The sequence below is a fragment of the Pantoea sp. X-Soil-OKNW-713 genome, from assembly GCF_059730685.1.
This window is the reverse complement of record NZ_AP035995.1, coordinates 4015630-4070114: the sequence shown is the minus strand read 5'-3', so window position 1 is coordinate 4070114 and position 54485 is coordinate 4015630. Positions and strand designations below refer to the sequence as shown.

Annotated in this window: 66 protein-coding genes (2 of these 66 only partly in view); 53 read left to right on the top strand and 13 right to left on the bottom strand. The window is 54.5% G+C overall.

Going from position 1 to position 54485, the window contains the following annotated elements:
- A protein-coding gene (gene mrcA, locus AC6I8R_RS19055; protein WP_208724312.1) for a peptidoglycan glycosyltransferase/peptidoglycan DD-transpeptidase MrcA crosses the window boundary here: on the bottom strand, positions 1 to 2351 show its 5' portion. Its footprint begins 199 nt before the window's first position; 2351 of the gene's 2550 nt are visible here — the first part of the coding sequence; the start codon lies at positions 2349 to 2351; the stop codon falls past the left edge of the window.
- Positions 2352 to 2582: 231 nt separating this feature from the next.
- On the opposite strand from mrcA, the gene pilM reads away from it, so the two are divergent.
- The 12 genes from pilM to trpS all read left to right on the top strand — a co-directional run bounded on the left by pilM (position 2583) and on the right by trpS (position 12442).
- Entirely contained in the window at positions 2583 to 3380 is a 798-nt protein-coding gene (gene pilM, locus AC6I8R_RS19050) for a type IV pilus biogenesis protein PilM (protein WP_415173666.1), read from the top strand.
- Positions 3380 to 3922: a PilN domain-containing protein gene (locus AC6I8R_RS19045; protein WP_415173667.1), complete on the top strand. Its 543-nt coding sequence runs from the start codon at positions 3380 to 3382 to the stop codon at positions 3920 to 3922. The genes pilM and AC6I8R_RS19045 overlap by 1 nt, the downstream gene beginning before the upstream one ends.
- Complete coding sequence (locus tag AC6I8R_RS19040; RefSeq protein WP_415173668.1) at positions 3915 to 4406, top strand: HofO family protein; 492 nt, start codon at positions 3915 to 3917, stop codon at positions 4404 to 4406. The genes AC6I8R_RS19045 and AC6I8R_RS19040 overlap by 8 nt, the downstream gene beginning before the upstream one ends.
- Positions 4396 to 4785: a HofP DNA utilization family protein gene (locus tag AC6I8R_RS19035; protein ID WP_036626717.1), complete on the top strand. Its 390-nt coding sequence runs from the start codon at positions 4396 to 4398 to the stop codon at positions 4783 to 4785. The genes AC6I8R_RS19040 and AC6I8R_RS19035 overlap by 11 nt, the downstream gene beginning before the upstream one ends.
- Complete coding sequence (gene hofQ / locus AC6I8R_RS19030) at positions 4721 to 5986, top strand: DNA uptake porin HofQ (protein ID WP_208724307.1); 1266 nt, start codon at positions 4721 to 4723, stop codon at positions 5984 to 5986. Before AC6I8R_RS19035 ends, hofQ begins: the two co-directional genes overlap by 65 nt.
- Positions 5987 to 6366: 380 nt before the next feature.
- Positions 6367 to 6888, top strand: coding sequence for a shikimate kinase AroK (aroK, locus tag AC6I8R_RS19025; protein ID WP_021184842.1), 522 nt, complete (start codon positions 6367 to 6369; stop codon positions 6886 to 6888).
- Positions 6889 to 6926: 38 nt separating this feature from the next.
- Positions 6927 to 8018 carry a 3-dehydroquinate synthase gene (aroB, locus tag AC6I8R_RS19020; protein WP_497832688.1) on the top strand — a complete coding sequence of 364 codons (1092 nt, stop codon included), beginning with the start codon at positions 6927 to 6929 and terminating at the stop codon, positions 8016 to 8018.
- Positions 8019 to 8088: 70 nt separating this feature from the next.
- Positions 8089 to 9102, top strand: coding sequence for an SPOR domain-containing protein (locus AC6I8R_RS19015; RefSeq protein ID WP_208724306.1), 1014 nt, complete (start codon positions 8089 to 8091; stop codon positions 9100 to 9102).
- A gap of 96 nt (positions 9103 to 9198) precedes the next feature.
- Positions 9199 to 10011 carry an adenine-specific DNA-methyltransferase gene (gene dam, locus AC6I8R_RS19010; protein WP_021184839.1) on the top strand — a complete coding sequence of 271 codons (813 nt, stop codon included), beginning with the start codon at positions 9199 to 9201 and terminating at the stop codon, positions 10009 to 10011.
- 65 nt (positions 10012 to 10076) lie between these two features.
- Positions 10077 to 10760 (top strand): ribulose-phosphate 3-epimerase, encoded by a 684-nt coding sequence (gene rpe, locus AC6I8R_RS19005; RefSeq protein WP_021184838.1) that lies wholly within the window; start codon positions 10077 to 10079, stop codon positions 10758 to 10760.
- Positions 10744 to 11421, top strand: a complete 678-nt coding sequence (locus tag AC6I8R_RS19000) for a phosphoglycolate phosphatase (RefSeq protein WP_021184837.1) — start codon at positions 10744 to 10746, stop codon at positions 11419 to 11421. The genes rpe and AC6I8R_RS19000 overlap by 17 nt, the downstream gene beginning before the upstream one ends.
- 16 nt (positions 11422 to 11437) lie before the next feature.
- Positions 11438 to 12442, top strand: coding sequence for a tryptophan--tRNA ligase (trpS, locus tag AC6I8R_RS18995; protein ID WP_021184836.1), 1005 nt, complete (start codon positions 11438 to 11440; stop codon positions 12440 to 12442).
- 56 nt (positions 12443 to 12498) lie between these two features.
- On the opposite strand, the gene cysG is transcribed toward trpS, so the two are convergent.
- The 4 genes from cysG to nirB all read right to left on the bottom strand — a co-directional run bounded on the left by cysG (position 12499) and on the right by nirB (position 17684).
- Complete coding sequence (gene cysG, locus AC6I8R_RS18990) at positions 12499 to 13863, bottom strand: siroheme synthase CysG (RefSeq protein WP_497832687.1); 1365 nt, start codon at positions 13861 to 13863, stop codon at positions 12499 to 12501.
- A gap of 123 nt (positions 13864 to 13986) precedes the next feature.
- Positions 13987 to 14790, bottom strand: a complete 804-nt coding sequence (gene nirC, locus AC6I8R_RS18985; RefSeq protein WP_497832686.1) for a nitrite transporter NirC — start codon at positions 14788 to 14790, stop codon at positions 13987 to 13989.
- Positions 14791 to 14820: 30 nt separating this feature from the next.
- Positions 14821 to 15147 (bottom strand): nitrite reductase small subunit NirD, encoded by a 327-nt coding sequence (nirD, locus tag AC6I8R_RS18980; protein WP_021184833.1) that lies wholly within the window; start codon positions 15145 to 15147, stop codon positions 14821 to 14823.
- Complete coding sequence (gene nirB, locus AC6I8R_RS18975) at positions 15144 to 17684, bottom strand: nitrite reductase large subunit NirB (RefSeq protein ID WP_497832685.1); 2541 nt, start codon at positions 17682 to 17684, stop codon at positions 15144 to 15146. The genes nirD and nirB overlap by 4 nt, the downstream gene beginning before the upstream one ends.
- 214 nt (positions 17685 to 17898) lie before the next feature.
- Between nirB and AC6I8R_RS18970 the strand changes: the two genes are divergently transcribed.
- On the top strand, positions 17899 to 19182 hold the full coding sequence (locus AC6I8R_RS18970; RefSeq protein WP_021184831.1) for a cytosine deaminase: 1284 nt from the start codon (positions 17899 to 17901) through the stop codon (positions 19180 to 19182).
- Between the two features lie 33 nt (positions 19183 to 19215).
- Here AC6I8R_RS18970 and tsgA read toward each other — a convergent pair whose 3' ends face one another.
- A complete protein-coding gene (gene tsgA, locus AC6I8R_RS18965) occupies positions 19216 to 20394 on the bottom strand; it encodes an MFS transporter TsgA (RefSeq protein ID WP_021184830.1) in 1179 nt (392 codons plus the stop codon).
- A gap of 263 nt (positions 20395 to 20657) precedes the next feature.
- Between tsgA and ppiA the strand changes: the two genes are divergently transcribed.
- The 5 genes from ppiA (at position 20658) to argD (ending at position 24008) form a co-directional block, all read left to right on the top strand.
- Positions 20658 to 21230, top strand: coding sequence for a peptidylprolyl isomerase A (gene ppiA / locus AC6I8R_RS18960; protein WP_021184829.1), 573 nt, complete (start codon positions 20658 to 20660; stop codon positions 21228 to 21230).
- 99 nt (positions 21231 to 21329) lie between these two features.
- Positions 21330 to 21500 (top strand): YhfG family protein, encoded by a 171-nt coding sequence (locus AC6I8R_RS18955; protein ID WP_208724298.1) that lies wholly within the window; start codon positions 21330 to 21332, stop codon positions 21498 to 21500.
- Positions 21490 to 22083 carry a putative adenosine monophosphate-protein transferase Fic gene (locus tag AC6I8R_RS18950; RefSeq protein WP_415173676.1) on the top strand — a complete coding sequence of 198 codons (594 nt, stop codon included), beginning with the start codon at positions 21490 to 21492 and terminating at the stop codon, positions 22081 to 22083. Before AC6I8R_RS18955 ends, AC6I8R_RS18950 begins: the two co-directional genes overlap by 11 nt.
- A 41-nt stretch (positions 22084 to 22124) precedes the next feature.
- Complete coding sequence (locus tag AC6I8R_RS18945; protein ID WP_021184826.1) at positions 22125 to 22700, top strand: aminodeoxychorismate synthase component II; 576 nt, start codon at positions 22125 to 22127, stop codon at positions 22698 to 22700.
- A gap of 87 nt (positions 22701 to 22787) precedes the next feature.
- On the top strand, positions 22788 to 24008 hold the full coding sequence (gene argD, locus AC6I8R_RS18940) for a bifunctional acetylornithine/succinyldiaminopimelate transaminase (RefSeq protein WP_021184825.1): 1221 nt from the start codon (positions 22788 to 22790) through the stop codon (positions 24006 to 24008).
- A gap of 1 nt (position 24009) precedes the next feature.
- Here argD and AC6I8R_RS18935 read toward each other — a convergent pair whose 3' ends face one another.
- Together AC6I8R_RS18935 and crp are read right to left on the bottom strand one after the other, a co-directional pair.
- Entirely contained in the window at positions 24010 to 26085 is a 2076-nt protein-coding gene (locus AC6I8R_RS18935; RefSeq protein WP_021184824.1) for a YccS/YhfK family putative transporter, read from the bottom strand.
- Between the two features lie 58 nt (positions 26086 to 26143).
- Positions 26144 to 26776, bottom strand: a complete 633-nt coding sequence (gene crp, locus AC6I8R_RS18930) for a cAMP-activated global transcriptional regulator CRP (protein ID WP_013510795.1) — start codon at positions 26774 to 26776, stop codon at positions 26144 to 26146.
- A gap of 302 nt (positions 26777 to 27078) precedes the next feature.
- Here crp and AC6I8R_RS18925 point away from each other — a divergent pair, with 302 nt between their 5' ends.
- Positions 27079 to 27483, top strand: a complete 405-nt coding sequence (locus tag AC6I8R_RS18925; RefSeq protein WP_021184823.1) for an OsmC family protein — start codon at positions 27079 to 27081, stop codon at positions 27481 to 27483.
- A gap of 91 nt (positions 27484 to 27574) precedes the next feature.
- Here the strand turns inward: AC6I8R_RS18925 and AC6I8R_RS18920 are convergent, their stop codons facing one another.
- The 3 genes from AC6I8R_RS18920 to AC6I8R_RS18910 form a co-directional block, all read right to left on the bottom strand.
- Positions 27575 to 28444 (bottom strand): phosphoribulokinase, encoded by an 870-nt coding sequence (locus tag AC6I8R_RS18920; protein ID WP_021184822.1) that lies wholly within the window; start codon positions 28442 to 28444, stop codon positions 27575 to 27577.
- A gap of 61 nt (positions 28445 to 28505) precedes the next feature.
- Positions 28506 to 28724: a YheU family protein gene (locus tag AC6I8R_RS18915; protein WP_036626752.1), complete on the bottom strand. Its 219-nt coding sequence runs from the start codon at positions 28722 to 28724 to the stop codon at positions 28506 to 28508.
- 2 nt (positions 28725 to 28726) lie between these two features.
- Positions 28727 to 29743 (bottom strand): hydrolase, encoded by a 1017-nt coding sequence (locus AC6I8R_RS18910; protein WP_021184820.1) that lies wholly within the window; start codon positions 29741 to 29743, stop codon positions 28727 to 28729.
- Positions 29744 to 29804: 61 nt separating this feature from the next.
- Between AC6I8R_RS18910 and AC6I8R_RS18905 the strand changes: the two genes are divergently transcribed.
- From AC6I8R_RS18905 to tauD, 5 genes are all read left to right on the top strand, one after another.
- Positions 29805 to 30407, top strand: a complete 603-nt coding sequence (locus AC6I8R_RS18905) for a LysE family translocator (RefSeq protein WP_021184819.1) — start codon at positions 29805 to 29807, stop codon at positions 30405 to 30407.
- 168 nt (positions 30408 to 30575) lie between these two features.
- Positions 30576 to 31556: a taurine ABC transporter substrate-binding protein gene (gene tauA / locus AC6I8R_RS18900; RefSeq protein ID WP_021184818.1), complete on the top strand. Its 981-nt coding sequence runs from the start codon at positions 30576 to 30578 to the stop codon at positions 31554 to 31556.
- A gap of 11 nt (positions 31557 to 31567) precedes the next feature.
- The gene (gene tauB / locus AC6I8R_RS18895) at positions 31568 to 32335 is read left to right on the top strand and encodes a taurine ABC transporter ATP-binding subunit (protein ID WP_021184817.1); all 768 of its coding nucleotides are present in this window, start codon (positions 31568 to 31570) and stop codon (positions 32333 to 32335) included.
- Entirely contained in the window at positions 32332 to 33165 is an 834-nt protein-coding gene (gene tauC, locus AC6I8R_RS18890; RefSeq protein ID WP_021184816.1) for a taurine ABC transporter permease TauC, read from the top strand. Before tauB ends, tauC begins: the two co-directional genes overlap by 4 nt.
- A complete protein-coding gene (tauD, locus tag AC6I8R_RS18885; RefSeq protein WP_415173677.1) occupies positions 33162 to 34001 on the top strand; it encodes a taurine dioxygenase in 840 nt (279 codons plus the stop codon). The genes tauC and tauD overlap by 4 nt, the downstream gene beginning before the upstream one ends.
- 46 nt (positions 34002 to 34047) lie before the next feature.
- On the opposite strand, the gene AC6I8R_RS18880 is transcribed toward tauD, so the two are convergent.
- A complete protein-coding gene (locus AC6I8R_RS18880; protein ID WP_497832684.1) occupies positions 34048 to 35955 on the bottom strand; it encodes an ABC transporter ATP-binding protein in 1908 nt (635 codons plus the stop codon).
- A 116-nt stretch (positions 35956 to 36071) separates the two neighbouring features.
- Between AC6I8R_RS18880 and kefG the strand changes: the two genes are divergently transcribed.
- From kefG to slyD, 4 genes are all read left to right on the top strand, one after another.
- Positions 36072 to 36623 (top strand): glutathione-regulated potassium-efflux system ancillary protein KefG, encoded by a 552-nt coding sequence (gene kefG, locus AC6I8R_RS18875; RefSeq protein WP_021184813.1) that lies wholly within the window; start codon positions 36072 to 36074, stop codon positions 36621 to 36623.
- Positions 36623 to 38428 carry a glutathione-regulated potassium-efflux system protein KefB gene (kefB, locus tag AC6I8R_RS18870; RefSeq protein ID WP_021184812.1) on the top strand — a complete coding sequence of 602 codons (1806 nt, stop codon included), beginning with the start codon at positions 36623 to 36625 and terminating at the stop codon, positions 38426 to 38428. The genes kefG and kefB overlap by 1 nt, the downstream gene beginning before the upstream one ends.
- Before the next feature lie 34 nt (positions 38429 to 38462).
- Positions 38463 to 38663 (top strand): YheV family putative zinc ribbon protein, encoded by a 201-nt coding sequence (locus AC6I8R_RS18865; RefSeq protein WP_152521888.1) that lies wholly within the window; start codon positions 38463 to 38465, stop codon positions 38661 to 38663.
- Positions 38664 to 38859: 196 nt separating this feature from the next.
- On the top strand, positions 38860 to 39417 hold the full coding sequence (gene slyD, locus AC6I8R_RS18860; protein WP_021184811.1) for a peptidylprolyl isomerase: 558 nt from the start codon (positions 38860 to 38862) through the stop codon (positions 39415 to 39417).
- 34 nt (positions 39418 to 39451) lie between these two features.
- Here the strand turns inward: slyD and AC6I8R_RS18855 are convergent, their stop codons facing one another.
- Positions 39452 to 39670 carry a protein SlyX gene (locus AC6I8R_RS18855; protein ID WP_013510780.1) on the bottom strand — a complete coding sequence of 73 codons (219 nt, stop codon included), beginning with the start codon at positions 39668 to 39670 and terminating at the stop codon, positions 39452 to 39454.
- A 271-nt stretch (positions 39671 to 39941) separates the two neighbouring features.
- Between AC6I8R_RS18855 and fkpA the strand changes: the two genes are divergently transcribed.
- The 25 genes from fkpA to rplE all read left to right on the top strand — a co-directional run.
- Entirely contained in the window at positions 39942 to 40772 is an 831-nt protein-coding gene (fkpA, locus tag AC6I8R_RS18850; protein WP_021184810.1) for an FKBP-type peptidyl-prolyl cis-trans isomerase, read from the top strand.
- 168 nt (positions 40773 to 40940) lie between these two features.
- Complete coding sequence (locus AC6I8R_RS18845) at positions 40941 to 41663, top strand: helix-turn-helix transcriptional regulator (protein WP_013510778.1); 723 nt, start codon at positions 40941 to 40943, stop codon at positions 41661 to 41663.
- Positions 41663 to 42049 (top strand): sulfurtransferase complex subunit TusD, encoded by a 387-nt coding sequence (gene tusD, locus AC6I8R_RS18840; protein WP_021184809.1) that lies wholly within the window; start codon positions 41663 to 41665, stop codon positions 42047 to 42049. The genes AC6I8R_RS18845 and tusD overlap by 1 nt, the downstream gene beginning before the upstream one ends.
- Entirely contained in the window at positions 42049 to 42408 is a 360-nt protein-coding gene (gene tusC / locus AC6I8R_RS18835; protein ID WP_415173681.1) for a sulfurtransferase complex subunit TusC, read from the top strand. The genes tusD and tusC overlap by 1 nt, the downstream gene beginning before the upstream one ends.
- A gap of 9 nt (positions 42409 to 42417) precedes the next feature.
- Positions 42418 to 42705: a sulfurtransferase complex subunit TusB gene (gene tusB / locus AC6I8R_RS18830; RefSeq protein ID WP_415173682.1), complete on the top strand. Its 288-nt coding sequence runs from the start codon at positions 42418 to 42420 to the stop codon at positions 42703 to 42705.
- A gap of 130 nt (positions 42706 to 42835) precedes the next feature.
- Positions 42836 to 43210: a 30S ribosomal protein S12 gene (rpsL, locus tag AC6I8R_RS18825; RefSeq protein WP_003852912.1), complete on the top strand. Its 375-nt coding sequence runs from the start codon at positions 42836 to 42838 to the stop codon at positions 43208 to 43210.
- A 96-nt stretch (positions 43211 to 43306) separates the two neighbouring features.
- Positions 43307 to 43777: a 30S ribosomal protein S7 gene (gene rpsG / locus AC6I8R_RS18820; RefSeq protein WP_013510774.1), complete on the top strand. Its 471-nt coding sequence runs from the start codon at positions 43307 to 43309 to the stop codon at positions 43775 to 43777.
- Between the two features lie 93 nt (positions 43778 to 43870).
- A complete protein-coding gene (gene fusA / locus AC6I8R_RS18815) occupies positions 43871 to 45985 on the top strand; it encodes an elongation factor G (protein WP_013510773.1) in 2115 nt (704 codons plus the stop codon).
- Between the two features lie 69 nt (positions 45986 to 46054).
- Positions 46055 to 47239 carry an elongation factor Tu gene (gene tuf, locus AC6I8R_RS18810; protein ID WP_013507398.1) on the top strand — a complete coding sequence of 395 codons (1185 nt, stop codon included), beginning with the start codon at positions 46055 to 46057 and terminating at the stop codon, positions 47237 to 47239.
- 183 nt (positions 47240 to 47422) lie between these two features.
- Complete coding sequence (gene bfd / locus AC6I8R_RS18805) at positions 47423 to 47617, top strand: bacterioferritin-associated ferredoxin (RefSeq protein WP_021186410.1); 195 nt, start codon at positions 47423 to 47425, stop codon at positions 47615 to 47617.
- A gap of 100 nt (positions 47618 to 47717) precedes the next feature.
- Entirely contained in the window at positions 47718 to 48200 is a 483-nt protein-coding gene (gene bfr / locus AC6I8R_RS18800; RefSeq protein WP_021186409.1) for a bacterioferritin, read from the top strand.
- Between the two features lie 314 nt (positions 48201 to 48514).
- Positions 48515 to 48826: a 30S ribosomal protein S10 gene (gene rpsJ, locus AC6I8R_RS18795; RefSeq protein WP_006120582.1), complete on the top strand. Its 312-nt coding sequence runs from the start codon at positions 48515 to 48517 to the stop codon at positions 48824 to 48826.
- Positions 48827 to 48858: 32 nt separating this feature from the next.
- A complete protein-coding gene (rplC, locus tag AC6I8R_RS18790; protein ID WP_021186408.1) occupies positions 48859 to 49485 on the top strand; it encodes a 50S ribosomal protein L3 in 627 nt (208 codons plus the stop codon).
- 10 nt (positions 49486 to 49495) lie between these two features.
- A complete protein-coding gene (rplD, locus tag AC6I8R_RS18785; RefSeq protein WP_013510769.1) occupies positions 49496 to 50101 on the top strand; it encodes a 50S ribosomal protein L4 in 606 nt (201 codons plus the stop codon).
- A complete protein-coding gene (gene rplW / locus AC6I8R_RS18780) occupies positions 50098 to 50400 on the top strand; it encodes a 50S ribosomal protein L23 (protein WP_010618574.1) in 303 nt (100 codons plus the stop codon). The genes rplD and rplW overlap by 4 nt, the downstream gene beginning before the upstream one ends.
- Positions 50401 to 50417: 17 nt before the next feature.
- On the top strand, positions 50418 to 51239 hold the full coding sequence (gene rplB, locus AC6I8R_RS18775; protein ID WP_013510768.1) for a 50S ribosomal protein L2: 822 nt from the start codon (positions 50418 to 50420) through the stop codon (positions 51237 to 51239).
- 16 nt (positions 51240 to 51255) lie between these two features.
- The gene (gene rpsS / locus AC6I8R_RS18770; protein ID WP_001138115.1) at positions 51256 to 51534 is read left to right on the top strand and encodes a 30S ribosomal protein S19; all 279 of its coding nucleotides are present in this window, start codon (positions 51256 to 51258) and stop codon (positions 51532 to 51534) included.
- Positions 51535 to 51547: 13 nt separating this feature from the next.
- The gene (gene rplV, locus AC6I8R_RS18765; protein WP_007891659.1) at positions 51548 to 51880 is read left to right on the top strand and encodes a 50S ribosomal protein L22; all 333 of its coding nucleotides are present in this window, start codon (positions 51548 to 51550) and stop codon (positions 51878 to 51880) included.
- A 17-nt stretch (positions 51881 to 51897) separates the two neighbouring features.
- Positions 51898 to 52596 carry a 30S ribosomal protein S3 gene (rpsC, locus tag AC6I8R_RS18760; protein WP_009087585.1) on the top strand — a complete coding sequence of 233 codons (699 nt, stop codon included), beginning with the start codon at positions 51898 to 51900 and terminating at the stop codon, positions 52594 to 52596.
- A 12-nt stretch (positions 52597 to 52608) separates the two neighbouring features.
- Entirely contained in the window at positions 52609 to 53019 is a 411-nt protein-coding gene (gene rplP / locus AC6I8R_RS18755) for a 50S ribosomal protein L16 (RefSeq protein WP_002438716.1), read from the top strand.
- Positions 53019 to 53210 carry a 50S ribosomal protein L29 gene (rpmC, locus tag AC6I8R_RS18750; RefSeq protein ID WP_021186407.1) on the top strand — a complete coding sequence of 64 codons (192 nt, stop codon included), beginning with the start codon at positions 53019 to 53021 and terminating at the stop codon, positions 53208 to 53210. Before rplP ends, rpmC begins: the two co-directional genes overlap by 1 nt.
- Entirely contained in the window at positions 53210 to 53464 is a 255-nt protein-coding gene (rpsQ, locus tag AC6I8R_RS18745) for a 30S ribosomal protein S17 (RefSeq protein ID WP_013510766.1), read from the top strand. The genes rpmC and rpsQ overlap by 1 nt, the downstream gene beginning before the upstream one ends.
- A gap of 170 nt (positions 53465 to 53634) precedes the next feature.
- Positions 53635 to 54006 carry a 50S ribosomal protein L14 gene (rplN, locus tag AC6I8R_RS18740; RefSeq protein WP_013510765.1) on the top strand — a complete coding sequence of 124 codons (372 nt, stop codon included), beginning with the start codon at positions 53635 to 53637 and terminating at the stop codon, positions 54004 to 54006.
- Between the two features lie 10 nt (positions 54007 to 54016).
- Positions 54017 to 54331 (top strand): 50S ribosomal protein L24, encoded by a 315-nt coding sequence (gene rplX, locus AC6I8R_RS18735; protein ID WP_013510764.1) that lies wholly within the window; start codon positions 54017 to 54019, stop codon positions 54329 to 54331.
- A 14-nt stretch (positions 54332 to 54345) separates the two neighbouring features.
- Positions 54346 to 54485, top strand: the beginning of a protein-coding gene (gene rplE / locus AC6I8R_RS18730) for a 50S ribosomal protein L5 (protein ID WP_013510763.1). Its footprint extends 400 nt past the window's final position; 140 of the gene's 540 nt are visible here — the first part of the coding sequence; it begins with the start codon at positions 54346 to 54348; the stop codon falls past the right edge of the window.

Here is a 54485-nt window from a genome sequence, read left to right as displayed (position 1 = left end):
TCCAGCGCGATTTTCATATACGCATCCCATGCCGGTTGCGCACTCTTCGCGCCACCTTCATAGCCAGAAATCTGGTCCGGGATAGCACCGGAAACGGTGGTGCGGCCCAGCGCGCGTGAATCATCAAAGCCGATCCAGACCGAGGTCACCACACCTGGACCATAACCGGAGAACCAGGCGTCTTTCGAGCTGTTGGTTGTACCGGTTTTGCCACCGATGTCGTTACGTTTCAGATCACGACTGGCGCGCCAGCCCGTTCCCATCCAACCCGGTTCACCAAAGATGTTGGTGTTCAGGGCGCTTTTAATCAGGAACGACAGCGGTGTGTTGATCACATGCGGCGCATACTGCTGGTCGCCTGCCGGTTGCGGCTGAGCGGGTACTTGCTCCAGCTCAGGCTGCGGCACGGTCTGATTTTGCGCCTGATTAGACACCGCAACGTTTTCAACGCTCTCTTCGTTCAGGGCGAGGGATTTCTGCGTGTCGCCATAAATCACGGGCAGATTGCACTGCGGGCAGGCGATCTTCGGTTTGGCTTCAAACACCGTGGTCCCCTGTTCATTCACAATTTTGGTGATGAAATAGGGATCAATCAGGAAACCACCGTTTGCCATCACCGAGTAGCCGCGCACCACCTGCATTGGGGTGAACGAAGCTGCACCCAGCGCCAGCGATTCGGTATGCATAATATTCTGCGCCGGGAAGCCGAAACGTTGCAGATACTGTGCAGCGTAATCAACGCCCATCGCACGCATGGCACGCACCATTACCACGTTTTTCGACTGGCCTAAGCCCTGGCGCAGACGAATCGGTCCGTCATAGGTTGGCGGCGAGTTTTTCGGTCGCCAGTCGGTGCCGGCACCCGCATCCCAGCGAGAAATCGGGACATCGTTGAGAATTGACGCCAGTGTCAGACCACGGTCCATCGCTGCGGTGTACAGGAACGGTTTAATGTTGGAACCGACCTGACGCAGTGCCTGGGTAGCGCGGTTAAACATGCTCTGATTAAAGTCAAAACCACCCACCAGCGCGCGAACCGCACCGTCTTCAGGATTGAGCGACACCAGTGCGGAGTTCACCACAGGTACCTGACCCAGCCACCAGTCGTTGTCGACTTTGCGCACCCAAATCTGCTGACCCGTCTGCAACACCTGCGACACGCTACGCGGCGTAGGGCCTTGCAGCATGTCGGATTTGTAAGCACGCGCCCAGCGCACACCTGCCATCGTCAGTGACACGCTGCTGCCATCTTTCAGCATCGCAGTGGCTTCATCATTGCTGACGTTGGTGACAACCGCCGGGTTAAGTGGGCCATACAGCGGCAGGTCTTTCAGGGCATTCTGAATGCGGGTTTTATCCCAACTGGCTTCACCCACTTTCCACAACACGTTGGTGGGGCCGCGATAACCGTGGCGCATATCATACGCCATCACGTTATTGCGAACCGCCTGCTGTGCCGCTTCCTGTAAACGACGCGTCACCGTGGTGTAGACCTTGTAACCATCTTCGTAAGCACTGTCACCGTAACGTTTCACCATTTCCTGACGCACCATCTCACTCAGATAAGGTGCAGCAAAGGCGATTTCCGGGCCGTGATAGCTGGCCGCCAGCGGGGTGTTACGGGCGTCGTCATACTGCTGCTGGGTGATGTATTTCTGGTCCAGCATACGCGACAGCACCACGTTACGACGCGCCAACGCACGTTGGTGCGAGTAAAGCGGGTTGAAAGTGGAGGGCGCTTTCGGCAGACCGGCAATCATCGCCATCTCACTCAGCGACAGTTGATCGACTGACTTGCCAAAATAAACCTGAGCGGCAGCACCGACGCCGTAGGCGCGGTAACCGAGGTAAATTTTATTGAGGTACAGCTCGAGAATTTCATCTTTGCTCAGCAGCTGTTCGATGCGAATCGCCAGAAACGCTTCCTTAATCTTACGCATCAGTGTGCGTTCCGGACTGAGGAAGAAGTTACGTGCGAGCTGCTGGGTAATGGTACTGGCACCCTGAGAGGCATGGCCGGACACCAGCGCAATGCTGGCAGCACGGAAAATACCCACTGGATCAACGCCATGATGCTCGTAGAAACGGCTATCTTCGGTGGCAATGAACGCTTTGATCAGCTCAGGCGGCATTTGTTGCAGGGTGAGCGGCACACGGCGTTTTTCACCGTACTGGGCGATAAGCTCGCCATCCGCACTGTAAACCTGCATCGGGGTTTGCAGGCGCACATCTTTTAATGTGTTCACGTCGGGCAACTGCGGCTCTATGTATTTGTACAAACCATAAATCGAGCCGGCTCCCAGCAAGATGCAACACACTGCAAGGATTAATAAATACTTTACGAACTTCACCTGAGATTTCCCATCTGTTGTCGTTTGGGCAGTTTATAAACAATCGCGCGGTAGTATAAAGGCAAGCCTGACGCTTTGATATACCCGGCATACTTCAAGTCCTCCAGGGGACGACTTTTGAGACAGGCGCACTGGCCCCTGACGGCTAACCTGAGAGTTTAGGCAGCTGCGCCCCTCCGAGGACACGAGATATTTCGGCTATTTACCTCTAACGATAAGGAGATCGCGCGCATGGCTTTTCAGCGCTGGCAAATTGGCCTGGATATTCAGAATGGGAAATTTTGTGCGGTGGCGATCCAGCGCCGCCGCCTGGGTTGGCAGCTCAGGTCCTGGCAACAGCAGACGCTGCCTGAAGATACGTTGAAAAATGGCGTGCTCCAGTCATCCCCCGCGTTATTGGCGGCGCTGAAGCAGTGGCGATGTCAGTTGCCAGGCCGATATTCATTGCGCGTTGGCTTGCCGCCACAGCTGGTTCTGCAACGCTCGTTGCCGCTACCTGACGTCACGCTACGTGAACCGGCGCTAAATCGTTATGTTCAGGCATCGGCGCAACGCTTATTCCCGGTAGAACCGGCATCGTTGGCTCTGGATTATCGTGCATCTTCCGCATCAACCCAGTTATGCATCACTGCGGCACGGCGTGAAGTGATCACGCAATGGCTCGAACCATTGCAGCAGGCCGGATTGCAACCTGATGTGTTCGAATTAAACAACCTCGCACTGGCACAGGTTGCATGGCGTTTACCTTTGCGTCATCAGCAATTATTGATTCATTCATTAAACGACCACTGGCTGTGGTATCTGGCAGGTTCTACGGCTACTTCGGGGGCGAGTACGGAACCCCTCTCTCTGGCGTATTTGCAGGCGACATTTCCAGAGATGGAATCCGCGTTAAGTACCACACCCATGACGGGATTCACCGCGGTTCAGCCCTTTTCACTGCTGCATTATTTGCAGTTACCCCTCCCGGACAACGAAGGGGATTACACTCTGGCGCTCGGTCTGGCATTGCGCCCGGAGGATGCCTGATGCTGACGGTTAATCTACTTCCCTGGCGTCTCCAGCAGTGGCGACGTCAGCGTCAACAGAGCCTGATGTTCCTGGCGAGTGGTATTGGTATCAGCCTGCTGATTTTACTGCTGTGTGGCTGGCGCGGATATCTCGTCAGTCAGCAGCACCAGGCTGAGCAACAACAACTCGCACAACGACTTGGCGAGCTTGATCAACAGCTAAGTGATCAACAGCGGTTGCTGCTGCAACGTGATGCTTTAATACAAACGCAACGTCAGCAACAGACGCGGCAATTGCAGCATCTGGCCTGGCAGCAGTTCTGGCAGCAATTACCCGAACTGATGCCGGAAACGTTGTGGCTGAGCCGCATGGAGCGCAGGCAAGGGCAACTGGTGCTGGAAGGGCTGGCGTCGAGCATGGCTGCGATTGGCGATTTTCGCCGCCTGCTGGCGAAAGTGCCACTGTTCCCGGGGATTCGTCAGGGGAACGTGCAGCGTCAGCCAGATGGCCATTACCGTTTTACCTTACGTGCACAGGTGGCGGAGGTGAAAGGTGAATGAAGGGCTTCAGCGCCTGATGCATCTGGCGCTACCGTGGCGTGCCGCCTTGCTGTTGGCGTTGCCACTGCTGGTTTTGGCACTGGGGTGGTTGGTGGTGCTATTGCCGCAACAACAGATGCGTGCCGGGCAAGAGCGTCAATTGGTGCAGCAGGCACAACTTGAGCAGCAGCGCTTGCAACGGCTAGCGTTGCATCCGCCCGTTGCTGAGTTGCTGGTTGAGATCAGCGAGCTGCAACAACCTGCCACCTTCAGTCCACCCCAATTACTTGAAACTCTACTGGCGGCAAGGGGAACGCAACTGGAAGCCTGGCAGCCGGAAAGCCAGCCACAGCATATTGTCCTCAAACTGAACTGGCAGCAATTTACGCCGCTGTTTGCTGAACTGGCGCATACGGCGTTGCCCGTGCCGGAACGTTTTCAACTTCAGGCAGATCAGGGAACGCTGATGACGCAACTTTGGCTGGAGAGCCGCGATGAGGGTTAGCGTGCTGCTGTGTTTCCTGTTGGGCAGTCCAGCGGTACTGGCGCGGGACCCTTTCCAACCGATGGCACCTGTATTCTGCCAGTCCACAATAGCTCCACCGCAAGGGTGGCGGTTGCAAGGCATCGTCGGTATCCCTGATCACTATGTTGCCTGGCTGCGCTCACCACAGGGTAAAAATGTCAGATTGGAGCAACAGATGCAGTTACCCCAGACGCCCTGGCGTGTGCAACACCTCACGGCACGCTCATTACTTTTGCTGGCTGAACAGAGTTGTTCGCCACAGCAAATACAGTTTCGTATAAAAGGAGGTTTCTATGTCACGGAAGACGCTATGGATGCTGGTGGTGCTGTGTCTGAACGCGCCATTGCACGCCAGTGAACAGAGATTGAGTCTGGTTTTTGACGATGCCCCAGTTGAAAACATTTTTCAGGCGCTGGCGGATTATCAGCAAACCAATTTGCTGATTGCTCCGGGGGTTGAAGGGCGGCTCTCCCTACGGCTGGAAAATGTCGACTGGCAACGTGCTCTGGCGCTGGTTGCCCGACTGGCGCGACTGAGCGTGGTACAGGAAGAAGACGTGCTGCTGGTTTATCCGGAAAGCTGGCAGCAGTGGCAGGCGCAAAAAATCCAGGCGGAACGTGAGGAACAACAGCAACACATCGCATTGACACAGCAGACGGTCACTTTTTATTACGCCAATGCCAGTGATGCTGCACGTAGCTTGCAAACCGAGCGCTCGCTAATGACCTCGCGCGGCAGTGTCACCGTGGACAGCCGCACCAACAGTTTGTTGCTGCGCGACACGCCCGAGGCGTTGCAGAACACCGTAAGCTGGCTCAAAGCGTTGGACCTGCCACTGGAGCAGGTCGAGTTATCAGCCCATATCGTGACCATCAGCGAGGAGCATTTGCGCGAGCTGGGGGTGAATTGGGGGATTTCACCGGCGGAAGAGGTCACGCAAGCCCTGCGTAATCCGCAGTTGGCGATTCCGCTGGCGGTAAGTAATCCCGCCTTTCGCATGGGGGTGACACTGGGACAGGTGGGAGGTGAGTTGCTCAATCTTGAGCTGAGTGCGCTGGAGCAGGAAAGCCAGATTGAAATCATCGCCAGCCCACGGCTTTTTACCTCGCATCAGCAAACCGCCACCATTAAACAGGGAACGGAAATTCCTTATGAGGTGAAATCCGGTAACAGCGGCGCGACTGCCATCGAATTTAAGGAGGCGGTCCTGGGTATGGAGGTGACGCCTGTGGTACTGGGCAATGGCCGTATTCAGTTAAAACTTCGCCTGAGCCAGAACATGCCGGGCCGCAGTATCAACACGGGTGAGCATCAAACCTTAAGTATTGATAAGCAGGAAATCGACACCCAGGTCACGCTGCGTGATGGTGAAACCCTGGCTCTGGGGGGAATTTTTCAGCAGCAGCGGGCGCAAAACGAAAATCGCGTCCCCTGGCTGGGTCAGTTACCGGTGGTGGGAAATCTTTTTCGTCATCAAACGGATGAGCGGAAGAAAAAGGAACTGGTGATCTTCATTACCCCCAGACTGGTCAGGGAAGCAGCGCTTACGACCGGATAAAGAGGAAAATTCGCTCTGTGATGCCAACTGCGTTGACGCAGGACAGGAATTAGCTTACAAGGTTTAGCGATTTTTAAACGGTGTAACGGAACGCGACAAAAAATCTCCCGATGGGCGTCAGTCACAAGCGATACTGACGTCAAATGAACATATACCCTGAGGTCTAAAGGGGTTGCGGAGGTGCGTTACCGTCTCGCGAACCACAGACCGGTCCTGTTATGAGGTCGCCGGGGGCAATTTATTCGGTTGCCAAACGGCCATGAGTGTTGAGATAATTTTTCGTCTGACTCTTGCTAACGCTCATGAGGTCTCAGTTCCTGTCCCGCCAGCTAAAGCTGAACGCGGGGTATCATCAACGAATTCTTAGTAATACCGACAAAATGGCAGAGAAACGCAATATCTTTCTGGTTGGGCCGATGGGTGCCGGCAAAAGCACTATTGGTCGTCAGTTAGCTCAGCAACTCAATATGGAATTTTTCGATTCCGATCAGGAAATTGAGCGACGTACCGGAGCGGATGTGGGCTGGGTGTTTGACGTTGAAGGCGAAGCGGGTTTCCGCGATCGTGAAGAAAAGATTATCAATGAACTGACCGAGAAGCAGGGCATCGTGCTGGCTACCGGTGGCGGTTCCGTCAAATCCCGAGAAACCCGTAATCGTCTCTCCGCCCGCGGTGTGGTCGTCTACCTCGAAACCACCATCGAAAAGCAACTTGCTCGTACGCAGCGTGATAAAAAGCGCCCATTACTGCAAGTTGACTCGCCGCCGCGTGAAGTACTGGAAGCGCTGGCAGACGAACGTAACCCGCTTTATGAAGAGATCGCTGATGTCACTATCCGCACTGACGATCAAAGTGCAAAAGTAGTGGCAAATCAGATCATCAATATGCTGGAAAAAAGTTGATCCAGCGCCTGAGGGCTAAGTCATAGGTATCGGTCATCATGGAGAAGATCACTGTCTCGCTCGGGGATCGTAGTTATCCCATCACCATTGCTGCCGGGCTGTTTAACGATCCGGCTTCTTTTTGGCCGCTGAAAGCCGGTGACAATGCGATGCTGGTTACCAACCAGACGCTGGCGCCGATCTATTTGCAGAAGCTGTCGGCACTGCTGAGTGCAGCAGGGGTGAAAGTGGATCAGGTGATCCTGCCCGATGGTGAGCAGTATAAAACGTTGGCGGTGATGGATGAGGTGTTTACCGCCTTGTTGCAAAAGCCGCATGGCCGCGATACCACGCTGATTGCGCTGGGCGGTGGTGTGATTGGTGATCTCACCGGTTTCGCTGCGGCCAGCTATCAGCGCGGCGTGCGTTTTATTCAGGTACCGACGACCTTGCTTTCTCAGGTGGATTCTTCCGTTGGTGGTAAGACCGCCGTTAACCATCCGCTCGGCAAAAACATGATAGGCGCGTTTTATCAGCCTGCCTCCGTGGTGGTTGATACCGATTGCCTTGCCACACTGCCGCCGCGTGAACTGGCGTCTGGCATGGCGGAAGTGATTAAATACGGCATCATTCTTGATGGTGATTTTTTCCAGTGGCTGGAGCAAAATCTTGATGCTCTGCTGGCGCTGGATGAAAAAGCCATGGCCTACTGTATTCGCCGTTGCTGCGAGCTGAAAGCCGAAGTCGTGGCCGCTGATGAACGTGAAACCGGTCTGCGCGCGTTGCTGAATCTGGGCCATACTTTTGGTCATGCCATTGAAGCCCATATGGGTTACGGCAACTGGCTGCACGGTGAAGCGGTTGCCGCAGGCATGGTGATGGCTGCGCGTACCGCTGAACGTCTTGGTCAGTTCAGTGCGGCGGATACCGATCGCATTATTGCGTTGTTGCTGCGTGCCGGTTTACCGGTGCATGGTCCGGAAAGCATGGCGGCGGAAGAGTATTTGCCGCATATGATGCGTGATAAAAAAGTACTGGCGGGCGAACTGCGTCTGGTGCTGCCTCTCGCTATCGGTAGCTCTGAAGTGCGTGCAGGCGTAGCACATGATATGGTGCTGGCTGCAATTAACGATTGTCAGAAATCATTATAATACCCGCCGGGTAAAGAAAAGAGTGGTGATGCGGCGCGTCGGATGCGTGCCGTTTTACGGAGGAGGCTAAATGGATGAGTTTAAACCGGAAGACGAGTTAAAACCTGATGCCAGTGACCGTCGCCCCACACGGCCCCGCAAATCGTCGTCTGCGCCAAAAGTAAAAGTACCGGTTTCCCGTCAGCATATGATGATGGGTATCGGGATTCTGGTTCTGTTATTGCTGGTACTGGGTATTGGTTCGGCACTGAACGGCCCGGATGAAAGCAAGCCAGCGAATACCGCAGGAAGTAACAGCCCAGCTCCGGCTTCTGGCGGCGCGGAAAAGAATATTGATCTCTCCGGTTCCACCTCCATGAGCGGCCAGCAGAACACGACGCCAGCGCCGGAAGGCAGCGCGTCACAACCCGCCGCGAATGCGCCAACCGCTGACAACGGCTCACAATCCATCACTATGCCTCCTGTGTCATCAACGCCGACGCAGGCTGCACCGGTAGACACGCCGGCGAATCAGCAACGTGTGACCCTGCCAGGCGATCTCAATACTGCACTGAATAATCAGCAGGGCCAGGTGGATAGCGCAGCACAGGGTGCGCAGGGCAACAGTTCATTGCCTACGGCTCCCGCGACGGTAAGCGGCAGTGGTAAAGCCATTTCCCCGCCGATCGCGCGTGAAGAAAAGCCGCGTGCCAGCAGCCAGCGTGAAACCCATACCCCAACGCATAAAGCCCCGACGGCCAGCAAGCCAGCCGTACGCGAGAGCAAACCGCAGTCGACAGTCACGCATAACGCCGCACCGGTCAGCAGTGGAGCCAGTAAGTCTCTGCCTGGCGGTAACTATACGTTGCAGCTGAGTGGCGCTTCGAAAGCGGAAAGCCTGAATGCCTGGGCGAAGAAACAGAATCTGAGCGGCTATCATGTGTATAAAACCACCCGTAATGGTCAGCCCTGGTATGTGCTGGTAAGTGGCTCCTACGCTACCCCCGCAGATGCCAAACGTGCAGTCTCTTCGCTGCCTGCCGAAGTGCGCGCGCAGAACCCGTGGGTGAAACCCCTGAGCCAGGTGAAAAAAGAAAGCGAGTAATCATTGTGGGGTCGCGTCACTGTGGCCCCGTTTTAAGCGCAAAGCTGCTGTCGGTACCGCCACAGCCAATAATTAAGATGTAATAACCACGACAGCATGAAAAAAAATCGCGCTTTCCTGAAATGGGCCGGAGGGAAATACCCGCTCCTTGATGACATTCGTCGTCACTTGCCGCAAGGCGACTGCCTGATTGAGCCATTTGTTGGTGCCGGTTCTGTGTTTCTCAACACGGATTATGACCGTTATCATCTGGCTGACATCAACAGTGACCTGATCAACCTGTACAACATCGTCAAAACCCGCACCACGGAATTTATCGACGATGCGCGTAAGTTATTCACACCGGAAGTCAACAACGCAGAGTTCTACTACGCGCAGCGGGTGGCCTTTAACGCCAGTCGTGATGTGTATCAGCGCGCCTTGCTGTTTCTGTATCTCAATCGTCACGGTTATAACGGCCTGTGCCGCTACAATTTGCGCGGTGAGTTTAATGTGCCTTTTGGCCGTTATCGCAAACCTTATTTTCCAGAAGCGGAACTGCTGTGGTTTGCTGAACGGGCGCAAAAAGCCACTTTTGTCTGCGAATCGTACGATGTTACTCTGAACCGCGCACATAAAGGCTCGGTGGTGTACTGCGATCCGCCGTATGCGCCCTTGTCGGCGACGGCCAACTTTACTGCCTACCATACCAACAGCTTCAGTATGCGCGAGCAGCAGCATTTGGCAGAACTGGCGGCCCAGCTGGCAAAAGAGAATCAGATTCCGGTATTAATTTCCAACCACGATACCCTGCTGACGCGTGAGTGGTATCGGAATGCGGTATTACATGTTGTTAAAGCCCGGCGTTCCATCAGCCGAAGCATAAGTGGTCGCACTCAGGTTGACGAACTGCTGGCGCTTTTCCGCTAGCCTGTTTCGTCCGCGACCAACGCATTACGCCAGCTCGTGCTGGCGCACAAAATTGGGAGAATCGGATGAAACAATTTTTACTGGCCCCTTCAATCCTGTCTGCTGACTTTGCCCGTCTGGGTGAAGACACCGCAAAAGCGCTGGCGGCAGGCGGCGATGTGGTGCATTTCGATGTGATGGATAACCACTACGTTCCCAATCTGACGATGGGGCCGATGGTGCTGAAAGCATTGCGCGATTACGGCATCACCGCACCGATCGATGTGCATCTGATGGTTAAACCGGTGGATGAACTCATCCCGGCCTTTGCCAAAGCCGGTGCCAGCTACATTACTTTTCACCCTGAAGCCAGCCAACATGTTGACCGCACGCTGCAACTGATCAAAGAACACGGTTGTAAAGCGGGTCTGGTGTTTAACCCGGCAACGCCACTCAGCTATCTCGATTATGTGATGGATAAGCTGGATATCATCCTGCTGATGTCGGTTAACCCTGGCTTTGGCGGTCAGTCTTTCATTCCCGGTACGCTGGATAAACTGCGTCAGGCGCGTCGTCTCATTGATCAGAGCGGCTACGATATCCGTCTGGAAGTGGATGGCGGTGTGAAGATCGACAACATCGGTCAGATTGCCGCAGCCGGTGCGGATATGTTTGTCGCTGGTTCCGCCATTTTTGGTCACCCCGATTACAAAAAAGTGATCGATGCGATGCGCAGCGAACTGGAGAAGGTAAATGGCTCATTTCACTGATATTCGCGCTCTGGCGTTTGATCTGGATGGTACGCTGGTGGACAGCGCGCCTGGCCTGGCCCAGGCCATCGATCATGCCCTGGGTGATTTGCAGTTGCCGCCGCCAGGTGTAGCGCGTGCCTCAACCTGGATTGGTAACGGTGCCGATGTGATGATGACCCGTGCACTGACCTGGGCACTGGGCCGCGAACCGCAGGAAAATGAACAGCGTGATGCGCGCACGTTGTTCGATAAGTATTACGCCGAAACCGTGGAAGCGGGCAGTACGCTGTTCCCCCAGGTAAAAGCCACACTGGCAAAATTGGCAGAAAAGGGCTTGCCGCTGGCGATCGTCACCAATAAACCGACGCCGTTTGTTGCCCCTTTGCTGGCTTCGCTGGGCATCGCTGACTACTTCTCTCTGATTATTGGTGGCGATGATGTGGTAGTGAAAAAACCGCATCCGGCAGCGATTTTCCTCGTACTGGGACGATTTGGTGTGTTGCCACAGCAATTGCTGTTTGTTGGCGATTCACGCAATGATATCCTCGCAGCCCAGGCAGCAGGCGTACCGAACATTGGCATGACCTTTGGTTACAACTACGGCGAACCCATCGCCAGCAGCCAACCCGATTTAACACTCGACTCTTTTGACGAACTTTTGCCCGCACTCGGGCTGTGATTATCAGGATATAAGCATGAGCAAACCCATCGTTTTCAGCGGCGCCCAGCCTTCCGGTGAACTGACCATTGGCAACTACATGGGTGCGCTGCGTCAGTGGGTGCAGATGCAGGATGATTTCCACTGCATTTACTGCATCGTCGATCTGCACGCCATTACCGTTCGCCAGGACCCCGCCGCGCTGCGTAAAGCGACGCTGGATACTCTGGCGCTGTATCTTGCCTGTGGCATCGATCCGAACAAAAGCACCATCTTTGTTCAGTCGCATGTCCCGGAGCATGCTCAGCTGAGCTGGATCCTCAACTGCTACGCCTACTTCGGTGAGTTGAGCCGCATGACGCAGTTCAAAGACAAATCTGCACGTTATGAAGAGAACATCAATGCCGGTCTGTTTGACTATCCGGTGCTGATGGCGGCCGATATCCTGCTGTATCAGACCAACCAGGTCCCGGTGGGTGAAGATCAGAAGCAGCATCTGGAGCTGAGCCGTGACATCGCCCAGCGTTTTAACGCGCTGTATGGCGACATCTTCAAAGTGCCGGAGCCCTTTATTCCGAAATCGGGTGCACGCGTGATGTCGCTGCTGGAGCCGACTAAGAAGATGTCGAAATCCGACGACAACCGTAACAACGTGATCGGCCTGCTGGAAGATCCGAAATCGGTGGTGAAGAAAATCAAGCGCGCGGTGACCGACTCTGAAGAGCCGCCAGTGGTGCGCTACGACATCAAAGAGAAGGCCGGGGTATCGAACCTGTTGGATATTCTCTCGGGTGTAACGGGCAAACCCGTCCCGGAACTTGAGCAGGAGTTCGAAGGTAAGATGTATGGCCACCTGAAAGGCGCCGTTGCTGATGCGGTTTCAGGCATGCTGACCGAGTTGCAGGAGCGTTACAACCGCTACCGCAATGATGAAGAGTTCCTGAATCAGGTGATGCGTGATGGTGCGGCCAAAGCCCGTGCACATGCGCAGGAGACGCTGAAGAAGGTATACGAAGCGGTTGGCTTTGTTGCTCAGCCATAAGCGCTAACGCAGCAAAGGTGAAACGGCGGGCCATGAGGGTCCGCCGTTTTTGTTTCTCAGAACCAGCGTAGCCGATCGCGCAGTCCAACCACGCGACCGACAATAATCAGCGCCGGGCTGGTAAACTGCTGCGCCAGCGTGGCCAGAGCACCCAGCGTGCCGGTGGCAACGCGCTGCTGTGGGGTGGTGCCGTTTTGCACCAGCGCTACCGGCATCTCCGCGTCCATGCCATGTGACATCAATTGGCGCTGGATCTCAGGTGCCTGCGTCAGACCCATATAAAACACCAGCGTTTGCTGCTCGGCGGCCAATTTTTGCCACTCAATGTCACCATGCTGCTGCAAATGGCCGGTGACAAAACGCACGCTCTGCGCATGATCGCGGTGGGTGAGCGGGATGCCGCTGTAAGCCGCACAACCCGATGCTGCGGTAATCCCTGGCACCACGCTAAACGGGATATGATGCTGCGCCAACACCTCCAGCTCCTCGCCGCCACGACCAAAGATAAAGGGATCGCCACCTTTGAGGCGCACCACGCGTTTACCACGCTGCGCCTGCTCCAACAGCAACTGATTAATTTCCGCCTGCGGCACACAGTGGTGACCGGCGCGTTTGCCGACAAAAATACGCTCCGCATCGCGTCGTACCAGATTGAGTATCGGATCGGATACCAGACGGTCATACACCACCACATCCGCCTGCTGGATATGTTGCAGGCCTTTCAGCGTCAGCAGTCCCGCATCGCCAGGCCCGGCACCGACCAGCACCACCTCACCTTGTTGTGACAGCGGCGCATCAAACAGTGTCTCGACCAGCGCCTCCGCGCGGGGATGATCACCGTTTGCCAGCGTTTGCGCCAGACGATCGCTGGCAAAGAAGCGTTCCCAAAAATGACGACGCTGAGCGATGCTGCTAAAGCGATTTTTCACCCGCTGGCGCAGTGAACCGGCCAGTGTAGCCAGTTGGCCCAGATGCTGTGGCAGCATCGCCTCCAGCTTCTCTCGCAACAGACGAGCCAGCACCGGTGCGCGACCACCGCTCGATACGGCGATCATCAACGGTGAACGGTCGACGATGGAGGGCATGATGGCGCTGGCCTGCTCAGGGGCATCGACCAGATTGCAAAAGATACGGCGAACTTCGGCAGCTGCGCCCACCTGTTGATTCACTGCATCATCGTTGGTGGCGGCAATCACCAGCCAGCAGTCTGCCAGCCACTCTTCAGTGAACGCGCCTTGCCATAACACCACTTTCCCCTGTTGTTCCCACTGTAAGAAAGCAGGGGAAAAATCCAGCGCGCCAACGTGCAAATCAGCACCGGCCTCCAGCAGCAAGCGTGCTTTGCGTTCCGCGACATCACCGCCGCCGACCAGCAAACAACGTTTGCCCTGAAGACGGCAAAACAGGGGAAAGTAATCCATAGCTCATCCTAAAAGAGTGCTGCTGTGATCCGTAGCGGCGCGATTTATCGCGCAATTCCGTGCGCTTTGCTGGAAAAAAACGCGCGCTAAATCGCGCCGCTACGGACATTGGTGTGAAAAATATTATGCGGATTTAAGTTCACTGGTCTGGGATGCTGCCCGTGGTCGTTGTGCCTGCGGCGTGGCGTACCAGTAACCGAGCCCCATCAGCACCATGCCGGAGAACATATTACCCAGCGTTACCCACAACAGGTTGTGACCGATACCCGCTAAAGTCAGGTCGGCATTATGCTGACCAAACCATGACAACGCAAAGAGCGTCATATTCGCAACAGAGTGTTCATAGCCAGAGGCGATAAAGGCCAGCAGACACCACCAGATAGCGAGGAACTTCGCGGTCCCCTCGGTGCGAACTGCCATCCAGATCGCGAGACAAACCAGCCAGTTACACAACGCCCCCTTAAAGAACAATGCGCTGGCGGTTTGCGTGGTTTTCGCCAGAGCCGCGCTGTGGATCAATGAACCCGCATTGGGCAACAGCGCGCCCTCCGCGTAGTAATACATCAACGCTACAACCACCGAACCGATCAGGTTGCCGAGCCAGGTTTGCGGCAGAATACACCACATCTGACCGGCGCGAATGCTGCCTACTTTGACGCCAATGGTGAGGAACATGGTGTGACCGGTAAACAACTCCGAACCGGCGATGATGACCAGCGTCAATGCCAGGCCAAAGGTCGCCCCCATAATCAGTGGTCGCCAGGCCGGATCGGCGAGATTGCCCAGAGTGAAGATCAGGATAATCGCCAGCCCGACGTAGGCACCTGCCATTGCTGAGCTGATCCAGAAGGCCAGTGGATGGTGTTGGGTGGTGCGCGCAATGCGCGCCGCATTGGCGGCGCATTTTTCCAGGGTGTCAGTAAACATAGCCATGTCTCAGAAAGTAAAAGAATTTTTTCAGACGCAGATTTCAACCCGGCCTTGACTGACGCGCACCGGATAGCTCGCCACTGATCGCGCTTCATCCTCAAGACACAACCCGTCGCTCAGGCGAAAACGTTGTTTTTTCAGCGGGCTGGCAACCCATAGCGTCTGCTGATGCTCAGCAATGATGCCGCGCGACAATACGCTGGCTGCGGCAAAGGGATCGATGTTGCTCAGGGCAAACAGTTGCTCATCATCGTGGGGACGGAAAATGGCGATTTGTTGCCCTCGCACCAGTGCGCATACGCCAGTGGCGGGCAGAATTTGGTTAAGTTCACATACGGCATGCCACTGGCTCACAGGTCGGCCTCCTCAATCAGGTTAACGGCAATGCGTTCGGCAGGGCGCGCCGGGCGATGTTGATCGCGCTGGTTGATATTCTGTATCAACGGATCGCGTTGGCTGCTGTTGATAAAGGTGGCGAAGTGCGACTGCGGCTTCGCATCCCTGACCGTTGCGGCCCATTCGCATTCCACCAGGCTGCGCAGACGCGTAATTTCGCTCTCCAGTTGGCTGTTCAGGGCGAGCTTGTCATCGACGATGACGCTGCGCAGATAATCAATGCCGCCTTCCATATTTTCCAGCCAGACCGAGGTACGTTGCAGGCGGTCAGCGGTGCGGATGTAGAACATCATAAAACGGTCCAGATAATGCAGCAGCGTGTCACGATCGAGGTCAGCGGCCAGCAGGTCGGCATGGCGTGGTTTCATGCCGCCGTTGCCGCAGACATACAGGTTCCAGCCTTTTTCAGTGGCGATCACACCAACGTCTTTGCCCTGAGCTTCAGCGCATTCGCGTGTGCAACCGGAGACGCCAAACTTCATTTTGTGTGGGGTACGGATGCCTTTGTAGCGGTTTTCCAGTTCGATGCCGAAGCCAAGGCTGTCACCGACACCGTAGCGGCACCAGGTGCTGCCAACGCAGGTTTTCGCCATACGTAACGCTTTAGCGTAGGCTTGCCCGGTTTCAAATCCCGCGGCGATCAGCTGTGTCCAGATAGCGGGAAGATCGTCGCGCTGTGCGCCGAACAGGCCAATACGCTGTGAGCCGGTGATTTTGGTGTAGAGATGGTACTGGCGCGCCACTTTGCCAATTGCCATCAACCCATCCGGGCTGATTTCCCCGCCGGGTGAGCGCGGGATCACTGAGTAGGTACCGTCTTTCTGGATATTGCCGAGGAACAGATCGTTGCTGTCCTGCAAGGGGGTCAGTTGTGGCTGAAGGATGTGCTCATTCCAGCAGGAGGCCAGCAACGAACCGATGGTGGGTTTACACACTTCACAACCATAACCCTGCCCGTACTTCGCCAGTAGCGCGTCGAACGAGGTTATCTCTTCCACGCGGATCAGGTGGTACAACTCCTGGCGTGAGTAAGGGAAGTGAGCGCACAGATGGTTTTTCACCTCGACACCCTGACGGCTCAGCTCGGCATTCAACACCTGGGTGATCAGTGGAAGGCAGCCACCGCAACCGGTTCCTGCGCGGGTTTCTGCCTTGAGTGCTGCCACGGTGTGACAGCCCTTTTTCACGGCGCTGACAATATCGCCTTTGCTAACGTCGAAGCAGGAGCAAATCTGTGCGTTATCCGGCAGTGCATCGACCCCAATGGCCGGTTTTTCACCGCTACCTGCGGGCAGGATTAGCAACTCAGGGCGCGCTGGCAAGGGGATTTTATTCAGCGCCAGTTGCAGCAGGTTGCCGTAGTCGCTGGTGTCACCCACCAGCACCGCGCCGAGCAGGGTTTGATTATCTTCGCTGACGATCAGGCGCTTGTAGATGGATTGTTGTTCATCGAGCCAGACATAGCTGCGTGCGCCTGGCGTGCGGCCATGTGCATCGCCAATGCCGCCGACATCTACACCCAACAACTTGAGTTTGGCGCTCATATCGGCACCGGTGAAGGCATTGTCGCGGCCCAGCAAGGTATCGCTGGCTACCTGGGCCATTTTGTAGCCCGGTGCCACCAGGCCAAATACCTGATTCTGCCATGCCGCGCATTCGCCGATGGCAAAGATGGCCGGATCGTGGGTCTGACAACGATCATCAATGGCGATACCGCCGCGTGGGCCGAGTGGCAGGCCACAGTGCTTCGCCAGTTGGTCCTGCGCGCGAATACCGGTGGAGAACACAATAAAATCGACGTCCAGCGCGCTGTTATCCTTGAAGTGCAGCGTTTTACCCCCGTGGCTGTGGTGGACAATTTCGTGCGTATTCTTACCGGTGTGCACCTGTACGCCCATCTGCTCAATCTTACGGCGCAACTGTTCGCCACCCTGACGATCGAGCTGTTCTGCCATCAGCACTGGCGCGAATTCGATCACATGGGTTTCAATACCGAGAGTTTGTAATGCGCCAGCGGCCTCCAGTCCGAGCAGGCCACCGCCAATCACGGCCCCGCGTTGACTGCGCTGTGCACAGGCTGCAATGGCATCGAGGTCTTCGATGGTGCGATAAACAAAGCAGTCGCTGCCATCCGCTCCCTGAATCGGGGGGATCCACGGGTAAGAGCCGGTAGCGAAGATCAGCGTGTCATAGGGCACAACACGGCCAGTACTGGAATGAATCCGTTGCTTGTCGCGGTCAACAGCAATCGCGCGCTCACCCAGCAGCAGGTTGATCTGATGTTTTTCGTAGTAGCCTGCACTGACCAGCGAAAGCGCTTGCGCGCTGTGGTGGGTGAAATAAGCGGACAAGTGGACGCGATCATAGGCGACCCTCGGTTCTTCACAAAAAACGGTGATGGCAAATTGACTGGGTTCTGCCTTATCAATTAATTCTTCTATGTAGCGGTGACCGACCATGCCGTTGCCAATAATGACGACCTGATGTTTGCTCATATTTTCCCCAAAATGAAGGTGTATGCGGCTACCTTAGCCGTTACAAGAATGGGGTTATTGATGCATATCAAATACCTCTTTATATACTCATTTAGAGGTATGTTGCTGATATTAAAAACATTCGCCTCTGGGCGGTAAATCGTGCGGCCAGGGGATGTGCAAGGGACAGGTATTGACGCTATTTTAAGATGTCGCGTTTCTACAGGAGAAGGGCATGGCTAAGACGTCGCTGCAATGGATCAACAATCTGCGTTTACCCGGCCAGCAGGGGTTGTGGCAAATCGAAATCGGGCAGGGGAAAATTTCCCGTATTGTCCCACAATCAGCCGAGTGCAGCGCCCAGGAAGGTGTACTCGATGCCGAAGGCGGCCTGGCGAGCGCCCCCTTTATTGAACCGCATATCCATCTCGATACCACGCAAACCGCGGGTGAACCGGCGTGGAATCAATCCGGCACGCTGTTCGAAGGCATTGAACGCTGGGCCGAGCGTAAGGCTCTGCTGAGTCATGATGACGTGAAGCAGCGTGCAAAGCAGACGTTGAAATGGCAAATCGCTAACGGTATCCAGCATGTGCGTACCCATGTGGATGTTTCGGACCCGACGCTGACCGCGCTGCAAGCCATGCTGGAAGTGAAAGCGGAGATGGCGGCGTGGATTGATATCCAGATAGTCGCCTTTCCGCAGGAAGGTATTCTCTCTTATCCCAATGGCGAAGCCCTGCTGGAAGAGGCACTGCGCCTCGGCGCAGACGTGGTGGGAGCGATCCCCCATTACGAATTTACCCGTGAGTATGGCGTTGAGTCATTACACAAGGCCTTTGCGCTGGCGAATCGCTACGACCGGCTGGTGGATGTGCATTGCGATGAAATCGATGATGAGCAGTCGCGTTTTGTGGAAACCGTCGCGGCACTGGCTCATCGCGATGGCATGGGGGGCAGAGTGACCGCCAGTCATACCACGGCGATGCATTCCTACAACAATGCCTACACTTCACGTCTGTTCCGTCTGCTGCGCCTGTCCGGTATCAACTTTGTCGCCAACCCGTTGGTGAATATTCATTTGCAGGGCCGTTTTGACAGCTACCCCAAACGGCGCGGCATTACCCGGGTTAAGGAGTTGCTGGAGGCGAATATCAACGTCTGCTTTGGTCACGACGATGTGTTTGATCCCTGGTATCCGCTCGGTACCGCCAGCATGTTGCAGGTGCTGCATATGGGGCTGCATGTCTGCCAGTTGATGGGTTATGAACAGATTGATGCGGGGTTGCAGCTAATCACCACCAACAGCGCCAAAACCATGCAACTTAGCGGTTATGGCCTGGAGCCGGGTAATGATGCCAGCCTGATTATCCTGCCAGCCGAAAGCGGATTTGATGCGGTGCGACGTCAGGTGCCGGTGCGTTATTCGTTGCGTAAAGGCGAGCTGGTGGCAGCAACGGAGCCTGCAAGCAGTGAGATCTATCTGGGGGAAACGGAAGCGGTAACCTTTCGGCGTTGAGTTGCAGGGCGGACTGACGTCCGCCCGCGCAGGTTAGTGCGTAATATGGCCGTGCTGGCGATGTTTAGTGACAAAGCCGAGCAGTACACACATCACAAACACCACGGCGTATAAGCCGTTAGCAGTCGCCAGTGCCGCATGCGCACCGCCTTTCGCCACAATCGGACCGGTGACCACAAAGGTCAACATGGTGCCGACGGTACCGCAAGTCAGGATAAAGTTAACCAGCTTCGGTGATGAGGCTTTGGTTTGCAGTGAACCCAGGGTGATGATGGTGGTGTAGATAGCGCTGGAGCTGAAGCCGAGTGTCATGATGATCCAGTGCAGCATATTGGCGTCATTGGTGCTGACAAACCAGTACATCAACACGGTGGCAATCGCCGCCAGTACCATCAGGATACGTTGCAGATCGAAGAAGCGCAGCAGGAAGCTGAACACCCACATGCCGACCATATAGGCGGTCCAGAAGTTACCAACTAACTGACCGGCAGCAGCGATATCCATCCCCATGGTTTTGGTGGCGTATTCCGGCACCCAGGAGATGAAGCCCAGTTGGCCGAGGATGTAGCACAGCGCGGCAATCGACAGGAACAGCACGCCGATACCCCATTTCTCTTTTTCCGCCGCCTGCGTTTCGGTGTTGTTTTTCAAAACCGGGAACTCAACGCACAGCGCCAGCACGAAGATGGCGATATAAATAACGCCAATGCAGGCGTAAACCCAGTACCACGGCAGGGCGCGCGCCAGCAGGATGCCAGCGATAATCGGGAACAGCGTACCGGCCATGCTGAAGAAGGAATCAGTAAACAGCAGGCGTGAACCGCGCTGGCGACCATCGTACAGATGGGTAATCAGGAAGGTGCCGATCGACATGGTAATGCCGCTCACCACACCAAGCACAAACATGCACAGTGAGAACACCGACAGGTTGTGGCTGGTCATCAGACCAAACACCGCCAGTACCATCAGCACGAAGCCAAAGATCAACTGACGTTTTAACGGCACAATCACCATCAGCCAGGCGTTAAGGAATACTGCGACCAGAATACCGGTATTGAGAAAGGTGAAGGTGTTACTCATTTCCGAGATCGGCAGCTGGAAATACTGTGCAATATTGTCCAGTACCATCCCGGTCACAATCACCAGTGCGCCCGTCAGCGCATAAGAGAAAAAGCTGATCCAGGTAAGGCCAATACGATTACGGTTTGTCATGTGGGGGACCTGTTTTGAGCACCGAAGTTGGCAAAAAGTGTCATGAATTGTAAATGCAACTGTGATCTTAATAAACAAAGAGTGAAATAAGGTTATTAGATTTCACTAATAGTGTGATTTGCGTCACGCAAATGATTGCGTAGCGCCGAATTTCGGACATTTGCCGCTGCCGCGTAAATATAGGTAAAACGCTGGCTCTTGTATTACATGCTCTTTACAATCAATCTCGTTTTGAGCTTGCACTTCATGGTAAGGAATCTTTCATGTTTAAACGTACTTTGACAGCGGCAGTTGCCCTGTTAGCGCTCTCATCTGTTTCCGCTTCTGCCCTGGCGGCAAAAGGCGATACTCACGTTCTGCTCACCACCTCTGCGGGTAATATCGAACTCGAACTGAATAACCAGAAAGCCCCGGTGTCGGTGAAAAACTTTGTTGATTACGTCAACAATGGTTTCTACAACAACACCATTTTCCATCGCGTGATCCCTGGCTTCATGGTGCAGGGCGGCGGTTTCACCACGGATATGCAGCAGAAGCAAACCAACGCGCCAATCAAAAACGAGGCAGATAACGGCCTGCGTAACCTGCGCGGCACCATCGCGATGGCGCGTACTGCGGAGAAAGACAGCGCAACCAGCCAGTTCTTTATTAACGTTACCGACAACGCCTTCCTTGATCACGGCCAGCGTGATTTTGGCTATGCCGTATTTGGTAAAGTTGTGAAAGGAATGGACGTGGCCGATAAGATTTCTCAGGTGCCGACCAAAGATGTGGGTCCGTACCAGAATGTGCCGTCAAAACCGATCGTTATCCTCTCCGCCAAAGTTCTGCCCTGATTTTTTTGCGCGCCATTTTGCGATGGCGCCTCCTGCCGCTCTCCGGCAAAGCGAATATTTGCTGCTTATACTTAGGGCAAATTGCTTGCCGGAGGCTCTATGACCAGCAAACTGACCGACAAACAGAAAGCCACGCTGTGGCAACAGCGCCGTGCTGCCAGCTATCAGGCCAGCTGCCGTCTGGCGGGCTATATGCTGAGCGAACCGGCCATCACGCTTGAACAGGCCGACGAACGGCTGACCTCGTTAAGGAGGCAATATGGCGGATAACTCACTGGCGGTACGCGATCCCTATCTGTGGCATAACGACAGCGTGCTGAAGAATCGCCTGGATATTCACGACAGCGCCCAATTGCGTAAAGCCGAACTGGCGTTCAGCGCGGCACGGCTTGCCACCCTGGAGTTGGGGCCGCAGCGCAGGGGGATGCCATGGCTGTGTCATATTCATCGCACCCTGTTTCAGGATCTCTACAGTTGGGCCGGTGAGCTGCGCACGGTAGATATCTGGAGCGACGAGACGCCATATTGTCACTGCGCCTACATCGAGAAAGAGGGTAACAACCTGATGAGTGCGCTGGCGGATGAAGACGGGCTGAGCCATCTGGCGCAGGATGAATTTATCAGGCGTCTGGCACATTACTACTGCGAGATTTATGTGCTGCACCCGTTCCGGGCCGGAAATGGCCGCGCACAACGCATCTTCTTCGAGCAACTGGCGTTGCACGCAGGCTATCTGCTGACGTGGGATAAACTGGACCGTGATAGCTGGCGTGCGGCGATTCGCGAGGCGGTAGGTGGCGATTTAACTCTGCTCAGTGCGCAGTTTGCAAAAGTGGTAAGCCCCGCCCGCTAAAATGCGTAGAATAGCGGCGGTTTGACCTGCCTGAGGGCGCTATGCTGCTGTTAATCGATAATTACGACTCCTTCACCTGGAATCTCTACCAATACTTTTGCCAATTGGGTGCTGACGTCAGGGTGGTGCGCAACGATGCCATCACCCTCGACGAAATGGAGGCGCTACCGCTCACTCATCTGGTGATTTCGCCTGGCCCCTGCACTCCGGATCAGTCCGGCATCTCGCTGGCGGCGATCCGCCATTTTGCTGGCCGCTTACCGATCCTTGGCGTGTGCCTCGGCCATCAGGCCATTGCCCAGGCGTATGGCGCGCAGGTGGTACGCGCGCGTCAGGTGATGCACGGCAAAACGTCGGCGATTCGCCATAACGACAGCGGTGTCTTTCGTGGGTTAAATAATCCGCTCAACGTCACCCGTTACCATTCGCTGATTGTGGCGCGCGCGACCCTCCCTGAAGAGTTCGAAATTACCGCCTGGAGCCTGCGTGATGGTGAACCGGATGAGATCATGGGATTCCGCCATAAAACGCTGCCACTCGAGGGGGTGCAATTTCACCCGGAAAGCATCCTCAGCGAGCAGGGCCATCAGCTTCTGGCGAATTTCCTGAAGACTTAAGTTGTGTTTGCCTTTGTGTGATTTTTTATGCATATTTTGTGATTATAATTTCACGTCAGCTCAACAAATAATCCGATGAGGTAGGCAATGGCAGCAGAAAAGCTAGCGGTAACCCGGGAAACGTTCGATAACGTTATTTTGCCTGTTTATGCACCAGCGCAGTTTGTGCCGGTAAAAGGCAAGGGCAGCCGAGTCTGGGATCAACAGGGCAAAGAATATATCGATTTCTCTGGCGGCATCGCGGTGACTGCGCTGGGCCACTGCCATCCGGCGCTGGTGGAGACACTGAAAACCCAGGGGGAAACCCTGTGGCACACCAGCAACGTGTTCACCAATGAACCGGCGTTGCGTCTGGCGAGTAAACTGATTGCCGCGACCTTTGCTGATCGCGTGTTCTTTGGTAACTCCGGTGCCGAAGCTAACGAAGCCGCGTTTAAGCTGGCGCGCTACTACGCCTGCAAAAAACACAGTCCGTTCAAAAGCAAAATCATCGCCTTCCATAATGCTTTCCACGGGCGCACGCTGTTTACCGTATCCGTGGGTGGTCAGCCGAAATACTCCGACGGCTTTGGCCCGAAACCGGCTGATATCGTGCATGTTCCCTTCAACGATCTGGCGGCGGTAAAAGCGGTGATCGACGATCACACTTGCGCCATCGTGGTCGAACCGATTCAGGGCGAAGGCGGTGTGATGCCTGCCACTCCTGAGTTTATGCAGGGCCTGCGTGCCTTGTGTGATGAGCACAACGCGCTGCTGGTGTTGGACGAAGTGCAGAGCGGCATGGGCCGTAGCGGCAAGCTGTTCGCTTACGAACACTACGGCATCACCCCGGATATCATCACCACCGCGAAAGCGCTGGGCGGCGGCTTCCCGGTAAGCGCGATGCTGACCACCAATGAAATCGCCTCGGTGATGGCACCCGGCGTGCATGGCACCACTTACGGCGGCAACCCGCTGGCCTGTGCGATTGCCGAAACGGCGCTCGACATCATCAACACCCCTGACGTGCTGGACGGTGTTGAATCACGCCGTCAGCAGTTTGTGGAAGCCTTGAAAGCGTTGGATAGCAAATTTGACCTGTTCACGGATATTCGTGGCAAAGGTCTGTTGATCGGTGCGGCATTGAAGCCGCAGCATGCCAGCAAAGCGCGTGACATTCTGCATGCCGCTGCTGCCGAAGGACTGATGATCCTGACTGCTGGCAATGATGTGATCCGTTTTGTACCGTCACTGGTGATTGAACCGACCGATATCGAAGAGGGTATGGCGCGGTTCGCAGTGGCTATCGAGAAGGTGCTGGCGGCATAACTCAGTTTTTCACCCGTAGCCCGGTCAGCCAGCGGCCATGATGTGGTCGCTGGCTCCATGCCAGAGAAGAGATGGTGTGCATCACGTTCAGGTGTTGCAGAATGCGCTTCACATGCTGCTCGACAATCGTTACCGCCCCCTCATTGATGTTTTCCGGTGCTTCCAGAATATTGCTGTCGTTACCGGGGCCATCATGCTCCAGCCGCTGCTGACAGCGTTGCAGCGCGATCTCACAGGATTGCAGATACCTTTCCGCCAGCTTAGGCGTCAGCATGGTATGTTCGCGTGCCAGGATAGTCATGGCGTTGATGTGTTCGACAATAAACTGACTGTGCGTCACCCAGAGCCGCATATCTTTCAGGTACTGCGAATTGAAGCCCGGCTCGGTCATCGCCTGATTCAGCGAGTTAAACATGGCGTTATGCGCCTGGTTGACCTTGATGCGCTGATACGCCAGTTTCTCCGGTGACTGCTCCGGTCCGAGCAATAACTGCATCGCTTCCTGATCGGCTTCCAGCGCATCGTGCGCATTCTTACGCAGTAAGCCGCTCTGCCACTGCGGCCACAGCCAAATCATGCCGCCAAAGGCAATCAGACATCCCATCAGCGTATCCATCATGCGTGGCAGCAGGAACTGCGCGCCATTCAGCGACAGCAACTGGAGCGAATACACCGCCGTCACCGTAAAGCCAATCATTGACCAGCCGTAATATTTACGTGTCACCAGATAGCTGGCGAGGGTGATCGCCAGCATAAACAACAGGGTGATGGATTCCGGTACGTCAAAGCGTAACGAGGCGGCAGCAATCAACAGCCCGGCAAAGGTGCCGAGCGCTCGGTGCTGAATTCTTACCCGCGTGGCGCTGTAGCCATTCTGGCTGACGAACATGGTGGTCATCAGAATCCAGTAAGGTTTGGGGATGTTGAAGAACAGCGCCAGCGCGCTACCAAACATCAGCATCACGGCAAAACGTGCAGCGGTGCGTAAGGCGGGGGATTTCAGCGACAGATAGCTGCGCAGCGCCGGAAAAAACGGCAGACGCCGTTGGCGGTCGGCCATCAGATCACGGGTATACAGCGGTTTCTGGGTGCGCAGCACGCGCGCAATGCGGCTGAAGTGATACAGGCAGAAATTCCCCACCGGATTGTCCGGGTGCTGGCGGGCAATTTTTTCCAGCGCACCCAGCTGCTTATCCATTTGAAACCGTTCCGGCAGCTGATGATACAAAATGGCATCGGCCAGCAAGCGCAGACGGGCGGAGATGGTCTTGGCATTCCAGCGAATCACCGCTTCTGCATGGCTCTGCTCCACCAGCTTTTGCACTTCTTCCGGCTGATGCAGGCTGACGGAGATATGTTCCTGCAAATCGAGCGCCACCTGAAAGGCACGCGTCAGGCGTTTGTGGCTGTTATCGCGGCTGGCCGACAGCATATGCATTTGCTGGTAGCAGGTGGTGATCAGATCTACCGCTTTCTGCTGGCGCGCCAGCAACGGCGGCAGCGCTTTCTCCGGGTCGGTCAGCTGCGTCAACAGGGTATATTTGGCATCGCAATAATCCGCCAGCTCACGGTACAGCAGGCTCAGCGACTCGCGCATCGGCTGCTCTTTCCACAGCCAAAACCAGAACCAGTTGAACAACCCATACCACAAGGTCCCGCCGATATAGAGCAGCGGCGGCACCCAGATCGGCATACGTCCCACCAGGCTCAGGGTAAAGATGGAGGCAATCAGCGTGGCAGGCAACAAGCGGCCATGCAACGGGCTGATCTCACCCGTCACGCCCACTAATAACGGCAGCACCAGCAGAATCAGCGGCAGGGGGACGTGATAATCCGTCAGCCACTGGATCAGAAAGCTGCCGGTCGCAAACAGGGAACCACCAATAATCAGGCGTTTAAAAAAGCGTTTATGCGGCGTATCAAGACCGGCGATGTTGCAACAGGCGGGCACTAAGGAGAACAGCAAGCCTTTTTGCAGGTCGCCAAACAGCCAGCCGAGGGCCACGGGCAGGCACAGCACCAGCGTTTGCCGCAGGGCATAGTTCACTTCGGGATGATAGATGATTCGACGCCACATCAGCTCATCGCAGACAAAAACGGCGTGATGCTGCCATCACGCCGTGGGTGAGAAGAAATTAGCGGGTGCCGTAAACGACGATGGTTTTACCATGTGCGGAGATCAGGTTTTGATCTTCCAGCATTTTCAGAATACGGCCAACTGTCTCGCGTGAGCATCCGACGATCTGACCAATTTCCTGACGGGTGATTTTGATCTGCATCCCGTCCGGGTGGGTCATGGCATCGGGCTGTTTGGCCAGATTGAGCAGCGTCTGCGCAATGCGACCGGTCACATCAAGGAAGGCAAGGTTGCCCACTTTTTCTGATGTCACCTGTAGGCGACGCGCCATCTGCGCCGAAAGACGCATTAAAATATCCGGGTTTACCTGAATCAGCTGACGGAATTTTTTGTAGGAAATTTCAGCCACTTCGCAGGCAGTTTTGGCTCGTACCCAGGCACTACGTTCCTGACCTTCTTCAAACAGGCCAAGCTCGCCGATGAAATCCCCCTGATTGAGGTAGGAGAGAATCATCTCTTTGCCTTCTTCATCCTTGATCAGCACCGCAACGGCACCTTTCACGATGTAGTAGAGCGTTTCCGCTTTCTCACCCTGATGAATCAGGGTGCTTTTGGATGGATATTTGTGAATATGGCAATGGGACAGGAACCATTCGAGTGTAGGGTCTGTTTGCGGTTTGCCGAGAACCATTCGCTATTATCCTCTGTTGTAATCGTGCCCAAAACACAGGGGGCAGTTTTCCCTGTCAGGCGGTGAAATCGTAGAGCGCTTCCTGTTAAGGAAAATTATTCGGGTGGACTCTTAAGCCAGGCTTCTGATTCTTCCCGCCTTCGTCTATTGCGACGAAAATATTTTCAGCTCTGTTTGTAGCACAGCTTTTGCTAGCTGTCTTCTGTTGTCTCGCTTCAGCAAAAGGGCGATTAGTCTGGATTGCTGTTTCTCAGGTGAAAGCGTACTCTGGCGGCAAATCAGCCTATTCAGGAGAAAGAATAATGCAGGCACGGGTTAAATGGGTGGAAGGGCTTACCTTTCTCGGAGAATCCTCATCAGGTCACCAGATATTAATGGATGGCAATTCGGGCGACAAAGCACCGAGCCCGATGGAGATGGTGCTGATGGCGGCAGGCGGTTGCAGCGCGATTGACGTCGTGTCGATCCTGCAAAAAGGGCGCAATGATGTGAAGGATTGTGAGGTCAAACTGACCTCGGAACGTCGTGAAGAAGCGCCACGCATTTTCACACATATCAACCTGCATTTTATTGTTACCGGCAAAGCGCTGGGCGATAAAGCGGTGGCGCGAGCGGTTGATCTGTCGGCTGAGAAATATTGCTCGGTGGCGATTATGCTGGGCAAAGGGGTAGAAATCACCCACAGTTACGAGGTTATCGAACTTTAGCACGAACGTAGCGGAGCGATTTATCGTGCGGATTTTTCCCGCAGCGATCTCGGGATCGCGCAATAAATCGCGCCGTTACGGTTATGTTTGATTATTCGATGCGTTTGCCTTCAATCAGTCGCTGCACCAGCGGCGTCATAATCAGCTCCATCGCCAGCCCCATTTTGCCGCCGGGCACCACCAGGGTGTTCATATGCGAGATAAAGGAATCCTGAATCATCGCCAGCAGATAGGGGAAGGCAATACCTTCCAGACCACGGAAATGGATCACCACAAAGCTTTCATCCAGTGATGGAATTTCACGCGCAGCAAACGGGTTAGACGTATCGACGGTAGGTACGCGCTGGAAGTTGATATGGGTGCGTGAGAACTGCGGGGTGATGAAGTTGATGTAATCCTCCATCGAACGCACCACCGAATCCATCACCGCTTCGCGTGAATGGCCGCGCTCGCTGGTGTCGCGAATCAGCTTTTGAATCCACTCAAGGTTGACGATCGGTACCACACCTACCAATAAGTCGACGTGTTCAGCCACGTTGTGCTGCTGCGTCACCACCCCGCCGTGCAAGCCTTCATAAAACAACACATCGGTGTTTTCCGGCAGCGGCTGCCACGGGGTGAAGGTGCCCGGCACCTGATTCCACGGCACGGCTTCGTCATAGGTATGCAGATATTTGCGCGACTGACCAAGACCGGTTTTACCGTATTGCTTAAAGGTTTGCTCCAGCAGGCCAAAATCGTTGGCCTCCGGGCCGAAATAGCTGATATGACGGCCAAGGTCGCGCGCTTTGCGGATCGCCATGTCCATCTCAGGGCGCGTGTAGCGATGAAAACTGTCACCTTCGACCTCCGCCGCATGCAGGTTCAACTGCTGGAATATTTTGCGGAAGGCAAGGCTGGTGGTGGTGGTTCCGGCGCCGCTGGAACCGGTAACGGCAATGATCGGATGCCTGGCTGACATAACAAAGCTCCCTGTGAAGTCCGGCGATGAGCATTGTTAGCACGAAAAGCCGGGATGTGCATTAGCCGCGAAATTCACCGCGTGCCATGATATTGACGGTTTCGTGCAGTTCTGACCACACCAGCACAGCGTCACCGCGTTCCAGTTGGCGACGCACATCAGCGACTTTTTGCGCCAGACTGCGCTCCTGTTCACCGTAGTCGGTGCCTTCGCGTAATACAAAGGCTTCGATCAGGTTTTCCAGCGTTTCAGCTTCAAGTTGTTGCCACGGAATAATCACGATCATACATCCAGGTAAGTTGATAACCACTGCGGCACGCGTTGTTCCAGCCACATTTGCGGTCGTAGCAGCGTACCGCCAACAAAGCCGACATGGCCGCCTTGCTGTGTCAGCTGATATTGAATCGAGGACGACAGTTGCTCCGGCTTCGGTATTACTGCGTCGGTCATAAAGGGATCGTCCTTAGCATGGATGATCAGCAGCGGTTTGCGTACCCCGGTCAGCAGCGGCATCGCGCTGGCCCGATGATAATAATCGCCTGCATCCACAAAGCCGTGCGCCCTGGAGGTGACGGCATCGTCAAAGTCGCGCAGGCGGCGCAGGGCGCGCAGTTCACGTAAATCGACCGGCAGGGTGCCCGGCCAGGCCTTCAGCTTACGTTTAGCGTTCTTTTTCAGCTGCGTCAGCAGGTAGTGCTGATAAAAACGTGAGAAACCGTTCTCCAGCTTCTGGCTACAGGGTTCCAGCAGCAGGGGCGCAGAGATGGCGACTGCGGCATCCAGCGGCGCATCATGCCCCTCTAATCCAGTCAGGCACGCCAGCATATTACCGCCCAGCGACACGCCGACGGCGGTGGTGGGGACATCGCCCCATTCACGCTTTAACCAGCGCAGAAAGAAGCTGGCATCTTCGGTTTCGCCGGAATGGTAAATCCGGTGCAGGCGGTTCGGTTCACCGCTACAGCCGCGAAAATGCATCACCACTGCCAGCCAACCGCGTGCCTGACATGCCTGCATCAACCCATGCGCATAGGGGCTGTGAAAGCTGCCTTCTAAACCATGAAACAGCACCATGCGTGGTTTGTGCGCGGCCTGAATAGGGTCTTCACTCCACGCAAGATCGACAAAATCGCCGTCCGGCAAATCGAGGCGTTGCCAGTGTGGGCGCAGAGTCACGCGCCGCCTGAGCAGACGTGGCAGCAGAGTTTGCAGATGCGGATTGCGAAAACCGCTGAGAGGAATGAAGTCCTCTTCGGGCGGGGAGTCAAAATTACTGTGGTAAACGCTTGTCTGATGCATATCTCGCTGATAGTTTCGATGGGTTTTTTGGCTTTCCTGGGTGAGGAGCACCCGAATCAACATGGAACTGAGTCTGTTTTTGTCAATGCTGGGCTTTCTCTGGGTCGCTGCGATCACGCCAGGGCCTAATAATATGTTACTTACCGCCTCCGCTGCCAACTTTGGCTTTCTGCGTTCTTTCCCGTTGTTAATCGGCATCATGATCGGTATGCAGGCGATGCTGCTGATGGTGGCCTTTGGCGTAGGTGGCCTTATCCTACTCTATCCTGCCTTACATCTGGTTCTGAAAATCGCCGGTAGCCTGTATCTGCTGTGGCTGGCATGGAAAATCGCCACGGCGGAATATGAGCAACTGGATACGGATTCGGCCCCGCCGGTGCCAACGCCGTTCTGGCAGGGCGGGTTACTGCAACTGATTAATCCAAAGGCGTGGCTGATGGCGTTGGGGGCCGTAGCCAGCTTTAGCCTGGCGGGGGCCGCTTACCTGCACTCGGTGGTAGCAATCAGCGTCGGAATGGCGTTGGTGAATGTGGTTTCCGGGGTGATCTGGATGGGCTTCGGCTCACTGATTGGTCGTTTGCTGCGAAGCCCGCGTGCGTGGAAAATCTTTAACCTGGCGATGGGAATCCTGACCGCCGCCTGTGTGCTGTTGATTTGGCACTAAGCCAATCCGAGGCGCGTCTGACGCGCCTTTTTTGTATTTGCGTATTCTGCATAGTCTTGCCCGATGATTGCCTAAGAACCGATTTTCATTAGGGATAATTTTTAATTCCTTTATGAAACCATTACTGCTGGCGACACTGCACCCAACATAAAAATATTGGGGTGTACGATGATGGCAGTGAAGAAAACCATAACCACATTGGCAGCAACGCTGGCGTTGCTGACCTTCCAGGCCGAGGCGGTTAACGTCACGGTGGCGTACCAGACTTCGGCGGAACCGGCCAAAGTGGCACAGGCCGACAATACCTTCGCCAAACAGAGCGGCGCGACCGTTGACTGGCGTAAGTTTGATAGCGGAGCCAGCGTGTTACGTGCGCTGGCGTCCGGCGATGTCCAGATTGGCAACATCGGCTCCAGCCCGCTGGCGGTAGCGGCCACGCAGCAACTGCCGATCGAGGCCTTCCTGTTGGCTTCGCAGCTCGGAAATTCCGAAGCGTTGGTGGTGAAGAAATCCATCAACAATCCCAAAGATCTCATCGGCAAACGGATTGCCGTCCCCTTTATCTCCACCACCCATTACAGCCTGCTGGCGGCGCTGAAACATTGGGGTATCAAACCCACGGACGTCCAACTGGTGAACCTGCAACCCCCCGCGATCATTGCCGCCTGGCAGCGTGGCGATATTGATGGTGCCTACGTCTGGGCACCGGCAGTTAACGAACTGGAGAAGGATGGCAAGGTGCTGACCGACTCCTCGCAGGTGGGAAAATGGGGCGCGCCGACGCTGGATGTCTGGGTGGTGCGTAAAGACTTTGCGCAGCAGCATCCAGAAATTGTCACCGCCTTTGCCCGCAGCGCCCTGGACGCGCAGAGAGCCTACATCGACAACCCTCAACAGTGGCTGAAGCAGCCGGATAACCTCAGCAAGCTGTCGCGTCTGAGCGGTGTGCCGGAAGCGCAGGTGCCGGGACTGGTGGAAGGCAACACCTATCTGACCGCGCAGCAGCAACTGGAGCAGCTCGGCAAGCCGGTGAACAAGGCGATTGTCGATACCGCGCACTTCCTGAAAGAGCAGGGCAAGGTGCCGGACGCCGCCAGTGATTACAGCAGCTTCGTGACTACCCGCTTCGTTGCCCCCTTAGTGAAATAACCGGAGGTCCTATGCTCAGCATCACCCATCTGAATGCGCGTTACGCCGGACAACCTGCGTTGCAGGATATCAATCTGCAACTGGATCAGCGTGAACTGCTGGTGGTGCTGGGACCGTCAGGCTGTGGCAAAACCACGCTGCTGAATTTAATCGCCGGATTCCTGCCGCTGGAGTCCGGCAGCATCACACTGGATGGCAAATCGGTTAACGGGCCGGGCGCTGAACGTGGCGTGGTGTTTCAGAACGAAGGGCTGCTGCCGTGGCGCAATGTGATCGACAACGTGGCCTTTGGTCTGCAACTGGCGGGGATGGCAAAAGCGGAGCGTCATAGCATCGCGCGTCGTCTGATTCGCAAAGTCGGGCTGGAGGGAGCGGAAAAGCGTTTTATCTGGCAGCTCTCTGGGGGTCAACGTCAGCGCGTGGGGATTGCGCGTGCGCTGGCGGCTGACCCTCAGCTGCTGCTGTTAGATGAACCCTTCGGCGCGCTTGATGCCTTTACCCGTGAACAGATGCAAACCCTGTTACTGACGCTGTGGCGCGATACCGGCAAGCAGATCCTGTTGATTACGCATGACATTGAGGAAGCGGTGTTCCTCGCCAGCGAGCTGGTGCTGCTCTCGCCTGGGCCAGGACGCGTGGTGGAGCGGCTGAAACTCGATTTTGGTCAACGCTTCGCTGACGGGGAACCCTGCCGCAGCATTAAATCCGATCCGGCGTTTATTGCACGCCGCGAATACGTGCTGAATCAGGTGTTTGCCCAGCGGGAGGCGTTTGCATGAGCGCATTAATTGATGACAAAGCACGGGCGGCGCGCCGTCGCCGTGGCCTGCGTTGGCCGTTTTCCCGGCAATTGTCGCTCAGTTTGCTGAGCGTCGCGGTGCTGTTGCTGGTGTGGTGGGGCGTTACGGCATTGGGATTGATTGCGCCGCTGTTTCTGCCTGCGCCGCAGCAGGTGCTGAAAAAGCTGCTGTTGATTGCCAGCCCGCAGGGCTTTATGGATGCCACGCTGTGGCAGCATCTCGGTGCCAGCCTGACGCGCATGCTGGTGGCGCTGTTTTTTGCGGCGCTGATCGGCATTCCGGTTGGGATTGCGATGGGGCTGAGTCCGGCGATTCGTGGGCTGCTCGATCCGTTGATTGAACTCTACCGCCCGGTGCCGCCGCTGGCTTATCTGCCGTTGATGGTGATCTGGTTCGGCATTGGCGAAACCTCAAAAATCTTACTGATTTATCTGGCGATTTTCGCGCCTGTCACCTTGTCCACGTTGGCCGGGGTGAAAAATGCGCAGCAGGTCCGTATCCGTGCCGCACAGGCGCTGGGTGCCACGCGCTGGCAACTGCTGCGCTGGGTGATTCTGCCGGGGGCGTTGCCGGAAATCCTGACCGGGCTGCGTATCGGCCTCGGGGTGGGGTGGTCAACGCTGGTCGCCGCCGAGTTAATTGCCGCCACGCGCGGCCTCGGTTTTATGGTGCAGTCAGCCGGGGAGTTTCTGGCGACGGATGTGGTGCTGGCGGGCATCCTGGTGATTGCGTTGATCGCGTTTAGTTTAGAACTGGGTCTGCGCGCTTTGCAGCGTCGCCTGACGCCGTGGAATGGAGAGCAGCAATGAACGAACGTGTGACTTTTAGCGCACTGGGGCCGAATATCGGTGCGCAGGTGAGCGATGTGGATCTCAGTCGCCCGCTGAGCGATGCGCAATTTGAACAGCTTTATCATGGCCTGTTGCGGCATCAGGTGTTGTTCCTGCGTAATCAGGTGATTACCCCGGAGCAGCAGCGTGCGCTGGCGGTACGCTTCGGTGATTTACATATTCATCCCGTCTATCCCCATGCGCCGGGCGTGGAAGAAATCATCGTGCTGGATACCCATCAGGATAATCCGCCGGATAACGACAACTGGCACACCGATGTCACCTTTATCGAAACACCCCCGGCGATTGCCATTCTGGCTTCTAAGCTGTTGCCGGAAAGCGGCGGTGATACGTTGTGGGCCAGCGGCATTGCGGCGTATGAGGCGTTATCGGAACCCTTTAAGACGTTGTTGGCCGGGTTGCGGGCCGAGCACGATTTTAAAAAGTCTTTTCAGGAGTTCAAATATCGCAAAACTGCAGAGGAACATCAGCGCTGGCAGCAGGCGGTGGCGAAACATCCGCCGGTGACGCATCCGGTGATCCGCACTCACCCGGTTAGCGGGCGTAAGGCGTTATTCGTCAATGAAGGATTTACCACGCGGCTGATTGGGTTGAGTGAAAAGGAGAGCGATGCCCTGCTGGGCTTCCTGTTCGCCCATATTACGAAGCCGGAGTTTCAGGTGCGCTGGCGTTGGCAGGAGAATGATGTGGCGATTTGGGATAACCGCGTGACGCAGCATTACGCTAATGCGGATTATTATCCGGCGCGGCGGGTGATGCAGCGCGCGACGGTTTTAGGCGATGTTCCGGTGTAACACGTCCGTATCGGCGCGATAAATCGCGCCGATACGGAATGGGCTGTTATGGTGCGGCCAGCATCTGCTCCAGCTGTTCTTGCGCATCCAGCCACGCCATTTCCACCTCTTCCAGCGCCGATTTACTCTCTGCCTGGCGCTGGAGCGCAGCGGTCAGATCCGCTTTGCGGCTCTGATCATAAATTGCGCTGTCTGACAGCAGCTGCTCAGCTTCACTCAACTGGCTCTGCCACTTGGCCATCTGCTTTTCGAGTTTCTCAATCTCTTTACGCAGCGGCTGAGTCTGGGCGCGCAGTTCGGCGTCACGGCGCTTCTGATCTTTACGGGCCTGGGCGCTGTTGCCGCTATCCTGCCTGGGGGCGGCATCCTGTTGCGCCTGCTGTTTTTGCAGGTCGCTCAACCACTGCTGGTAATCTTCCAGGTCACCTTCGAAGATATCCACTTTACGATCGTGTACCAGATAGAGGTCATCGGTGGTGGCGCGCAGCAGATGGCGGTCATGCGACACCACCACCAGGGCGCCTTCAAAATCAATCAGCGCTTCGGTCAGAGCCTGACGCATATCGAGATCGAGGTGGTTGGTTGGTTCGTCGAGCAGCAACAGGTTGGGACGCTGCCAGACGATCAACGCCAGTACCAGACGGGCCTTCTCACCACCGGAGAAACGTTCGGTCACTTCACTGACTTTATCGCCCTGGAAGCCAAAACCACCCAGATAATCGCGTAGTTGCTGTTCCAGCGTTTTCGGCGCGATACGTGCCAGATGCTGCAATGGCGACTCATCGGCACGTAAAAATTCCAACTGGTGCTGCGCGAAGTAACCCAGTTTTATGCCTTTCGCCAGACCAATTTCGCCATCGATGGGGGTTAGCTCACCGGCCAGCAGCTTGATCAGCGTCGATTTACCCGCGCCATTCCGCCCCAGCAGGCCAATACGCGAACCCGGCACCAGGTTAAGTTTGATGGCGTCAAGAATGATGCGGTCGCCGTAGCCCGCAGTCACTTTTTCCATTTTTAACAATGGATTCGGCAGGCTTTCCGGTGGACGGAAGCTAAAGCTGAACGGGTTATCAACGTGTGCCGGGGCAATCAGTTCCATGCGCTCCAGCATTTTGATACGGCTCTGCGCCTGTTTGGCTTTGGTGGCCTGCGCGCGGAAACGATCGATATAACTTTGCAGGTGCGCCACTTTTTCCTGCTGGCTTTGATACAACGCTTGCTGCTGTGCCAGTTTGGCGACGCGCTGACGTTCAAACGAGCTGTAGTTACCGGTGTACTCAAACATCGTTTGCTGTTCGATGTGGATGATCTTATCCACCACCGGATCGAGGAAGTCGCGGTCGTGCGAGATCAGGATCAGGGTGCCTTCGTAGCTTTTCAGCCAGCGTTCCAGCCAGATCACCGCATCGAGATCGAGGTGGTTGGTCGGTTCATCAAGCAGCAGCAAATCGGAACGGCACACCAGCGCTTGTGCAAGGTTGAGGCGCATACGCCAGCCACCGGAGAAGTCACTCACCGGGCGTTGAAGCTGTTCCTGGCTGAAGCCCAGACCGTGTAACAGGCTTGACGCGCGGGCATGGATACTCCACGCCTGTACGGCATCCAGCTTGCCATGCAGCAGCGCGATGGCATTGCCGTCATTGCGTGCGTTGGCATCGGCTAATTCGGACTCCAGCTGACGATATTCGCGGTCGCCATCGATAACATATTCCAGCGCGGCTTTGCTCAGCGCCGGGGTTTCCTGATTGACCCACGCCAGCGCCCAGTTGCCCGGGAAGGTGGCGCTACCGGCATCACTGCTCATTTCACCTTTGAGCAGCGACAACAGCGTGGATTTGCCGCAGCCGTTTTTACCCACCAGGCCCACTTTCTGGCCGGGGTTAATGGTCGCAGTTGCGTTATCCAGCAGCACATTGGTGCCGCGACGAATTTGTAACGAGGAGAAGACAATCATAAGCGCCGTATCGTCAGAATATGTTAATTTACTGGCAACATAATTAGATGAACTGTTAGTTGCGTCGAGCATGGTAGCGGAATTCCTGCGCTATGACGACGCTTTGGAGGGGAACGATGTCGCAGCCACCCAAAATCCTGCTGCTTTACGCCCATCCGGAATCACAGGATTCGATTGCTAATCGGGTTTTGCTGCAGTCGGCTATGGAACTGGACCACGTCACGGTGCACGATTTATACGCCCACTATCCGGATTTTTTTATCGATATTCACTATGAGCAGCAACTGCTGCGTGAACATCAAATCGTGGTTTTCCAGCATCCGCTTTATACCTACAGCTGCCCGGCGCTGCTGAAGGAGTGGCTGGATCGCGTGTTGTCGCGTGGCTTTGCCAGCGGCGTGGATGGCAATGCGCTGGAGGGGAAATACTGGCGTAGCGTGGTCACCACCGGTGAGCCGGAAACCGCCTATTCGCAACAGGGACTGAACCGCTACCCGATGAGTGACATCATGCGGCCGTTTGAGCTGACGGCACAGATGTGCCGTATGCACTGGATGACACCGATGGTGATCTACTGGGCGCGGCGTCAGACACCGGCAGTGCTGCGTAATTTTGCGCAGGCTTACAGCGACTGGCTTTCTGCGCCGTTGCCGCAGGGAGGTGCCTGATGGAAGGTCAAACGTTGCTGACTGCGGGTGTCATCTATCTGGTGGCGGCGGTGCTGATTGTGCCGATCGCCGCGCGGCTGGGTATTGGCGCGGTGCTGGGTTATCTGCTGGCGGGTATTGCCATCGGCCCCTGGGGGCTGGGTTTCATCAGCGATGTGGATGAGATTCTGCACTTCTCCGAACTTGGCGTGGTGTTCCTGATGTTTATCATCGGCCTTGAGCTGAACCCGGCAAAACTCTGGGCGCTGCGGCGTTCGATTTTTGGTGTGGGTGCGGCCCAGGTGCTGATTTCTGCGGCGATTCTCGGTGTTCTGCTGTGGCTGACCGATTTCTCCTGGCAGGCGGCGGTGATTGGCGGTATCGGTCTGGCGATGTCATCCACCGCGATGGCGTTGCAGTTGATGCGCGATAAAGGGATGAACCGGAGCGAAGCCGGGCAGCTCGGTTTCTCGGTGTTGTTGTTCCAGGACCTGGCGGTGATCCCGGCGTTGGCGCTGGTGCCCCTGCTGGCGGGTGGCGACAGTGGCCATGTGGACTGGCTGAAGGTTGGCATGAAGGTGCTGGCCTTTGCCGGGATGCTGATTGGTGGCCGTTTCCTGTTGCGTCCTATTTTCCGCTTTATCGCTGCCTCCGGTGTGCGTGAAGTCTTCACGGCAGCTTCGTTGTTGCTGGTGCTCGGCTCCGCACTGTTTATGGATGCCCTGGGCCTGTCGATGGCGCTCGGGACCTTTATCGCCGGTATCCTGTTGGCGGAAAGTGAGTATCGTCATGAACTGGAAGTGGCGATCGAACCGTTTAAGGGGCTGCTGCTGGGGTTGTTCTTTATCTCCGTCGGCATGGCGCTCAACCTCGGCGTGCTCTACACCCACATCCTGGAAATTCTGCTGGGCGTGGTGATCCTGGTGATGGTGAAAACGCTGGTGCTGTATGTGCTGGCGCGGGTATATGGCCTGCGTAGTTCGGAGCGTCAGCAGTTTGCCGGGGTGCTGAGTCAGGGCGGGGAATTTGCCTTTGTGCTGTTTTCGGCGGCCGCGTCGGCGAAGCTGTTTAGTGGCGATCAACTGCCGTTGTTGCTGGTGACGGTGACGCTGTCGATGATGACCACGCCGCTGCTGATGCAGGGGATTGATCGTCTGCTGGCGCATCGCTTTAATGAGGCGGAAGACGATAGCGAGAAGCCCTTTGTTGAAGATGACCAACCGCAGGTGATCGTGGTCGGTTTTGGTCGTTTCGGACAAGTGGTGGGGCGTTTGCTGATGGCAAACAACAAACGCATCACGGTGCTGGAACGCGATATCTCGGCCGTCAGCCTGATGCGTAAATATGGCTACAAGGTTTATTATGGCGATGCAACCGAGCTGGAGCTGCTGCGAGCGGCGGGTGCGGCAACGGCGCAATCAATTGTTATCACCTGTAATGAGCCGGAAGATGCCATGACCATTGTGCATCTCTGCCAGCAGCATTTCCCACAGCTGAAGATTTTGGCGCGGGCGCGTGGTCGTGTGGAAGCACACGAGCTATTGCAGGCGGGCGTGACGCTGTTCTCGCGTGAAACCTTCTCCAGTGCGCTGGAATTGGGACGCAAGGCGCTGATCTCGCTGGGTATGCATCCGCATCAGGCGCAGCGTGCGCAACATCATTTCCGTCGTCTGGATATGCGTATGCTGCGTGAGTTGATGCCTAACCAGCAAACCGATAGCGCGACCGTTTCACGCGTGCGTGAGGCGCGGCGCGAGCTGGAAGATATCTTCCAGCGCGAAATGCAGCATGAGAAGCGTCAGTTTGATGGCTGGGATGATGAGTAACTACACTTACCTTATCCGTGTGTAACGGGCAGGAATCAGTATGCGTAAACGTTTTATTGCCGGTGCGGTGTGCCCGCACTGTCAGCAGAAGGACACGCTGGCGATGTGGCGTGAAAACAATGTGGACGTGGTGGAATGCGTGAAGTGCGGGCATCAGATGCGCGAAGCCGATAAGCAGGTGCGCGATCAGGTACGCAGTCAGGAGCAGGTGATCGGCATTTTTCATCCCGAGTAGCGTGATGGCGCAGCTTTTTTTAAGCTTAAACTTACAGCGGGATTGAATTCCGCTACAATCGGCGCCATTAACGCTGAGCAGTATGCGGCATTGCGTTGTCAGCATCCTCAGTCTTGAACCTTTCTGGTTGGTGTTTTTGCTCGCAAAAATGGACCAATGAGACGGGATTCGCAGTTCTCAACGGTTAGGAGATATCATGAAAGTAGCAAAAGACCTGGTGGTGAGCCTGGCGTATCAGGTTCGTACCGAAGACGGTGTGTTGGTTGACGAGTCACCGGTGAGTGCACCGTTGGACTATCTGCACGGTCATGGTTCCCTGATTTCTGGTCTGGAAAAAGCGCTGGAAAATCACGCGGTAGGTGACAAGTTTGACGTGCATATCCCGGCAAACGACGCTTACGGTCAGTACGATGACAATCTGGTGCAGCGTGTACCGAAAGATGTCTTCATGGGCGTGGACGAATTGCAGGTTGGCATGCGCTTCCTGGCAGAAACCGACCAGGGTCCGGTACCGGTTGAAATCACTGAAGTTGAAGACGAGCATGTTGTGGTTGATGGTAACCATATGCTGGCGGGTCAGAACCTGAACTTCAACGTTGAAGTGGTTGCGATTCGTGAAGCGACGCCGGAAGAACTGGCGCACGGTCATGTTCATGGTGAACACGGTCATCACCACGATCATGATCACGACCACGGTCATGATCACGGCCAGGGCGGCTGCGGCGGCCACGGCGGTTGCGGTTGCAACCACTAAGTATTTCAGGGCCACCTTCGCGGTGGCCTTTTCTTTAGTAGTGCGGTGGTGGGGTTTCTTCAGATTGCGATGCAATCATGGATGGCGCGGCTGCCTTCACTTTATCGACCAACAGACGCACCTGCTCGCGCAGTTTGCTCATCTCCAGTTCATGTTGAACCACCGTCTGATTGAGCTGATCAATGGTGTGTTCCTGAAAAGCCAGTTTGCTTTCCAGCGCCTCAAGGCGTTGCTCCCATTCTGCTTGTTCCATCACCACTCCTCATATTACGGTGCTTGCGTATTGCGGGCGAGATTCTACGTGTTTTACCCCGGAATCGTCTGGTTTTTTGCGTAAATCCACAGGGGTGCTTGAATCTGGACATTATGCCACCATCTCTGATGAAACTTCCTGATGCAAAAAAGGTCAGAGGTTGACCGGATAATTACGTTGTGGGAGTGTTCGCCGCTGCCACGTAAAGTTATAGTGTGGGCCACAGTCCGCAATGATTCCCGAGGCGAGAGGCTTCGGTTTTGGAGAAAGGATGAAATCACTGTTTAAAGTCACATTGTTAGCTACCACAATGGCCATCGCACTGAATGCCCCGCTGGCAATGGCCGCTGAAGCGACCACCGCCCCGGCTGATGCTGCTCAGGCTGCGCCGCAGGCACCGAAAAATGCTGCCTTCAAAAATGAAGATCAGCAATCAGCCTATGCGCTGGGTGCTTCTCTGGGTCGCTACATGGACAACTCTCTTAAGGAACAAGAGAAACTGGGCATCAAACTGGACAAGCAACAGCTGATTGCTGGTGTTCAGGACGCGTTCGGCGGCAAGAGCAAACTCTCTGATGAAGAGATCGAGCAAACTCTGCAGGCGTTTGAAGGCCGCGTGAAAGGCGCTGCTCAGGCGAAGATGGAAAAAGACGCGAAAGAGAATGCTGATAAAGGCACCGCTTTCGCTGACAAATTCGCCAAAGAGAAAGGCGTGAAGAAAACTGAGTCTGGCCTGCTGTACCAGGTTGAGAAAGAAGGTACTGGCGACGCACCGAAAGACAGCGATACCGTGGTGGTGAACTACAAAGGCACCCTGATTGACGGTACCGAGTTCGACAACTCCTACACCCGTGGCGAGCCGCTGTCATTCCGTCTGGATGGTGTGATTCCAGGCTGGACCGAAGGTCTGAAGCATGTGAAGAAAGGCGGCAAGATCAAGCTGGTCATCCCACCGCAGCTGGCCTACGGTAAAAACGGCGTGCCGGGTATTCCGGCGAACTCTACGCTGGTGTTCGATGTTGAGCTGCTCGACATCAAACCGGCGCCGAAAGCCGATGAAAAAGCACAGGCTCCGGCCGCTGCTGATAAGAAAGCGCAGTAATCTGCCTACCGCCGCCTCAGTGCGGCGGTTTCATTTCTGATGGATGACAAAGCTCTGGCATAACCCGGCGACATTTGCCAGACTAACGCCTGCACAACTACTACTATCAAAATGAGTCTGCCCCAGAGCTGCCGTGACAGGCTCCAGCCATTTAGGGTGATGTCTTCGATGTCTAATCCATTCAATCCCGGTGAACTGACTGACTTCGATTTACTGGAGCAACGTCCGTTTGAGCAAGCAGACTACGATATCCTGAAATCCTATGAGGCTGTCGTCGATGGCCTGGCGATGCTGATTGGCTCGCACTGTGAAATCGTGCTGCATTCACTGGAAGATTTAAAATGCTCCGCTGTGCGTATCGCCAATGGCGAACACACCGGACGTAAAGTCGGATCACCGATTACCGACCTGGCGCTGCGCATGTTGCATGACATGCACGGTGCGGATAGTAATGTCTCAAAAGCCTACTTCACCCGTGCCAAAAGTGGCGTACTGATGAAGTCGGTGACGATTGCTATTCGTAATCGCCAGCAGCGAGTCATTGGCCTGCTGTGCATCAACATGAACCTCGATGTGCCTTTCTCGCAGATTATGTCGACCTTTATGCCGCCAGAGATGCAGCAGGTTGACTCTAACGTGAACTTTGCCAGCTCGGTAGAAGACCTGGTGATGCAAACGCTGGAGTTTACCATTGAGGAAGTGAGCGCCGATCGCAATGTATCCAACAATGCCAAGAATCGTCAGATTGTGCTTAACATGTACGAGAAGGGCATTTTCGATATTAAAGACGCGATTAATCAGGTTGCCGATCGCCTCAATATCTCCAAGCACACGGTGTATCTCTATATTCGTCAGTTTAAAAGCGGCGATTTTCAGGGACAGGATCGTTAATGCGCTACACCCTGCTGGTCACTGGCCCGGCTTACGGTACCCAACACGCCAGCAGCGCGTTGCTATTCGCCCGTGCATTGTTACAGGCCGGGCATCAGCTTGAGAGCGTGTTTTTTTATCGTGAAGGTGTGCTGAATGCCAATCAGCTGACGGCACCCGCCAGTGATGAAGTCGATATGGTGCGCGAGTGGCAGCAGCTTCAGCAATCGCACGGTGTGGCGTTGAATATTTGCGTGGCTGCGGCGTTGCGGCGTGGTGTCACTGACGCTCAGGAAGCTGCGCGCTTGCAGTTGGCAGGCAGTAATCTGCAACCCGGATTCGTATTAAGCGGGCTTGGCGCATTGGCGGAAGCCTCACTGACCTGTGACCGTTTGGTGCAATTCTGATGAACCGTGTGGCTTTTCTTTTTACTCAGTCTCCCCACGGCAGCAGCGCTGGCAGGGAAGGGCTGGATGCGGTACTGGCAACCGCTGCGCTCAGCGAAGATATTGCGCTGTTTTTTATTGGCGATGGGGTACTGCAACTTAATTGCGATCAACAGCCTGAGCCGATTCTGGCACGTAACTATATCGCCACCTTTGGCGTGCTGGCGCTTTATGATATCGACCAGTGTTTTGTCTGTGAGGAATCACTGCATACACGCGGATTCAACGCTGCGTCACCGCGTGTGATACCCGCTGAGGTGCTGGACGCGGCTGCGCTACGCCAGAAACTGGCGACTTATCATCGCATCATTCGCTTCTGAGACTTCACCATGCTCTACACCCTTATGCATTCACCCTGGCAATGCGATATCGATACCTTATTGTTGCTGCTGGAGCCGGAGGATGATCTGTTGCTGCTCCAGGACGGCGTGACGGCCGCGTTATTGGGTAGTGCCATGCTGGAAAAGTTACAAAACACCCCGGCAAAACTTTGGGTGTTGCAGGAAGATGTGGTGGCGCGTGGCCTGGTTGCACAAATTTCGACCAGCGTAACCTGCGTGGACTATACTGAATTCGTTGCTTTAACGGCGAAGCACCAGCAGCAAATAGCCTGGTAGTACGCTAAAACCTGGTTATTTCTTGACACCCTTTTGACACAGCCCTAAAATTCTGCCTCCTCGTAGTAATACGAGGCGATTTATTACGTGTTTACGAAGCAAAAGCTAAAGCAAATCCAGGAGCTATTTAATGGCAACAGTTAACCAGCTGGTTCGCAAACCACGCGTCCGCAAAGTTGCAAAGAGCAACGTGCCGGCGCTGGAAGCTTGCCCGCAAAAACGTGGTGTTTGTACTCGTGTGTACACCACTACCCCGAAAAAACCTAACTCAGCGCTGCGTAAAGTTTGCCGTGTGCGTCTGACTAACGGTTTCGAAGTGACTTCCTACATCGGTGGTGAAGGTCACAACCTGCAGGAGCACTCCGTGATCCTGATCCGTGGCGGTCGTGTTAAAGACCTGCCAGGTGTGCGTTACCACACCGTTCGTGGCGCGCTGGACTGCTCAGGTGTTAAAGACCGTAAGCAGGCTCGCTCCAAGTATGGCGTGAAGAAGCCAAAGGCTTAATGGTTCTCCGTTAAGTAAGGCCAAACGTTTTAACTTAAATGTCAAACTAAACTCGTAGAGTTTTGGACAATCCTGAATTAACAACGGAGTATTTCCATGCCACGTCGTCGCGTCATTGGTCAGCGTAAAATTCTGCCGGATCCTAAGTTCGGATCAGAGCTGCTGGCTAAATTTGTAAATATCCTGATGGTAGATGGTAAAAAATCTACCGCTGAATCAATCGTTTATACCGCTCTTGAGACCCTGGCTCAGCGTTCTGGTAAAAACGAGCTGGAAGCCTTTGAAGTAGCCCTCGAAAACGTACGTCCGACTGTCGAAGTTAAGTCACGTCGCGTTGGTGGTTCTACCTATCAGGTACCAGTAGAAGTCCGTCCGGTTCGTCGTAATGCTCTGGCAATGCGTTGGATCGTAGAAGCTGCTCGTAAACGCGGTGATAAATCTATGGCTCTGCGCCTGGCGAACGAACTTTCTGATGCTGCAGAAAACAAAGGTACTGCAGTTAAGAAACGTGAAGACGTTCACCGTATGGCAGAAGCCAACAAGGCGTTCGCTCACTACCGCTGGTAACAGCCACGTAGTTGTTGTTAAACCAGCGGGCGCTCAAACGGCCAACCCGCTGGGGTCGACTAACTTTGAACGTCCGAAAAACCGAGGAATAAAATGGCTCGTACAACACCCATTGCGCGCTACCGTAACATCGGTATCAGTGCACACATCGACGCCGGTAAGACTACCACTACCGAGCGTATCCTGTTCTACACCGGTGTTAACCACAAAATCGGTGAAGTACACGATGGCGCAGCAACAATGGACTGGATGGCGCAGGAGCAGGAGCGTGGTATTACCATCACCTCCGCAGCGACTACTGCGTTCTGGTCAGGTATGGCTAAGCAGTTTGAGCCGCACCGCATCAACATCATCGACACCCCGGGACACGTTGACTTCACCATCGAAGTAGAACGTTCCATGCGTGTGCTCGACGGCGCAGTAATGGTTTACTGTGCAGTAGGTGGCGTGCAGCCGCAGTCTGAAACCGTATGGCGTCAGGCTAACAAATACAAAGTTCCGCGTATTGCGTTCGTTAACAAAATGGACCGCATGGGTGCGAACTTCCTGAAAGTTGTAGGTCAGATCAAAACCCGTCTGGGCGCGAACCCGGTTCCGCTGCAGCTGGCTATCGGTGCAGAAGAGAACTTCACCGGTGTTGTTGACCTGATCAAAATGAAAGCTATCAACTGGAACGATGCTGACCAGGGTACTACCTTCGTTTACGAAGATATCCCGGCTGACATGCAGGACCTGGCTGAAGAATGGCGTTCAAACCTGATCGACTCTGCTGCCGAAGCTTCTGAAGAGCTGATGGACAAGTACCTGGGCGGCGAAGAGCTGACCGAAGAAGAGATCAAAGGCGCTCTGCGTCAGCGCGTACTGAACAACGAGATCATCCTCGTGACCTGTGGTTCTGCATTTAAGAACAAAGGTGTTCAGGCGATGCTGGATGCAGTTGTTGAGTTCCTGCCAGCTCCGACCGACGTACCGGCAATTAACGGTATGCTGGACGATGGTAAAGATACTCCGGCTGAGCGTCACGCTAGCGATGATGAGCCTTTCTCTGCACTGGCATTCAAAATCGCAACTGACCCGTTCGTGGGTAACCTGACGTTCTTCCGCGTGTACTCTGGTGTGGTTAACTCCGGTGACACCGTGCTGAACTCAGTGAAATCTGCGCGCGAGCGTTTTGGCCGTATCGTTCAGATGCACGCCAACAAGCGTGAAGAGATCAAAGAAGTTCGTGCGGGCGACATCGCTGCAGCAATCGGCCTGAAAGACGTGATCACCGGTGATACTCTGTGTGATCCAAACGCGCCGATCATCCTGGAGCGTATGGAGTTCCCTGAGCCGGTAATCTCTATCGCCGTTGAGCCGAAAACCAAAGCTGACCAGGAAAAAATGGGTCTGGCTCTGGGTCGTCTGGCGAAAGAAGACCCGTCATTCCGCGTATGGACTGACGAAGAGTCTAACCAGACCATCATCGCTGGTATGGGTGAGCTGCACCTCGACATCATCGTTGACCGCATGAAGCGTGAATTCAACGTTGAAGCGAACGTGGGCAAACCGCAGGTTGCTTACCGCGAAGCGATTCGCGCGAAAGTTACCGATATCGAAGGTAAACACGCCAAGCAGTCTGGTGGTCGTGGTCAGTATGGTCATGTCATCATCGACATGTACCCGCTGGAGCCGGGTTCAAACCCGAAAGGCTACGAGTTCGTCAACGACATCAAAGGTGGTGTGATTCCTGGCGAATACATCCCTGCGGTTGACAAAGGTATCCAGGAACAGCTGAAATCAGGTCCGCTGGCTGGTTATCCGGTAGTTGATCTGGGTGTTCGTCTGCACTTCGGTTCATACCATGATGTTGACTCCTCAGAACTGGCATTTAAACTCGCTGCTTCTATCGCCTTTAAAGATGGCTTTAAGAAAGCGAAGCCGGTACTGCTTGAGCCGATCATGAAGGTTGAAGTTGAGACGCCGGAAGAGAACACTGGTGACGTCATCGGTGACCTGAGCAGCCGTCGTGGTATTCTGCGCGGTCAGGAATCCAACGTAACTGGCGTTGTGATTCACGCTGAGGTTCCGCTGTCTGAAATGTTCGGATACGCGACTCAGTTGCGTTCTCTGACCAAAGGCCGTGCTTCTTACTCCATGGAGTTCCTGAAGTACGATGATGCGCCGAACAACGTCGCTCAGGCCGTTATTGAAGCTCGTGGCAAATAAGGCTACGGTTTAAAAATTGTGAACTGATGCCTTCATCACTGATGAAGGCATAACGTAAGGATTATCGCCATGGCGAAAGAGCAATTTCAACGTAACAAACTGCACGTAAACGTGGGCACCATCGGTCACGTTGACCACGGTAAAACCACTCTGACTGCTGCAATCACCACCGTTCTGGCTAAAACCTACGGCGGCCAGGCTCGTGCATTCGACCAGATCGACAACGCGCCGGAAGAGAAAGCTCGTGGTATCACCATCAACACTTCTCACGTTGAGTACGAAACCCCGACTCGCCACTACGCGCACGTTGACTGCCCGGGCCACGCCGACTATGTGAAAAACATGATCACCGGTGCTGCTCAGATGGATGGCGCAATCCTGGTTGTTGCTGCGACTGACGGCCCGATGCCGCAGACCCGTGAGCACATCCTGCTGGGTCGCCAGGTAGGCGTTCCGTACATCATCGTGTTCCTGAACAAATGTGACATGGTTGATGACGAAGAGCTGCTGGAACTGGTTGAGATGGAAGTTCGTGACCTGCTGTCACAGTATGACTTCCCGGGCGACGACACTCCGATCGTTCGTGGTTCAGCTCTGAAAGCGCTGGAAGGCGACGCAGAGTGGGAAGCGAAAATCGTTGAGCTGGCTGGCCACCTGGATACTTACATCCCGGATCCGGTTCGTGCAATCGACCTGCCGTTCCTGCTGCCGATCGAAGACGTATTCTCAATCTCTGGCCGTGGTACTGTAGTAACCGGTCGTGTTGAGCGCGGTATCGTTAAAGTTGGTGACGAAGTAGAAATCGTTGGTATCAAAGCGACTGCGAAATCAACCTGTACTGGCGTTGAAATGTTCCGCAAACTGCTGGACCAGGGTCAGGCAGGCGAGAACTGTGGTGTTCTGCTGCGTGGTATCAAGCGTGAAGACATCCAGCGTGGTCAGGTACTGGCTAAGCCGGGCACCATCAAGCCGCACACTCAGTTCGAATCAGAAGTGTACGTACTGTCTAAAGACGAAGGCGGCCGTCATACTCCGTTCTTCAAAGGCTACCGTCCTCAGTTCTACTTCCGTACTACTGACGTAACAGGTTCAGTAGAACTGCCGGAAGGCGTAGAGATGGTAATGCCGGGCGACAACATCAAAATGGTTGTTACCCTGATTCACCCGATCGCAATGGACGAAGGTCTGCGCTTCGCAATCCGCGAAGGCGGCCGTACCGTTGGTGCGGGCGTTGTTGCTAAAGTTATCGCTTAATTGCGCTGACGCAGGTGGCTATTTCGGTAGCCACTTGAGCACGAAAAGAAGAGCACTTCGGTGCTCTTTTTTTATGCCTGAATTTCCCCCCTCTGATATCTAATCCCACACAAAATCCAGGTTTGAAATAAAAACCATTCTCATTTACACTTTGATCAGAAAATGTACCGGAGTCCGTAGTAAATGTACGTCTGCCTGTGTAATGCCGTGAGTGATAAAACCCTTCGCGAAGTAGTCCGTCGCTATCAGCCCAAATCTATTCAGCATTTGCGCCAACTGGTTCCTATTGGCAAACAGTGTGGCAAATGCATCCGTGTCGCGCGTGAAATCATGGATGACGAACTCCAGCAGGTACCGCTGTATAAAGAGATCGCCTGATTCACGAACCGGAATGGAATAACCACAAAAACTGTCGCGTTTTTTTGACTTCTTTTTATCCGCATCTACGCTCTAATTAACTGGAAGCGGAGGAAGCGAAATGAAGGGCGACACTAAAATCATAAATCATCTCAACAAATTGCTGGGGAATGAGTTGGTTGCTATCAACCAGTACTTTCTTCATGCACGTATGTTCAAAAACTGGGGTTTAACACGCCTCAATGATGTGGAATACCACGAGTCCATTGATGAAATGAAACATGCGGACAAGTACATTGAACGCATTCTGTTTCTTGAAGGGATTCCCAACTTGCAGGATCTTGGCCGGTTACGGATTGGCGAGGATGTGCCGGAAATGCTGCAATCCGATCTGGCACTGGAACTGGAAGGGGCGAAGGATTTGCGTGAAGCCATCGCCTATGCTGACAAAGTCCACGATTACGTCAGCCGCGATATGATGATTGAGATTCTTGCCGACGAAGAACACCACATTGATTACCTGGAAACCGAGCTGGAGCTGATTAATAAAATCGGGATTCAGAATTACTTGCAGGTACAAATCAAAGAAGAGGGCGACAGTTAGGCTGATTTCACCCTCACGCTATGCCCAGCCCGCAGCGTTCTGTGATCGCTGCGGGCTTTTCTTTTCCCGTTACGTCCTTTTCTGGTTAAAAACGCATCATGGGTTGCTTCCTGAACAGATTTGCGTATAATGCGCGGGCCTGCCGATATTGGCCGGCGCGATTCGAGCAGAATCGCAGGTGGTTATTAAGCTAGGCCACCTGACAATACTCCCAATTGGGGAGTTATATGCTGAACGATTACACTCCTCCATCAATCGTAATGGGTGTGGGTAGTAATTTTTTTCGTTTATAAAATGTTTGGAGCCTTGGTCTCATGTCGAACCAAAGAATCCGTATCCGTCTTAAAGCGTTTGATCATCGTCTGATCGATCAATCAACCGCGGAAATCGTTGAGACTGCCAAGCGCACTGGTGCGCAGGTACGTGGTCCGATCCCGCTGCCGACTCGCAAAGAGCGTTTTACCGTTCTGATCTCTCCGCACGTCAACAAAGATGCGCGTGATCAGTACGAAATCCGCACTCACAAGCGTCTGGTAGACATCGTTGAGCCAACTGAAAAAACCGTTGATGCACTGATGCGTCTGGATCTGGCTGCCGGTGTTGACGTGCAGATCAGCCTGGGTTAATCAGGTCATCGAGCGATTGAGAGGTTGATACAATGAGTGGTTTAGTCGGTAAAAAAGTGGGCATGACCCGCATCTTCACTGAAGATGGCGTTTCAATCCCAGTAACCGTTATTGAAGTTGAAGCAAACCGCGTTACCCAGGTGAAAACTCTGGAGAACGATGGTTACCAGGCGATCCAGGTTACCACCGGTGCTAAAAAAGCTAACCGTGTGACCAAACCTGAAGCTGGTCACTTTGCTAAAGCTGGCGTTGAAGCTGGCCGTGGTCTGTGGGAATTCCGCACCGAAGGTGAAGAGTTCGCTGTTGGCCAGAGCATCAGTGTTGAAATCTTCGCTGAAGTGAAAAAAGTAGACGTAACCGGTACCTCTAAAGGTAAAGGTTTCGCAGGTACCGTTAAGCGCTGGAACTTCCGTACCCAGGACGCGACTCACGGTAACTCCTTGTCTCACCGCGTACCGGGTTCTATCGGTCAGAACCAGACTCCGGGCAAAGTGTTCAAAGGCAAGAAAATGGCTGGTCAGCTGGGTAATGAGCGCGTAACCGTTCAGAGCCTGGAAGTAGTACGTGTTGACGCTGAGCGCAACCTGCTGCTGGTGAAAGGTGCAGTTCCGGGTGCGACCGGTAGCGACCTGATCGTTAAACCGGCTGTGAAGGCGTAAGGGGATAGCAATGGAATTAGTATTGAAAGACGCGCAGAGCGCGCTGACTGTTTCCGAAACTACCTTCGGTCGTGATTTCAACGAAGCGCTGGTTCACCAGGTTGTTGTTGCCTACGCTGCTGGTGCTCGTCAGGGTACTCGTGCGCAGAAAACTCGTGCTGAAGTAACTGGTTCAGGCAAAAAGCCTTGGCGTCAGAAAGGCACCGGCCGTGCGCGTTCAGGTTCTATTAAGAGCCCGATCTGGCGTTCAGGTGGCGTGACCTTCGCTGCACGTCCTCAGGACCACAGTCAAAAAGTTAACAAAAAGATGTACCGCGGCGCGCTGAAAAGCATCCTGTCCGAGCTGGTACGTCAGGACCGTCTGATCGTTGTCGAATCATTCTCTGTTGAAGCACCGAAAACCAAGCTGCTGGCACAGAAACTGAAAGACATGGCGCTGGAAGACGTGCTGATCATCACCGGCGAACTGGATGAGAATCTGTTCCTGGCTGCGCGTAACCTGTACAAGGTTGACGTGCGCGATGCAGCAGGTATCGACCCAGTTAGCCTGATCGCCTTCGACAAAGTCGTTATGACTGCTGAAGCAGTTAAGCAAGTTGAGGAGATGCTGGCATGATCCGTGAAGAACGTCTGCTGAAAGTACTGCGCGCGCCGCACGTATCTGAAAAAGCATCTACCGCGATGGAAAAAACCAATACCATCGTTCTCAAAGTTGCTAAAGACGCGACCAAAGCAGAGATCGTTGCTGCTGTTGAGAAACTGTTCGAAGTAGAAGTTAAAGACGTAAACACCCTGGTTGTTAAGGGTAAAGTTAAGCGTCACGGACAGCGTATCGGTCGTCGTAGCGACTGGAAAAAAGCTTACGTCACCCTGAAAGAAGGCCAGAACCTGGACTTCGTCGGCGGCGCTGAGTAAGTCGGAGGAGAAAGACAATGGCAGTTGTTAAATGTAAACCGACATCTCCGGGTCGTCGTCACGTAGTTAAAGTGGTGAACCCTGAGCTGCACAAGGGCAAACCATTTGCTCCGTTGCTGGAAAAAAACAGCAAATCCGGTGGTCGTAACAACAATGGTCGTATCACTACCCGTCATATCGGTGGTGGTCACAAGCAGGCTTACCGTATTGTTGACTTCAAACGCAACAAAGATGGTATCCCGGCAGTTGTTGAGCGTCTTGAGTACGATCCGAACCGTTCTGCGAACATCGCACTGGTTCTGTACAAAGATGGCGAGCGCCGTTACATCCTGGCCCCTAAAGGCCTGAAAGCTGGCGACCAGATTCAGTCTGGCGTTGATGCTGCGATCAAAGCGGGTAACACCCTGCCGATGCGTAACATCCCAGTGGGTTCTACCGTTCACAACGTAGAAATGAAACCAGGCAAAGGCGGTCAGATTGCTCGCTCAGCTGGTGCTTACGTGCAGATCGTTGCGCGTGAAGGTTCCTACGTTACCCTGCGTCTGCGTTCAGGTGAAATGCGTAAAGTCGAAGCTGACTGCCGCGCAACTCTGGGCGAAGTCGGTAACGCTGAGCACATGCTGCGCGTTCTGGGTAAAGCCGGTGCAACTCGTTGGCGCGGTGTTCGTCCTACCGTTCGCGGTACTGCGATGAACCCAGTCGATCACCCGCACGGTGGTGGTGAAGGTCGTAACTTTGGTAAGCACCCGGTAACTCCGTGGGGCGTTCAGACCAAAGGTAAGAAGACCCGTAGCAACAAGCGTACTGATAAATTTATCGTACGTCGCCGTAGCAAATAATTTTAGAGGATAAGCCATGCCACGTTCTCTCAAGAAAGGTCCTTTTATTGACCTGCACTTGCTGAAGAAGGTAGAGAAAGCGGTGGAAAGCGGAGACAAGAAGCCCCTGCGCACCTGGTCCCGTCGTTCAACGATCTTCCCTAACATGATCGGTTTGACCATCGCTGTCCATAATGGTCGTCAGCACGTTCCTGTCTTTGTTTCCGACGAAATGGTCGGCCACAAGCTGGGTGAATTTGCACCGACACGTACTTATCGCGGCCACGCTGCTGATAAGAAAGCCAAGAAGAAATAAGTAGGAGGAAGAGATGGAAACTATTGCTCAACATCGCCATGCTCGTTCTTCTGCTCAGAAGGTTCGCCTCGTTGCTGACCTGATTCGCGGTAAGAAAGTGTCGCAGGCTCTGGATATTCTGACTTACACCAACAAGAAAGCGGCTGTACTGGTTAAGAAAGTCCTGGAATCTGCCATTGCTAACGCCGAACACAACGATGGCGCTGATATCGACGATCTGAAAGTTGCGAAAATTTTCGTAGATGAAGGCCCAAGCATGAAGCGCATTATGCCTCGTGCAAAAGGTCGTGCAGATCGCATCCTGAAGCGCACCAGCCACATTACTGTGGTTGTGTCCGATCGCTGAGACTCTGGAGACTAGCAATGGGTCAGAAAGTACATCCTAATGGTATTCGCCTGGGTATTGTAAAACCATGGAACTCTACCTGGTTTGCGAACACCAAAGAATTCGCTGACAACCTGGACAGCGATTTTAAAGTACGTCAGTTCCTGACTAAAGAACTGGCAAAAGCGTCTGTATCACGCATCGTTATCGAGCGTCCGGCTAAGAGCATCCGTGTGACCATTCACACCGCTCGCCCGGGTATCGTTATCGGTAAGAAAGGTGAAGACGTTGAGAAACTGCGTACGGTCGTCGCGAATATCGCTGGCGTTCCTGCACAGATCAACATCGCTGAAGTCCGTAAACCGGAACTGGACGCGAAACTGGTAGCTGACAGCATCACTTCACAGCTGGAGCGTCGTGTGATGTTCCGTCGTGCTATGAAGCGTGCAGTTCAGAACGCCATGCGTCTGGGCGCGAAGGGTATTAAAGTTGAAGTTAGCGGCCGTCTGGGCGGCGCGGAAATCGCACGTACCGAATGGTACCGCGAAGGTCGCGTACCGTTGCACACTCTGCGTGCTGACATTGACTACAACACCTCTGAAGCGCACACCACTTATGGTGTAATCGGCGTTAAGGTATGGATCTTCAAAGGTGAGATCCTGGGTGGTATGGCTGCTGTTGAACAACCGGAACCGGCTGCTCAACCTAAAAAGCAGCAGCGTAAAGGCCGTAAGTAAGGAGAGTCGCTGATGTTACAACCAAAGCGTACGAAATTCCGTAAAGTGCACAAAGGCCGTAACCGCGGTCTGGCGCAGGGTACGGATGTTAGCTTCGGTACTTTCGGTCTGAAAGCTGTTGGCCGTGGTCGTCTGACTGCACGTCAGATCGAAGCAGCACGTCGTGCTATGACCCGTGCAGTTAAGCGTCAAGGTAAGATCTGGATCCGTGTATTCCCGGACAAACCGATCACCGAGAAGCCGCTGGAAGTGCGTATGGGTAAAGGTAAGGGTAACGTGGAGTATTGGGTTGCCCTGATCCAGCCTGGTAAAGTCCTGTATGAAATGGACGGCGTACCGGAAGAGCTGGCCCGTGAAGCATTCAAGCTGGCAGCAGCAAAACTGCCTATCAAAACCACCTTTGTAACTAAGACGGTGATGTAATGAAAGCAACTGAGCTGCGTGAAAAAAGCGTTGAAGAGCTGAACGCTGAGCTGCTTAACCTGCTGCGTGAGCAGTTTAACCTGCGCATGCAGGCAGCATCTGGCCAACTGCAGCAGACCCATCTGCTGAAGAATGTGCGCCGTGATGTTGCACGCGTTAAGACTTTACTGACTGAGAAGGCGGGTGCGTAATGACCGATAAAATCCGTACTCTGCAAGGTCGTGTTGTTAGTGACAAAATGCAGAAATCTGCAGTTGTTGCTATCGAGCGTTTCGTGAAGCACCCGATCTACGGTAAATTCATTAAGCGTACGACTAAGCTGCACATCCACGACGAGAACAACGAATGCGGTATCGGCGACGTGGTTGAAATCCGCGAATGCCGTCCGCTGTCCAAGACTAAGTCCTGGACTCTGGTTCGCGTTGTAGAGAAAGCGGTTCTGTAATAGAATCTGCTTCCTCTAAAAAATAAGATGAACGGCTCTCGCGAGCCGTTCATTTTTTCTACCCATATGCAGGAACCGGTGTTATAATGCCGCGCCCTCAATTATGGGGCTTTTTAACGACCTGAGGTTTTGGGTCCCGAAGTAGTAGTTGACATTAGCGGAGCACTAAAATGATCCAAGAACAGACTATGCTGAACGTCGCCGACAACTCCGGTGCACGTCGCGTAATGTGTATCAAGGTTCTGGGTGGCTCGCACCGTCGCTACGCAGGCGTCGGCGATATCATCAAAGTTACCATCAAGGAAGCAATTCCGCGTGGTAAGGTGAAAAAAGGTGATGTCCTGAAGGCGGTAGTGGTGCGCACCAAGAAGGGTGTTCGTCGCCCGGACGGTTCTGTCATTCGCTTCGATGGCAACTCATGCGTTATTTTAAACAATAACTCTGAGCAGCCAATCGGAACGCGTATTTTTGGGCCGGTAACTCGTGAACTTCGCACTGAAAAGTTCATGAAAATTATCTCTCTGGCACCAGAAGTACTCTAAGGAGCGAACAATGGCAGCGAAAATCCGTCGTAACGACGAAGTTATCGTGCTTACCGGCAAAGACAAAGGTAAACGCGGTAAAGTAAAGAACGTCCTGACTTCTGGTAAAGTCATCGTTGAAGGTATCAACCTGGTTAAGAAACACTCTAAGCCGGTTCCGGCTCTGAACCAACCAGGTGGCATCGTTGAAAAAGAAGCTGCTATTCAGGTTTCTAACGTTGCAATCTTCAATGCGGCAACCGGCAAGGCTGACCGTGTAGGCTTTAGATTCGAAGACGGCAAAAAAGTCCGTTTCTTCAAGTCTAACAGCGAAACTATCAAGTAATTTGGAGTAGTACGATGGCGAAACTGCATGATTACTACAAAGACGAAGTAGTCCAGAAACTCATGACTGAGTTCGGCTACAATTCTGTCATGCAAGTCCCTCGGGTCGAGAAGATCACCCTGAACATGGGTGTTGGTGAAGCGATCGCTGACAA

Coding starts and splice junctions, on each gene's coding strand:
- slyD (WP_021184811.1), top strand. CDS start 38,860: ATGAAAGTAGCAAAAGACCTGGTGGTGAGCCTGGCGTATCAGGTTCGT.
- rplB (WP_013510768.1), top strand. CDS start 50,418: ATGGCAGTTGTTAAATGTAAACCGACATCTCCGGGTCGTCGTCACGTA.
- bfd (WP_021186410.1), top strand. CDS start 47,423: ATGTACGTCTGCCTGTGTAATGCCGTGAGTGATAAAACCCTTCGCGAA.
- tauC (WP_021184816.1), top strand. CDS start 32,332: ATGAGCGCATTAATTGATGACAAAGCACGGGCGGCGCGCCGTCGCCGT.
- rplC (WP_021186408.1), top strand. CDS start 48,859: ATGAGTGGTTTAGTCGGTAAAAAAGTGGGCATGACCCGCATCTTCACT.
- argD (WP_021184825.1), top strand. CDS start 22,788: ATGGCAGCAGAAAAGCTAGCGGTAACCCGGGAAACGTTCGATAACGTT.
- rplV (WP_007891659.1), top strand. CDS start 51,548: ATGGAAACTATTGCTCAACATCGCCATGCTCGTTCTTCTGCTCAGAAG.
- rpe (WP_021184838.1), top strand. CDS start 10,077: ATGAAACAATTTTTACTGGCCCCTTCAATCCTGTCTGCTGACTTTGCC.
- rpsS (WP_001138115.1), top strand. CDS start 51,256: ATGCCACGTTCTCTCAAGAAAGGTCCTTTTATTGACCTGCACTTGCTG.
- tuf (WP_013507398.1), top strand. CDS start 46,055: ATGGCGAAAGAGCAATTTCAACGTAACAAACTGCACGTAAACGTGGGC.
- pilM (WP_415173666.1), top strand. CDS start 2,583: ATGGCTTTTCAGCGCTGGCAAATTGGCCTGGATATTCAGAATGGGAAA.
- crp (WP_013510795.1), bottom strand. CDS start 26,776: ATGGTTCTCGGCAAACCGCAAACAGACCCTACACTCGAATGGTTCCTG.
- AC6I8R_RS18935 (WP_021184824.1), bottom strand. CDS start 26,085: ATGTGGCGTCGAATCATCTATCATCCCGAAGTGAACTATGCCCTGCGG.
- AC6I8R_RS19045 (WP_415173667.1), top strand. CDS start 3,380: ATGCTGACGGTTAATCTACTTCCCTGGCGTCTCCAGCAGTGGCGACGT.
- cysG (WP_497832687.1), bottom strand. CDS start 13,863: ATGGATTACTTTCCCCTGTTTTGCCGTCTTCAGGGCAAACGTTGTTTG.
- rplD (WP_013510769.1), top strand. CDS start 49,496: ATGGAATTAGTATTGAAAGACGCGCAGAGCGCGCTGACTGTTTCCGAA.
- aroB (WP_497832688.1), top strand. CDS start 6,927: ATGGAGAAGATCACTGTCTCGCTCGGGGATCGTAGTTATCCCATCACC.
- fusA (WP_013510773.1), top strand. CDS start 43,871: ATGGCTCGTACAACACCCATTGCGCGCTACCGTAACATCGGTATCAGT.
- tusB (WP_415173682.1), top strand. CDS start 42,418: ATGCTCTACACCCTTATGCATTCACCCTGGCAATGCGATATCGATACC.
- AC6I8R_RS18970 (WP_021184831.1), top strand. CDS start 17,899: ATGGCTAAGACGTCGCTGCAATGGATCAACAATCTGCGTTTACCCGGC.
- rplN (WP_013510765.1), top strand. CDS start 53,635: ATGATCCAAGAACAGACTATGCTGAACGTCGCCGACAACTCCGGTGCA.
- bfr (WP_021186409.1), top strand. CDS start 47,718: ATGAAGGGCGACACTAAAATCATAAATCATCTCAACAAATTGCTGGGG.
- tauD (WP_415173677.1), top strand. CDS start 33,162: ATGAACGAACGTGTGACTTTTAGCGCACTGGGGCCGAATATCGGTGCG.
- kefG (WP_021184813.1), top strand. CDS start 36,072: ATGTCGCAGCCACCCAAAATCCTGCTGCTTTACGCCCATCCGGAATCA.
- tauA (WP_021184818.1), top strand. CDS start 30,576: ATGATGGCAGTGAAGAAAACCATAACCACATTGGCAGCAACGCTGGCG.
- AC6I8R_RS18925 (WP_021184823.1), top strand. CDS start 27,079: ATGCAGGCACGGGTTAAATGGGTGGAAGGGCTTACCTTTCTCGGAGAA.
- AC6I8R_RS18855 (WP_013510780.1), bottom strand. CDS start 39,670: ATGGAACAAGCAGAATGGGAGCAACGCCTTGAGGCGCTGGAAAGCAAA.
- rpsC (WP_009087585.1), top strand. CDS start 51,898: ATGGGTCAGAAAGTACATCCTAATGGTATTCGCCTGGGTATTGTAAAA.
- hofQ (WP_208724307.1), top strand. CDS start 4,721: ATGTCACGGAAGACGCTATGGATGCTGGTGGTGCTGTGTCTGAACGCG.
- rpsJ (WP_006120582.1), top strand. CDS start 48,515: ATGTCGAACCAAAGAATCCGTATCCGTCTTAAAGCGTTTGATCATCGT.
- AC6I8R_RS19015 (WP_208724306.1), top strand. CDS start 8,089: ATGGATGAGTTTAAACCGGAAGACGAGTTAAAACCTGATGCCAGTGAC.
- AC6I8R_RS18945 (WP_021184826.1), top strand. CDS start 22,125: ATGCTGCTGTTAATCGATAATTACGACTCCTTCACCTGGAATCTCTAC.
- nirC (WP_497832686.1), bottom strand. CDS start 14,790: ATGTTTACTGACACCCTGGAAAAATGCGCCGCCAATGCGGCGCGCATT.
- tusD (WP_021184809.1), top strand. CDS start 41,663: ATGCGCTACACCCTGCTGGTCACTGGCCCGGCTTACGGTACCCAACAC.
- AC6I8R_RS18910 (WP_021184820.1), bottom strand. CDS start 29,743: ATGCATCAGACAAGCGTTTACCACAGTAATTTTGACTCCCCGCCCGAA.
- AC6I8R_RS18920 (WP_021184822.1), bottom strand. CDS start 28,444: ATGTCAGCCAGGCATCCGATCATTGCCGTTACCGGTTCCAGCGGCGCC.
- AC6I8R_RS18950 (WP_415173676.1), top strand. CDS start 21,490: ATGGCGGATAACTCACTGGCGGTACGCGATCCCTATCTGTGGCATAAC.
- trpS (WP_021184836.1), top strand. CDS start 11,438: ATGAGCAAACCCATCGTTTTCAGCGGCGCCCAGCCTTCCGGTGAACTG.
- AC6I8R_RS19035 (WP_036626717.1), top strand. CDS start 4,396: ATGAGGGTTAGCGTGCTGCTGTGTTTCCTGTTGGGCAGTCCAGCGGTA.
- AC6I8R_RS18845 (WP_013510778.1), top strand. CDS start 40,941: ATGTCTAATCCATTCAATCCCGGTGAACTGACTGACTTCGATTTACTG.
- dam (WP_021184839.1), top strand. CDS start 9,199: ATGAAAAAAAATCGCGCTTTCCTGAAATGGGCCGGAGGGAAATACCCG.
- rpsQ (WP_013510766.1), top strand. CDS start 53,210: ATGACCGATAAAATCCGTACTCTGCAAGGTCGTGTTGTTAGTGACAAA.
- tsgA (WP_021184830.1), bottom strand. CDS start 20,394: ATGACAAACCGTAATCGTATTGGCCTTACCTGGATCAGCTTTTTCTCT.
- tauB (WP_021184817.1), top strand. CDS start 31,568: ATGCTCAGCATCACCCATCTGAATGCGCGTTACGCCGGACAACCTGCG.
- fkpA (WP_021184810.1), top strand. CDS start 39,942: ATGAAATCACTGTTTAAAGTCACATTGTTAGCTACCACAATGGCCATC.
- AC6I8R_RS18905 (WP_021184819.1), top strand. CDS start 29,805: ATGGAACTGAGTCTGTTTTTGTCAATGCTGGGCTTTCTCTGGGTCGCT.
- AC6I8R_RS18955 (WP_208724298.1), top strand. CDS start 21,330: ATGACCAGCAAACTGACCGACAAACAGAAAGCCACGCTGTGGCAACAG.
- aroK (WP_021184842.1), top strand. CDS start 6,367: ATGGCAGAGAAACGCAATATCTTTCTGGTTGGGCCGATGGGTGCCGGC.
- rpmC (WP_021186407.1), top strand. CDS start 53,019: ATGAAAGCAACTGAGCTGCGTGAAAAAAGCGTTGAAGAGCTGAACGCT.
- AC6I8R_RS18880 (WP_497832684.1), bottom strand. CDS start 35,955: ATGATTGTCTTCTCCTCGTTACAAATTCGTCGCGGCACCAATGTGCTG.
- tusC (WP_415173681.1), top strand. CDS start 42,049: ATGAACCGTGTGGCTTTTCTTTTTACTCAGTCTCCCCACGGCAGCAGC.
- rpsG (WP_013510774.1), top strand. CDS start 43,307: ATGCCACGTCGTCGCGTCATTGGTCAGCGTAAAATTCTGCCGGATCCT.
- ppiA (WP_021184829.1), top strand. CDS start 20,658: ATGTTTAAACGTACTTTGACAGCGGCAGTTGCCCTGTTAGCGCTCTCA.
- rplW (WP_010618574.1), top strand. CDS start 50,098: ATGATCCGTGAAGAACGTCTGCTGAAAGTACTGCGCGCGCCGCACGTA.
- kefB (WP_021184812.1), top strand. CDS start 36,623: ATGGAAGGTCAAACGTTGCTGACTGCGGGTGTCATCTATCTGGTGGCG.
- nirB (WP_497832685.1), bottom strand. CDS start 17,684: ATGAGCAAACATCAGGTCGTCATTATTGGCAACGGCATGGTCGGTCAC.
- rplX (WP_013510764.1), top strand. CDS start 54,017: ATGGCAGCGAAAATCCGTCGTAACGACGAAGTTATCGTGCTTACCGGC.
- rpsL (WP_003852912.1), top strand. CDS start 42,836: ATGGCAACAGTTAACCAGCTGGTTCGCAAACCACGCGTCCGCAAAGTT.
- rplP (WP_002438716.1), top strand. CDS start 52,609: ATGTTACAACCAAAGCGTACGAAATTCCGTAAAGTGCACAAAGGCCGT.
- AC6I8R_RS19000 (WP_021184837.1), top strand. CDS start 10,744: ATGGCTCATTTCACTGATATTCGCGCTCTGGCGTTTGATCTGGATGGT.